At 45.9% G+C, this 57,671-nt stretch carries 56 protein-coding genes, 1 other RNA gene and 2 riboswitches (1 of these 59 cut by a window edge); of the genes, 26 read left to right on the top strand and 31 right to left on the bottom strand.

Features of this window, described 5'->3' with window-relative positions; all coding sequences use genetic code 11:
- Positions 1-921, bottom strand: the 5' portion of a protein-coding gene (locus D9A03_RS14055) for an NAD(P)/FAD-dependent oxidoreductase (RefSeq protein ID WP_120497959.1). Its footprint begins 495 nt before the window's first position; the window shows 921 of its 1,416 coding nt (coding positions 1-921); its start codon is at positions 919-921; the stop codon falls past the left edge of the window.
- A gap of 116 nt (positions 922-1,037) precedes the next feature.
- Positions 1,038-1,772, bottom strand: coding sequence for a TVP38/TMEM64 family protein (locus tag D9A03_RS14060; protein WP_120497851.1), 735 nt, complete (start codon positions 1,770-1,772; stop codon positions 1,038-1,040).
- A 370-nt stretch (positions 1,773-2,142) separates the two neighbouring features.
- Between D9A03_RS14060 and rpmH the strand changes: the two genes are divergently transcribed.
- The 6 genes from rpmH (at position 2,143) to argB (ending at position 6,640) form a co-directional block, all read left to right on the top strand.
- Positions 2,143-2,277 carry a 50S ribosomal protein L34 gene (gene rpmH, locus D9A03_RS14065; protein WP_082113995.1) on the top strand — a complete coding sequence of 45 codons (135 nt, stop codon included), beginning with the start codon at positions 2,143-2,145 and terminating at the stop codon, positions 2,275-2,277.
- A gap of 4 nt (positions 2,278-2,281) precedes the next feature.
- Positions 2,282-2,692, top strand: coding sequence for a ribonuclease P protein component (rnpA, locus tag D9A03_RS14070; RefSeq protein WP_120497852.1), 411 nt, complete (start codon positions 2,282-2,284; stop codon positions 2,690-2,692).
- 26 nt (positions 2,693-2,718) lie between these two features.
- Positions 2,719-2,988, top strand: a complete 270-nt coding sequence (gene yidD / locus D9A03_RS14075; protein ID WP_254055053.1) for a membrane protein insertion efficiency factor YidD — start codon at positions 2,719-2,721, stop codon at positions 2,986-2,988.
- Entirely contained in the window at positions 2,985-4,784 is a 1,800-nt protein-coding gene (gene yidC / locus D9A03_RS14080; RefSeq protein ID WP_371682964.1) for a membrane protein insertase YidC, read from the top strand. The genes yidD and yidC overlap by 4 nt, the downstream gene beginning before the upstream one ends.
- A 161-nt stretch (positions 4,785-4,945) precedes the next feature.
- Positions 4,946-5,626, top strand: coding sequence for a ribosome biogenesis GTP-binding protein YihA/YsxC (gene yihA / locus D9A03_RS14085; protein ID WP_120497854.1), 681 nt, complete (start codon positions 4,946-4,948; stop codon positions 5,624-5,626).
- A 105-nt stretch (positions 5,627-5,731) separates the two neighbouring features.
- Complete coding sequence (argB, locus tag D9A03_RS14090; RefSeq protein ID WP_120497855.1) at positions 5,732-6,640, top strand: acetylglutamate kinase; 909 nt, start codon at positions 5,732-5,734, stop codon at positions 6,638-6,640.
- A gap of 69 nt (positions 6,641-6,709) precedes the next feature.
- Here the strand turns inward: argB and D9A03_RS14095 are convergent, their stop codons facing one another.
- Positions 6,710-7,990 carry a DUF2336 domain-containing protein gene (locus D9A03_RS14095; protein ID WP_120497856.1) on the bottom strand — a complete coding sequence of 427 codons (1,281 nt, stop codon included), beginning with the start codon at positions 7,988-7,990 and terminating at the stop codon, positions 6,710-6,712.
- A complete protein-coding gene (locus tag D9A03_RS14100; RefSeq protein WP_120497857.1) occupies positions 7,987-9,690 on the bottom strand; it encodes a sensor domain-containing diguanylate cyclase in 1,704 nt (567 codons plus the stop codon). The genes D9A03_RS14095 and D9A03_RS14100 overlap by 4 nt, the downstream gene beginning before the upstream one ends.
- A gap of 206 nt (positions 9,691-9,896) precedes the next feature.
- Here D9A03_RS14100 and D9A03_RS14105 point away from each other — a divergent pair, with 206 nt between their 5' ends.
- From D9A03_RS14105 to D9A03_RS14120, 4 genes are all read left to right on the top strand, one after another.
- Positions 9,897-10,568, top strand: a complete 672-nt coding sequence (locus D9A03_RS14105; RefSeq protein ID WP_120497858.1) for a pyrimidine 5'-nucleotidase — start codon at positions 9,897-9,899, stop codon at positions 10,566-10,568.
- Between the two features lie 202 nt (positions 10,569-10,770).
- Positions 10,771-11,613, top strand: a complete 843-nt coding sequence (gene dapD, locus D9A03_RS14110) for a 2,3,4,5-tetrahydropyridine-2,6-dicarboxylate N-succinyltransferase (protein WP_120497859.1) — start codon at positions 10,771-10,773, stop codon at positions 11,611-11,613.
- Positions 11,614-11,633: 20 nt separating this feature from the next.
- The gene (gene dapE, locus D9A03_RS14115) at positions 11,634-12,797 is read left to right on the top strand and encodes a succinyl-diaminopimelate desuccinylase (protein WP_120497860.1); all 1,164 of its coding nucleotides are present in this window, start codon (positions 11,634-11,636) and stop codon (positions 12,795-12,797) included.
- The gene (locus tag D9A03_RS14120) at positions 12,794-13,369 is read left to right on the top strand and encodes a hypothetical protein (RefSeq protein WP_162938161.1); all 576 of its coding nucleotides are present in this window, start codon (positions 12,794-12,796) and stop codon (positions 13,367-13,369) included. Before dapE ends, D9A03_RS14120 begins: the two co-directional genes overlap by 4 nt.
- A gap of 23 nt (positions 13,370-13,392) precedes the next feature.
- Here the strand turns inward: D9A03_RS14120 and truA are convergent, their stop codons facing one another.
- From truA to def, 3 genes are all read right to left on the bottom strand, one after another.
- Positions 13,393-14,193, bottom strand: coding sequence for a tRNA pseudouridine(38-40) synthase TruA (gene truA, locus D9A03_RS14125; protein ID WP_120497862.1), 801 nt, complete (start codon positions 14,191-14,193; stop codon positions 13,393-13,395).
- Positions 14,193-15,146: a methionyl-tRNA formyltransferase gene (gene fmt, locus D9A03_RS14130; protein WP_120497863.1), complete on the bottom strand. Its 954-nt coding sequence runs from the start codon at positions 15,144-15,146 to the stop codon at positions 14,193-14,195. The genes truA and fmt overlap by 1 nt, the downstream gene beginning before the upstream one ends.
- A gap of 76 nt (positions 15,147-15,222) precedes the next feature.
- Entirely contained in the window at positions 15,223-15,741 is a 519-nt protein-coding gene (gene def, locus D9A03_RS14135) for a peptide deformylase (protein ID WP_120497864.1), read from the bottom strand.
- A gap of 205 nt (positions 15,742-15,946) precedes the next feature.
- On the opposite strand from def, the gene rmuC reads away from it, so the two are divergent.
- Complete coding sequence (gene rmuC / locus D9A03_RS14140) at positions 15,947-17,455, top strand: DNA recombination protein RmuC (RefSeq protein WP_120497865.1); 1,509 nt, start codon at positions 15,947-15,949, stop codon at positions 17,453-17,455.
- A 30-nt stretch (positions 17,456-17,485) separates the two neighbouring features.
- Here the strand turns inward: rmuC and D9A03_RS14145 are convergent, their stop codons facing one another.
- The 6 genes from D9A03_RS14145 to ffs all read right to left on the bottom strand — a co-directional run bounded on the left by D9A03_RS14145 (position 17,486) and on the right by ffs (position 22,960).
- Positions 17,486-18,919, bottom strand: coding sequence for a DUF4139 domain-containing protein (locus D9A03_RS14145; RefSeq protein ID WP_120497866.1), 1,434 nt, complete (start codon positions 18,917-18,919; stop codon positions 17,486-17,488).
- Positions 18,920-19,004: 85 nt separating this feature from the next.
- A complete protein-coding gene (locus tag D9A03_RS14150; RefSeq protein ID WP_162938162.1) occupies positions 19,005-19,571 on the bottom strand; it encodes a hypothetical protein in 567 nt (188 codons plus the stop codon).
- A gap of 302 nt (positions 19,572-19,873) precedes the next feature.
- Entirely contained in the window at positions 19,874-20,470 is a 597-nt protein-coding gene (gene recR, locus D9A03_RS14155) for a recombination mediator RecR (protein WP_120497868.1), read from the bottom strand.
- 10 nt (positions 20,471-20,480) lie between these two features.
- Entirely contained in the window at positions 20,481-20,804 is a 324-nt protein-coding gene (locus D9A03_RS14160; RefSeq protein ID WP_046504075.1) for a YbaB/EbfC family nucleoid-associated protein, read from the bottom strand.
- On the bottom strand, positions 20,804-22,711 hold the full coding sequence (locus tag D9A03_RS14165) for a DNA polymerase III subunit gamma/tau (protein WP_120497869.1): 1,908 nt from the start codon (positions 22,709-22,711) through the stop codon (positions 20,804-20,806). The genes D9A03_RS14160 and D9A03_RS14165 overlap by 1 nt, the downstream gene beginning before the upstream one ends.
- A gap of 151 nt (positions 22,712-22,862) precedes the next feature.
- An RNA gene (ffs, locus tag D9A03_RS14170) (signal recognition particle sRNA small type) lies at positions 22,863-22,960 on the bottom strand.
- A 109-nt stretch (positions 22,961-23,069) separates the two neighbouring features.
- Between ffs and nudC the strand changes: the two genes are divergently transcribed.
- Positions 23,070-23,987 carry an NAD(+) diphosphatase gene (nudC, locus tag D9A03_RS14175; protein ID WP_120497870.1) on the top strand — a complete coding sequence of 306 codons (918 nt, stop codon included), beginning with the start codon at positions 23,070-23,072 and terminating at the stop codon, positions 23,985-23,987.
- Positions 23,988-24,062: 75 nt separating this feature from the next.
- Here nudC and D9A03_RS14180 read toward each other — a convergent pair whose 3' ends face one another.
- Positions 24,063-24,911, bottom strand: a complete 849-nt coding sequence (locus D9A03_RS14180; protein ID WP_120497871.1) for a prephenate dehydratase — start codon at positions 24,909-24,911, stop codon at positions 24,063-24,065.
- Positions 24,912-24,959: 48 nt separating this feature from the next.
- A complete protein-coding gene (locus D9A03_RS14185; protein ID WP_120497872.1) occupies positions 24,960-25,718 on the bottom strand; it encodes a 3-deoxy-manno-octulosonate cytidylyltransferase in 759 nt (252 codons plus the stop codon).
- 248 nt (positions 25,719-25,966) lie between these two features.
- Between D9A03_RS14185 and D9A03_RS14190 the strand changes: the two genes are divergently transcribed.
- The 8 genes from D9A03_RS14190 (at position 25,967) to D9A03_RS14225 (ending at position 36,204) form a co-directional block, all read left to right on the top strand.
- Entirely contained in the window at positions 25,967-26,509 is a 543-nt protein-coding gene (locus tag D9A03_RS14190) for a cytochrome c family protein (protein WP_120497961.1), read from the top strand.
- 136 nt (positions 26,510-26,645) lie between these two features.
- Positions 26,646-27,437: a histidinol-phosphatase gene (hisN, locus tag D9A03_RS14195; RefSeq protein WP_120497873.1), complete on the top strand. Its 792-nt coding sequence runs from the start codon at positions 26,646-26,648 to the stop codon at positions 27,435-27,437.
- A gap of 111 nt (positions 27,438-27,548) precedes the next feature.
- The gene (locus D9A03_RS14200; protein ID WP_162938163.1) at positions 27,549-28,961 is read left to right on the top strand and encodes a sodium/proline symporter; all 1,413 of its coding nucleotides are present in this window, start codon (positions 27,549-27,551) and stop codon (positions 28,959-28,961) included.
- Positions 28,962-29,183: 222 nt separating this feature from the next.
- Positions 29,184-31,292, top strand: coding sequence for an extracellular solute-binding protein (locus D9A03_RS14205; RefSeq protein WP_120497875.1), 2,109 nt, complete (start codon positions 29,184-29,186; stop codon positions 31,290-31,292).
- Entirely contained in the window at positions 31,292-32,389 is a 1,098-nt protein-coding gene (locus D9A03_RS14210; protein ID WP_120497876.1) for a microcin C ABC transporter permease YejB, read from the top strand. The genes D9A03_RS14205 and D9A03_RS14210 overlap by 1 nt, the downstream gene beginning before the upstream one ends.
- A 3-nt stretch (positions 32,390-32,392) precedes the next feature.
- A complete protein-coding gene (locus D9A03_RS14215; RefSeq protein WP_120497877.1) occupies positions 32,393-33,460 on the top strand; it encodes an ABC transporter permease in 1,068 nt (355 codons plus the stop codon).
- Positions 33,457-35,118 (top strand): ABC transporter ATP-binding protein, encoded by a 1,662-nt coding sequence (locus tag D9A03_RS14220; RefSeq protein WP_120497878.1) that lies wholly within the window; start codon positions 33,457-33,459, stop codon positions 35,116-35,118. The genes D9A03_RS14215 and D9A03_RS14220 overlap by 4 nt, the downstream gene beginning before the upstream one ends.
- A gap of 156 nt (positions 35,119-35,274) precedes the next feature.
- Positions 35,275-36,204: a glyoxylate/hydroxypyruvate reductase A gene (locus D9A03_RS14225; protein ID WP_120497879.1), complete on the top strand. Its 930-nt coding sequence runs from the start codon at positions 35,275-35,277 to the stop codon at positions 36,202-36,204.
- Between the two features lie 73 nt (positions 36,205-36,277).
- On the opposite strand, the gene D9A03_RS14230 is transcribed toward D9A03_RS14225, so the two are convergent.
- The 9 genes from D9A03_RS14230 to D9A03_RS14270 all read right to left on the bottom strand — a co-directional run bounded on the left by D9A03_RS14230 (position 36,278) and on the right by D9A03_RS14270 (position 44,093).
- A complete protein-coding gene (locus D9A03_RS14230; protein WP_162938164.1) occupies positions 36,278-36,622 on the bottom strand; it encodes a MarR family winged helix-turn-helix transcriptional regulator in 345 nt (114 codons plus the stop codon).
- An 86-nt stretch (positions 36,623-36,708) separates the two neighbouring features.
- Positions 36,709-37,155, bottom strand: a complete 447-nt coding sequence (locus tag D9A03_RS14235) for a universal stress protein (protein ID WP_162938165.1) — start codon at positions 37,153-37,155, stop codon at positions 36,709-36,711.
- A 155-nt stretch (positions 37,156-37,310) separates the two neighbouring features.
- Positions 37,311-38,690 (bottom strand): leucyl aminopeptidase family protein, encoded by a 1,380-nt coding sequence (locus tag D9A03_RS14240; RefSeq protein WP_120497882.1) that lies wholly within the window; start codon positions 38,688-38,690, stop codon positions 37,311-37,313.
- Between the two features lie 248 nt (positions 38,691-38,938).
- Positions 38,939-40,114 (bottom strand): TAXI family TRAP transporter solute-binding subunit, encoded by a 1,176-nt coding sequence (locus D9A03_RS14245; protein ID WP_120497883.1) that lies wholly within the window; start codon positions 40,112-40,114, stop codon positions 38,939-38,941.
- Between the two features lie 297 nt (positions 40,115-40,411).
- Entirely contained in the window at positions 40,412-41,071 is a 660-nt protein-coding gene (locus tag D9A03_RS14250) for an energy-coupling factor ABC transporter ATP-binding protein (RefSeq protein WP_162938166.1), read from the bottom strand.
- Positions 41,071-41,856, bottom strand: a complete 786-nt coding sequence (cbiQ, locus tag D9A03_RS14255; RefSeq protein ID WP_120497885.1) for a cobalt ECF transporter T component CbiQ — start codon at positions 41,854-41,856, stop codon at positions 41,071-41,073. The genes D9A03_RS14250 and cbiQ overlap by 1 nt, the downstream gene beginning before the upstream one ends.
- Position 41,857: 1 nt before the next feature.
- The gene (locus D9A03_RS14260; RefSeq protein WP_120497886.1) at positions 41,858-42,493 is read right to left on the bottom strand and encodes a cobalt ABC transporter permease; all 636 of its coding nucleotides are present in this window, start codon (positions 42,491-42,493) and stop codon (positions 41,858-41,860) included.
- Positions 42,480-43,277, bottom strand: coding sequence for a cobalt transporter CbiM (cbiM, locus tag D9A03_RS14265; protein WP_120497887.1), 798 nt, complete (start codon positions 43,275-43,277; stop codon positions 42,480-42,482). Before cbiM ends, D9A03_RS14260 begins: the two co-directional genes overlap by 14 nt.
- 12 nt (positions 43,278-43,289) lie before the next feature.
- A complete protein-coding gene (locus D9A03_RS14270; protein WP_120497888.1) occupies positions 43,290-44,093 on the bottom strand; it encodes a DUF4198 domain-containing protein in 804 nt (267 codons plus the stop codon).
- Between the two features lie 198 nt (positions 44,094-44,291).
- Positions 44,292-44,525, bottom strand: a riboswitch (cobalamin riboswitch).
- Between the two features lie 91 nt (positions 44,526-44,616).
- Here D9A03_RS14270 and D9A03_RS19790 point away from each other — a divergent pair.
- On the top strand, positions 44,617-44,775 hold the full coding sequence (locus D9A03_RS19790; RefSeq protein ID WP_162938167.1) for a hypothetical protein: 159 nt from the start codon (positions 44,617-44,619) through the stop codon (positions 44,773-44,775).
- 55 nt (positions 44,776-44,830) lie between these two features.
- Positions 44,831-45,074, top strand: a riboswitch (cobalamin riboswitch).
- Positions 45,075-45,218: 144 nt separating this feature from the next.
- A complete protein-coding gene (locus tag D9A03_RS14275) occupies positions 45,219-46,043 on the top strand; it encodes a DUF4198 domain-containing protein (protein WP_120497889.1) in 825 nt (274 codons plus the stop codon).
- 135 nt (positions 46,044-46,178) lie between these two features.
- Here D9A03_RS14275 and D9A03_RS14280 read toward each other — a convergent pair whose 3' ends face one another.
- The 3 genes from D9A03_RS14280 to D9A03_RS14290 form a co-directional block, all read right to left on the bottom strand.
- The gene (locus D9A03_RS14280) at positions 46,179-46,691 is read right to left on the bottom strand and encodes a CBS domain-containing protein (protein WP_120497890.1); all 513 of its coding nucleotides are present in this window, start codon (positions 46,689-46,691) and stop codon (positions 46,179-46,181) included.
- A gap of 169 nt (positions 46,692-46,860) precedes the next feature.
- Complete coding sequence (locus D9A03_RS14285) at positions 46,861-47,697, bottom strand: MipA/OmpV family protein (RefSeq protein ID WP_216825491.1); 837 nt, start codon at positions 47,695-47,697, stop codon at positions 46,861-46,863.
- Between the two features lie 155 nt (positions 47,698-47,852).
- Positions 47,853-48,425 (bottom strand): low molecular weight phosphatase family protein, encoded by a 573-nt coding sequence (locus tag D9A03_RS14290; RefSeq protein ID WP_120497892.1) that lies wholly within the window; start codon positions 48,423-48,425, stop codon positions 47,853-47,855.
- Between the two features lie 123 nt (positions 48,426-48,548).
- Between D9A03_RS14290 and D9A03_RS14295 the strand changes: the two genes are divergently transcribed.
- Both D9A03_RS14295 and D9A03_RS14300 read left to right on the top strand, forming a co-directional pair.
- The gene (locus tag D9A03_RS14295) at positions 48,549-48,776 is read left to right on the top strand and encodes an EamA family transporter (RefSeq protein WP_120497893.1); all 228 of its coding nucleotides are present in this window, start codon (positions 48,549-48,551) and stop codon (positions 48,774-48,776) included.
- Between the two features lie 84 nt (positions 48,777-48,860).
- A complete protein-coding gene (locus D9A03_RS14300) occupies positions 48,861-49,559 on the top strand; it encodes a GntR family transcriptional regulator (RefSeq protein WP_120497894.1) in 699 nt (232 codons plus the stop codon).
- Positions 49,560-49,574: 15 nt separating this feature from the next.
- Here D9A03_RS14300 and D9A03_RS14305 read toward each other — a convergent pair whose 3' ends face one another.
- The 3 genes from D9A03_RS14305 to D9A03_RS14315 form a co-directional block, all read right to left on the bottom strand.
- Complete coding sequence (locus tag D9A03_RS14305) at positions 49,575-51,614, bottom strand: NADH:flavin oxidoreductase (RefSeq protein ID WP_120497895.1); 2,040 nt, start codon at positions 51,612-51,614, stop codon at positions 49,575-49,577.
- 125 nt (positions 51,615-51,739) lie between these two features.
- Complete coding sequence (locus D9A03_RS14310; RefSeq protein ID WP_120497896.1) at positions 51,740-52,924, bottom strand: mandelate racemase/muconate lactonizing enzyme family protein; 1,185 nt, start codon at positions 52,922-52,924, stop codon at positions 51,740-51,742.
- 51 nt (positions 52,925-52,975) lie between these two features.
- On the bottom strand, positions 52,976-54,571 hold the full coding sequence (locus D9A03_RS14315; protein ID WP_120497897.1) for a trimethylamine methyltransferase family protein: 1,596 nt from the start codon (positions 54,569-54,571) through the stop codon (positions 52,976-52,978).
- 102 nt (positions 54,572-54,673) lie between these two features.
- On the opposite strand from D9A03_RS14315, the gene D9A03_RS14320 reads away from it, so the two are divergent.
- Both D9A03_RS14320 and D9A03_RS14325 read left to right on the top strand, forming a co-directional pair.
- Positions 54,674-55,597 carry a LysR substrate-binding domain-containing protein gene (locus D9A03_RS14320; RefSeq protein WP_120497898.1) on the top strand — a complete coding sequence of 308 codons (924 nt, stop codon included), beginning with the start codon at positions 54,674-54,676 and terminating at the stop codon, positions 55,595-55,597.
- Between the two features lie 34 nt (positions 55,598-55,631).
- Entirely contained in the window at positions 55,632-56,090 is a 459-nt protein-coding gene (locus D9A03_RS14325) for a methylglyoxal synthase (RefSeq protein WP_120497899.1), read from the top strand.
- Positions 56,091-56,124: 34 nt separating this feature from the next.
- Here D9A03_RS14325 and D9A03_RS14330 read toward each other — a convergent pair whose 3' ends face one another.
- Entirely contained in the window at positions 56,125-57,618 is a 1,494-nt protein-coding gene (locus tag D9A03_RS14330) for an alkaline phosphatase D family protein (protein ID WP_120497900.1), read from the bottom strand.
- Positions 57,619-57,671: the final 53 nt, after the last annotated feature.

Below are 57,671 nucleotides of genomic sequence, written 5' to 3' on the forward strand. Positions count from 1 at the left end.
ACCGGTCACGTCCCCGGCGGCGTAAATCTTTCGATTAGACGTTCTGAGTCCCTTATCAACCACAATCCCCTGTCGCTCATAATTAACCCCCGCAGCTTCAAGGTTCAACTTTTCAAGATTGGGGATACGTCCAGCAGCCAGCAGAAGATGCGTGCCGCTAATTTCACGCTCTTCGCCATTGGTCTCGACAAGAAGACTGACACCCTCTGATTTCTTCGCAGCTGAAAGAACTTTGGTTTGTTCCAAGAGAGAAACACCATCATCCTCTAGACGATCACGAATAACGGAAACCAGATCAGGATCATCCTTTGGCATTATACTTGCCATTTCAACAATAGAGACCTCGCTACCCAAATTGCGAAAGGCCTGCCCCAGTTCACACCCAATTGGGCCACCACCAACGATGATGATTTTTTTGGGTAAATCTGTCAGGTCAAAAACAGATTCGTTGGTCAGGAAGGGAACATTCTCGATTCCTTCGATAGGTGGCACCATCGCACGAGACCCGGTTGCGATAACAAAGCGCCGTGCCTGAATTGTAGTATCACCAGCCTTTAGAGTTCGGGCATCAATGAACTCCCCCGGTGCCTGAATAACCTTTACACCCAACGATTCAAAACGTTCTACCGAATCATGTGGCTCTATATCCGCAATCACAGACTTCACATGATCATGAACTTTTTGAAAATTCACTTCGGGCTCGTCGTAATTCACACCGAATGCAGGTGATTTTTTCCAACTACGAGCAACTTTTCCAGCAGTGAGCAAAGCTTTAGAGGGAACACAGCCATAATTCAGACAATCCCCGCCCATTTTCCCGGCCTCAACAAGAACCGTGTCAGCGCCCATCTGAACAGCTCCAGCCGCTATTGACAAGCCAGCGGACCCGCCACCGATAACACAGATATCTGTTTTGATCATGTTATTCCCCATATATGCGCTTCTTTACAAACTGTACGCAACACGCTGCACTCAAGCTCAGACAAGTTGGTTTGATATCCTATCAAGCAACATAAAAGGCAAATTAGAACCAAGCGTTAAGCCTGTTCCTTTTTGCAGAATTTTTTGTAAAGGACAGGAATGAGTGACAGCAGCGCCAGCCCCAGAATTGGGAAAAGTATCTCTGGTTTCAGGATGATCCCTAAATCGGGTGTACCACCGCTACGGAACAAGGCATCCAGACCGTTTCCGACAGATGCATAGACAAAGGTTCCCGGAATGATACCAACAAATGTTGCCAAAACATAATTCCGGAGAGAAACCCCCACGAATGCGGGAACAAGATTAACCAGCCAAAATGGGAACAAAGGCACCAGTCTAAGGACAAGAAGATAGCTCAATTCGTTCTCATGGAATCCTTCTTCCATTTTCTTCAGGTATCCCTGTGCTTTTTCGCGCAAGATATCCCGAAATGCGGTTTTAGCAGCCAAAAACACCAAGGTAGAGCCAATAGTTGCAGCAACAACCGCATAGGTTCCACCAAACCATGTCCCAAAAAGAAACCCACCGGCTATAGTCAAGAAAGACCCACCCGGAATTGAAAAGGCAATTGCAATTGTATAGAGAGCAACAAAAGAGAGAATGGCGACAAAGGCACGTTCCTTGACGAATCCGTTCAAGACTTCTCGGTTCTCTCTCAGCGCATCAAAGCTGAGATATTGGTGCCATCCTAATGAGTAAACGATAACCAAGCCCACAACTAATATAAGTAGCGGCAACATACGCTTCAGCAGAGAAGCCTGTCCTTTGTTATCGTTATTCGTTTCAGTCATACTGGTATCGGTATCTATCATGGAAATACATTTTTGACGTAGTAGCTCAAAATACAAGTCTATCAAGACAATCACACAGGGATGTGATCAAACGAGAGGGACTGAACCCCAAGTCTATAACGAAACTTCCTACTATTATCTTTATAAAAGTAAAAAGTACTGTGAATTACCTTAAAACATTGATAAAACCCCAACCAACGGTGATTAGTCATGGTCTTCGTTCATTGTGTTTCCGATGAAAATTCAGAAAAAAACTTCTGTTTTTCGAAGGAATCCATTGAATCTGACTGACAGGCGTTGACAGATGCTCACTGCCCGCTTATACACCGACCACTATTTTCGACAACCTTCCGGATAACGGAGAATTAAAGTGAAGCGCACTTTTCAGCCGAGCGTATTGGTTCGTAAACGCCGCCATGGCTTCCGCGCCCGTAAAGCTACCGTCGGTGGTCGCCGCGTCCTAGCTAACCGTCGCTCAAGAGGTCGTAAGCGTCTATCCGCTTAAGATTATGATGCTCGAAGCCGGAAAGCTCAAAAGGCGATCCGAGTTTCTTCGGGTAGCAGCGACGCATAATAAATGGGTCACACCCGGCTTGATTCTTCAAGCCATGCGGCGTCAACCTGAAAGCTCTTCTAACTCAGAAGAGCTTTATAGGTCTGGCGCTATTCGCATTGGTTTCACAGTTACTAAAAAAGTTGGTAACGCTGTAATCAGAAATCGGGTAAAGCGCCGTTTACGTGCTGCTGCAGCAGAAATACTTTCCGAATATGGGAAAGCTGAACACGACTATGTTCTGATCGGGCGGAAAACAACACTCTTTCGTCCATATGATGACCTTAAAAACGATCTGAAAATAGCCTTGCAACGGGTTAAGACAGACCGAAAGAAAGCATCAGGTCCCAAAAGACCACAGAGCTGATACCCGATTAACGAGAGGACACAATATTGAAAATATTACGTGCACTCCTTTTAGGGTTCGTAAAGCTGTACCAATACGGAATCTCTCCCTATACTCCCGCAAGCTGCCGTTACCATCCCACATGCTCTGAATATGCAAGCGAGGCAATTGTCACGCATGGCGCATTACGGGGTGGGTGGTTAGCGCTGAAACGTCTTTCTCGTTGCCATCCCTGGGGTGGTTACGGATATGACCCTGTACCAGAACCATCTGACGATAATCATCAACCTGATTGTCATGTCACGAACAACCGTTGAGCCGACCACTGATGCAAAACGAAGATCAACGTAATATTCTTCTTGCTGTCGTCTTGTCCGCCGTCATTCTTTTTGGCTGGACCTTTGCGCAAGAATACTTCTTCCCTCCAAGCCCGGAACAGATTGCTGCAAGACAAGCAGCGCAACAGCAACAGTCACAAACAAACCTTGCTTCTGACAGTTCCATCCCTGAAGTTCCTGGCGGGACGGATAACCTTCTCAAACTCATCGAAGGCCGCCCCAGAGAAGAAGCTTTGGCCGATGCAACGCGGATAACAATTGACACACCAACCGTTGAGGGCAGTATCTCTCTTACAGGTGGTCGAATTGATGATCTGGTTCTCAAGAACTATCAAACAAGTCTTGAAGAAGGCAGCCCAAACGTTGTGCTTCTCTCTCCTGCTCAGACCAAGAATCCTTATTACGCGGATTTTGGATGGATTTCTTCTGACAGAAGGCTTGCTGTTCCCGATAATAAAACCATTTGGAACACAATAGATACAAATCTGACGCCAGAAAATCCTGTCACTCTGACATGGAATAATGATTCTGGCCTGAAGTTCGAGCGCGAGCTGTCTATAGATGATGGCTATATGATCAGCATCAAGCAACGCGTTATGAATACGTCTGGGGAGCAGGTTGATTTAGCCCCCTATAGCCTTGTTTCTCGTACAAACACCCCAGAAACACTAGGGTACTACATTCTGCATGAAGGTCCGATCGGCGTACTTGGTGGCAGCTTGACCGAAGTTGATTATTCAGACTTGAAAGAAGATGGCAACGTTGCGCTTCCAAGCACTGGCGGATGGCTTGGTATCACAGATAAATACTGGCTGACTGCTCTGATCCCGGATCAGAATAAAGAAGTCAGCACACGTTTTATCTATAGCGGTAAAAACGGCCCTGATCGGTACCAAACTGACTATTTCTATAACGTAGAAGCCGTTCCTGCAGGCGGTACACTCGAATTCAGCAGTAACCTCTTTGCCGGTGCGAAAGAAGTTCCCCTGATCGACCAGTATACTGATAACCTAGGTATTCAGGATCTTGATCTTGCGGTGGATTTTGGTTGGTTCTACTACATTACCAAACCTTTCTTCTATGCTCTTCACTGGTTGACTGGAATTGTCGGTAATGTTGGTCTCTCAATCATGGCCCTGACCGTTATCATCAAGCTTTTCCTCTTCCCCTTGGCAAACAAATCGTATGTTTCCATGGCCAAGATGCGTAAGCTACAGCCCAAATTGGTAACACTACGCGAAAAATTTGGTGATGATCGTCAGAAACTTAATCAGGAAATGATGACCCTCTATAAACAAGAGAAGGTCAACCCGATGGCAGGTTGTCTGCCTATCATTATCCAGATCCCGATATTCTTCTCTCTCTACAAAGTTCTTTTTGTAACCCTAGAAATGCGTCAGGCACCTTTCTATGGCTGGATTCATGATCTATCCGTGCCGGATCCAACCTCTTTGGTGAATGGTTTTGGTCTCTTCCCGTGGGGAATTCCAGAAGCAGATACACTGATCGCCTTCCTGAATATTGGTATCTGGCCTGTGCTGATGGGTATTTCCATGTTCTTGCAACAGCAATTGAATCCACAGCCAACAGATCCTGTACAGGCGAAAGTATTCCTGTTCATGCCGTTGTTCTTCACTTTCCTTCTTGGAACATTCCCGGCTGGACTTGTGATTTACTGGACATGGAACAACCTGCTTTCCATTATTCAGCAAGCTGTAATTATGAAAAAAGCTGGCGTTCCTTTAGGACGAGCAGCCGCAGAAACCAAAAGCTAATCAACGTTTCTGTACAACACTTTCAAAAGGCCCTGACACAGATGTCAGGGCCTTTTGCGTTAATCCTTGCTGAAAGCCGGAACAAAGACTATTCATCATCCCGCTCTCAAATGTAATAGTATAAAATACCGAACTGAGATGCAGGGTCAAAGGAGAGAAAAATGACTGACGATATTCAAGATTCCGGCATCCACTTCGACAATCCCGAAGATGATCCGGCAATGCTGGAAGCTGGTCGATTACTTTTCACAAAACCCTGTGACTTTATTCTCGGTGCAACAAAAGATGAGCATATCGGGAATTATGGCTTGCCAGAAATAGCCTTTGCCGGGCGATCCAACGTGGGAAAATCAAGCCTGGTAAACGCGTTGACAGGAAGAAAGACGCTGGCACGCACGTCAAACACACCGGGCCGAACCCGCCAGCTGAACTTCTTTGATCTTGGACAAAAGCTGATGCTGGTTGATCTTCCGGGATACGGTTATGCACAGGCGTCAAAATCTGATATCGCCTATTGGACAGACTTGACACGCAATTACTTACGCGGACGCGCAGAGTTAAAGCGCATTTTGCTTTTGATCGATTCACGTCACGGAGCAAAAGACAGTGATCGCCAAATTATGGACGAGCTGGATACCTGCGCAGTTTCCTATCAGGTCGTCATGACCAAAACCGACAAAATCAAACCAACTCCGCTTGCGGAAGTAGAGAAAAAACTTGCAGCAGAACTTGCCAAGCGCCCCGCAGCGCATCCACAAATAATGAAAACATCATCCGCAAAATCACTTGGCATTGCAGAGTTAAGAGCAAGTATCGCTGCTCTGACACAACAAAGCGGATAAAGCTCCATGTTTTCAGTCGAGAAATATTTCGCTATAAGCAGTTAATACAGAACCTATCAAGCACCTTATTCCACAGACAAAATAACGAATTAAAAGGTCACCACGATGACAAGCAAACATGCCAAGGACCCTAGAAAGTGGCTCAGAACAGCCCAGACAATTTCAGAGGCCTTGCCATTTATGCGACGTTATTCCGGCAAGAAAGTTGTCATCAAGTACGGTGGGCATGCCATGGGAGATGCAGACCTTGCAGATAAATTCGCCCACGACATTGTTCTGTTAAAACAAGTTGGGATAAGCCCCATTGTTGTACATGGTGGTGGTCCGCAAATTGGTGAAATGCTGAAAAGACTTGCCGTAAATAGCGAATTTATTGATGGCTTGCGGGTAACAGATGCCGAGACCGTTGAAATTGTCGAGATGGTTCTATCCGGTAAAATCAATAAAAGCATTACGGCTGCAATTAACAAAGCCGGTGGCACGGCTGTTGGTGTTTCCGGGAAAGACGGAAGCCTTATTAAGGCACGAAAACTTCAGCGTACGGTTAAAGATCAGGATTCAAATATAGAAAAAGTTCTTGATCTCGGCTTTGTTGGCGAGCCGGAAGAAATTAATCCCGACTTCCTGCTTGAGCTCGATAAATCTGGTATGATTCCTGTTATTGCTCCAATTGGCTATGGACCAAATGGCGAAACATATAACATTAACGCCGACACAGCTGCAGGGGCCATTGCCGCAGCCGTCGGCGCCTCACGTTTGTTGTTAATGACCGATGTTGCCGGTGTTCTTGATAAACAGGGAACCCTGATTTCAGAGCTCACCATTCCAAAGGCAGAAGAATTGACACAGGACGGAACAATTAGTGGCGGCATGATTCCAAAGCTTGAAACCTGTCTGGAAAGCGTTCGTGGCGGTGTTGATGCCTCCGTTATTCTGGACGGACGTGTTGCTCATTCCATGCTGTTGGAAATCTTTACCGATTGCGGGATCGGTACAATGATCAAAAAAGCCTGAGATCATAAGAATAAAACCTCAACTTTTTGCGAAAATAAAATACCTGACAGGAAAACCTGAACTGATGAGTTACTCTGCATCATCGATATAAAGGGTGACTTGCCAGTCCAGTTCTTTGTCAGAAATTGGAACATCACCGTTTTCGTCGACTTTGATGGATTGTTGTGGAGGAATACCAGCTAATCGTAGCTGGACAATATTGGCCAACTCCATCGAAAATCCAGCCTTCCAGACCAAAGCAACAACCGTTTTTGCTGCTCTGGAGAGGATCATCCTGCGTGCGACAAGCGGTGGCAAATCAGCTACTTTGGCAAGGGCATGGATCGCAAACTCACGGTCACCACAGTGCAGTCTTGTCGTAATGCGATCTTCAGTCAGCTTTCCCGACTTGTGTAATTTTGCAACCTCGGCCTCTATAGCTTTTTCATCTTCATCACTGATATTTTCTTCAAGAACGTTATCTACTTCCATTCGTTTGCGAACTTCCAAACCAATTGCCGTAGAGACTTCCGGATCCAGATCGGGTCGATCCAACAGATTCTCCAAAAGATTTTCAGCTACAAATCCCGCCAGACGTTTAAGTGATAAGGGTGAAAGCTTTGGCCGTTTCACAAGGGGCTTGTGCCAAACCTCAATTCCTGGCGCCTGTTCAACCAACTGATCCAGTGTTTCTTCGCGAATTTGAGCAGATTGATTATCCAACATAGACGCAATGGCGTCATGATCTTTTGTCTCGACAATTGCATCGGTGATTCTCTCGCCAAGATTTGATCGGCGGGATATCGCTTTTAACCTCGATCCACGAACGCCATCCCAAATTATTTTCAGCAGATCTTCGTCTGTTAAAATCGGGGAAGACTGAAGCACAGGGGATGCCACGCTATCAAGATCATCAGACGCGAGCCTGCGCACGATAGACACAGGTATCGTATCCAGCTCCTTAACAGCTTCTGAAATAACTGCCCGGATCTTATCCTGTTGATCCTCAACAAGGATTTCGAGTGTTTTAATAACGAAATCATGTGCTTTTCGTTGTGTTTTTTGGTCTAGTTCAGGCGCCAGCTTACTAATTTTCTCGGCCAGTTCCATTCGAACCTGACCATCTTTATCCTTTGCGAGTAACAGATCAGCCTGCTTTGGTGTCAATGCATTGGAAGCAATTGCCTGACGAACATTAGCATCACCATCATCAGCTAAATAGTAAAGAATTTCAGGTTGAATATCCTGACGGCTCGCCAAAGATAACCTGACATTATTATCCTTACTCTCTGCCATTTTCTTGGCATCTTCGTACGCTAACGCTGGTTGCATTCCTTCACCACCCTTTGAAGAATCGGTTGGCTTTGTCATGAGCCAACCTCATCAATTTTTTCACTAACAATATAAACACCATTTTTACCGGATCGTTTCACCCGATACATCGCTTCATCCGCATGTATTAACAGATCAGCCAAATCCAATTCTTCCCGCGCGGTAAAAAGATAACCACCAACAGAAGCGCTTAAGGACCAATCAGGATCGTCATCTCTGGAAAAGGCCGGAATAAGAGCTTCCAGAAGATCTTGTGCCTTTCCTGTCGCCTCACTTTCTGGAACCGCTGGCAAAAATAAAACAAATTCATCCCCACCCAAACGGGAAATCCAGTCGTTGCGTCTTGTCTTGCTTTTTAGAACTTCGGCAAAATCCTTGAGAACCTTATCGCCTTCCTGATGACCATAAGCATCATTTACATACTTGAAATTATCCAGATCAAGATAGAGCAATAAATGTGTTCTTTCGTCGCCAGCATTATCAGCGATAAAACCATCAAGGAGATGTTCAAAGTGCCGGCGGTTTAAAAGCCCCGTCAGCGGATCTGTACTGGAAAGCGCCTGAAGCTCTTTGTGATGACCAAATTGCTGTAGCGAGATACCAATCTGAACCTGAATTCGTTCAAGCAGTTCGCCTTCACCAGGAGACCAGGAAACCCGACCTCCTTTGCGCCACAAACAAATCGATCCATTCACCTGATCTCTGAATTTGGTACTGACGGCAACCAAAACACCGTCCGAACTGGTTTCCTGATAAACAGTTTCCCCCATTTCCAACGCGGCTTGTACCCGGGCGATAGCATCCAGCTGTAAAGCTTCTCCTTCTTCCGCAACAGGCTGCCAGATATCGCCATCGAAATGGCTTATCATAACGGCATCAACCGGCAGGGCAGGAATAAGACAAGATGCGACAGATACCAGCATTTTCATGGGTACCATTTCACTGCGCGCAATCTCTAGAATTCGATTATAAACCCGCTCACGATGGATTTCATTTGCCTGCAGTAATTCATCATGCCGCAGCTTTGTAATATCCCGGCAGAATCCACGATTTCCATGCCAGGTTTCATAATCTCCCCAAAGCGGCATGGAGGTAACAAGTAAACAACGCTCATCACCAAAACTGTCTTTCACCCATATCTCTTCTTCCTCGCAGGGAACTTTGCAGGAAAAAGGATTGGTCATGATTGATGATGGATCAGCAAACAAATTAATTGCATCTGACCCTGCTAATTCAGCAGCCGAGAATCCGACCCCTCCTTCCGGAGTAATAAAGCTGATTTTACCATCTCGATCCGTTTCCCAGGCAAAATCACACGCGGCTTCCAAAAGATCACGATAACGTTGTCTCGATTCAATAAGCGCGGCACGAAGATTTCGTTCAAGGGAAATATTACGACCGAGCAAAAGCGCCGACGCTCCATCTGCCCACGGTAATAGAGCGAGATCAAACGCCCCCAGAACGCGACTTGCCTCGTCCTGCCCTTCGCGTACAAGTAAAGGGTTAACCTGCGCTGCGCGACCACTCAGCGCGGATTGCAGTGCATCATGATACTCTTCTGATCCACCACGCTCAATAAAAGTGCACAGTAAATCGGCTTGCTCATTCGCACTGGAAACAGTCCCATTTCTATCAACAAAGAGTACAGCCCCAGGAAAGTCTGAAAAGGGCCCGCCAGGAATTGTAACACCCCATTGTTCCTTATCGGTTTTATTCGGCAAATTACCACTCTTGTTCATGTTATATTTTTTCTCGTGATGCTTTCTCAGCAGCTCACAAAAGTCATTATTGTCCAAGTCTAAATCACCACAGTTAACACCGACTTAAACTTCCAATTTTGTAAAATTTAAATATGCAAATGCGATTCTTTCTTGGCTAATAGCAAAAATCTTACTAGGCATTCTCTATTGGAAAGTGAAACATTTGACAGTTTGGAAGTAACAAAATGGCAAGTTTAGACGACAGAGATGTTTGGCTATTTGATCTCGACAATACACTCTACCCCGCTTCGTCCAATTTGTTCGGACAAATCGAGAAACGTATGGGAAGTTTCATACAGAAATTTTTGGATCTTGATCCTGTTGAAGCTAAAAAAATTCAAAAAGATTACTTTCATCGATATGGGACAACGCTCAAAGGTCTTATGGTCAATCACGATTTGGCTCCTGACTGCTATCTGAATTACGTACACGATATCGACTTTGGCGTGATTTCCCCCAACAAAGCTCTCAGCGAAGCTCTTGCCAATTTACCCGGTAGAAAGCTTATCTTCACAAATGCATCCAACATCCATGCTGCAAACGTGATGGATCGTTTGGGTGTTCGCCATCATTTTGAGAATATTTATGACATTGCCGATGCTGACTATATTCCAAAGCCAGCACAGTTTCCCTATGACGATATCATCAAAAAACATGGCATAGATCCAAAGCGTTCAGTATTTTTCGAAGATTCCGCCAAGAATCTGAAACCTGCTGCCGAGATGGGCATGACGACCGTCTGGATTAAAACAGATATTGACTGGGCATCGGTTGGGGCTACGGATGAAGAAGGTAAAGTTGCAGATTTCATTCATCACCACACTGATGATCTCGTTAAATGGTTGAATGCTTTATAAAAATTGAAAAAATCATTCTCAACGAATGCGATAGAAACAGTTGAAGTATCGCACCTTTAGTCGGCCGATTAAGTGGCTGAATCGTATAACATCCGCTTCAGGGCCTGTAAGCGTTTGACAAGGGAATAAGCTCTGCCGCATTGTCCCCTCCAAAGCCGTGAGGGCTCAATCCTATAATTAATCGACGATGGGACATATCAATATGAACGCTGATATCCAGAATACCATTGAAAGTGCCTGGGAAAACAGAGACCAGATAACCGCCGCAACAACAGGTGAAGTTCGTGAAGCTGTAGATGAAGCTCTTATGCTTATGGATTCAGGCCAACGTCGTGTCGCTGAAAAAGGCCCCGACGGCTGGATTGTTAATCAATGGCTGAAAAAAGCTGTCCTGTTATCATTCCGCCTCAACGACATGTCCCTTATTGCGGGAGGGCCGGGCGAATCAACAAACTGGTGGGATAAAGTTCCTTCTAAATTTGAAGGCTGGTCTGGCGAGCAATTTGCCTCTGCAGGTTTCCGTGCCGTTCCCGGCAGTATCGTACGCCGTTCGGCTTATATTGCCCCAGGTGCTGTCCTGATGCCTAGCTTTGTCAATCTTGGTGCCTATGTTGATAGCGGTACCATGGTTGACACATGGGCAACTGTTGGTTCTTGTGCTCAAATTGGAAAGAATGTTCACCTATCCGGTGGGACAGGTATCGGCGGCGTTTTGGAACCTCTACAGGCTGGCCCGGTCATTATTGAGGATAACTGCTTCATTGGCGCCCGTGCCGAAGTTGCCGAAGGTGTTATTGTCGAAGAAGGTTCCGTCCTCTCCATGGGCGTTTACATCGGGGCATCCACCAAAATTATTGACCGCGAAACCGGTGAAATTTTCATGGGTCGCGTTCCCGCCTATTCTGTGGTTGTTTCCGGTACACTTCCTGGCAAACCTCTTGCGGATGGAACACCAGGACCAAATCTTTACTGTGCTGTTATTGTTAAGCGTGTTGATGAGCGCACGCGTTCAAAAACATCCATCAACGATCTCTTGCGCGACTAACCCGACCGGAGCGAAAATCAATGACTGTCGAGAACCCTGCCTCTGCCCTTGAAGTCAGTCAGGCACTGATCCAATGTCCCTCTGTTACGCCAGAGGAAGGCGGGGCTCTCGATCTCATGGAATCACTTTTAAAACCGCTTGGGTTTGAATGCTACCGTCTTCCCTTTAGCTGTGAGGAAACCTACGGCGTTGATAACCTCTATGCCCGCTTGGGAAAGAGTGGGCCTGTATTTGGTTACGGAGGGCATACCGATGTGGTCCCTGTCGGAGATGAAAACGCCTGGAGTGTTGATCCCTTTGGCGGAACCGTGGTTAACGAGAAACTGATTGGACGCGGTACAGTTGATATGAAGGGCTCAATTGGGGCCTATGTCGCAGCATTAACCCGCTTTTTGAACTCTCCTGACGGTCAGAATCTGAATGGTTCGCTGAACCTGATCATTACAGGAGACGAAGAAGGTCTTGGCCTGAACGGTACCCGCAAAGTTCTCGACTGGATGACTGACAAAGGCGAAAAGATGGATGTCTGTCTTGTCGGTGAACCAACCAGCAATGATGTTCTCGGCGATATGGTCAAAATTGGTCGCCGTGGATCGATGAACTTCGCACTGACTGTTCGCGGCATTCAAGGACATACAGCCTATCCGCAACTGGCCAGCAACCCGCTGCACCCCACGATAAACATGCTGCACAATTTATTGCAAGAGCCCTTGGATAGTGGCACAGAACACTTCCCACCTTCCAGCCTTCAGCTAACAAGTGTTGATGTGGGAAATCCTGCAACAAACGTTATTCCGTCAGAAATCACTGCCAATTTTAACGTGCGCTTTAATGATCTCTACACCTCGCAAAAAGTCGAAACCTGGGTAAGGGAACGTCTTCACAGGGCAGATTTTGACTACGATCTGAAAATTCGCGTGTCTGGAGAATCCTTTTTATGTCCGCCAGGTCCACTCAGCGATCTAATCGACAATTCCATACTGGATGTTACTGGCGTAAAAACCGAACTGGGCACATCCGGCGGAACATCAGATGCACGATTTATAAAAGATTATGCGACAGTTGCTGAATTTGGCCTCTTGAACGATACTGCCCACAAAGTGGATGAGCACTGTACAGTCAAGGAACTGGAAGATTTATCCAAAATCTATGAAACGATGCTACGAGGATATTTCAAAGCGTGATCCCAACTCTCGCAGAAATAAAAATCAGTCTCAGTAACGCTCTACAATATATGCGCTTTAACAGCGCGCAAATAATTCCAACATCTGTTACACCAGAGTTTTTTTGGAAATCATTTTTTGCCGCAGTTCTCTGCTTACCCAGCACAATCTATCTAACTATTACCCGGCCACTGGAAACAGCGCCAACCATAGATCTGTTTGCCCTGTTACTTATTGATTCACTTTTTTACATCATTAGCTGGATTGCCTATCCAGTCATGATGCATTTGCTGTTAGTCTTACATAAAAAAGAGAAACAATTTGGTACTTTCATAATCCAGTATAATTGGCTTCAAGTATGGCAATCTTTAATTTTTCATCTCTTGTTTATCCTTACACAAAGCAATTTTTTGCCCGATACCTTGGGTAATTTTCTCTCTTTGATAAGCCTGTTATATATTCTGGCAACACAAGCCTATATGACCAAAACAACTCTAGAAACAGGTTGGTTTTCAGCCACAGCCTTTGTCTTTTTCAACATTGTTCTCGCACAAGCGATACTCGCCCTTCATCAGAACATGATGTATTTGTAAGTATATCAATTGAAGATCAACGATTACTGCGTTGTTGGCTCTTTCCCAACAGTGGGGTCATAAGCGCCATCATCTTCAGATAAAGGATCAAAACCAACCGATACAAAATAAAGTCCCCAAGCTGGAGCCATCTCACCAGCCTGACCACGATCTTTTGCTTCCAAGACACGCTTCAAATCTTCTTTTGTCCACTTTCCAATCCCGACCTTTTTTAAAGATCCTGTGATGTTACGCACCTGATGATAAAGAAATGAGCGGGCAGATAGTTCGATGCGAATTTCTTCACCATGTTGTGTAACAGAGATCCGGTTAATGGATTTCACCGGTGATTTCGCCTGACAATCCTTGGCACGAAAAGACGTAAAATCATGAACGCCGACCAGAATCTGAGCAGCTTCATGCATTGCCTGCACATCCAGTTTCTGGGGAACGAACCACGCTTTATTATGATCAAGAACAAGATGCGCCCGACGGTTTATGATGCGATAGAGATAACTGCGTTCCGTCGCAGAAAATCGTGCATGAAAATCATCATCGACAAACTCTGCGTCCAACACGGCGACCTTGGCCGGGCGAAGATGGAAATTAATCGCTTCCCTGACTTTGTGAGCAGGAAAATCCTTTTCCAAGTCCACAGATGCAACCTGCCCAAGGGCATGCACACCACTATCAGTCCGTCCCGAAGCAAAAATCTGTACACGCTCACCACTGAATTTGAAGATTGCGTCTTCCAAGACTTCCTGCACAGAGATCTGTTCTTTTTGGCGTTGCCAGCCAAAAAAATCTGTTCCGTCATATTCAATGGTAAGCTTATAGCGAGGCATTATTCGCCCTTAACCTCAGATACTTGAGATAAATTTACTCCCTTTTTGAGAGGAAACCCATTCAAGAATGCCTTTCGATCCATCACGCCTTTACCCGGACGCTGTAATCTCTCAATCCGCAGAGCATTTTTGCCACAGGCAACCAATAGATCATTATCAAGTAAAGTTCCCGGCACAGGGTTTCCAGCACTCTCAACAAAAGAAACTTCCTGAACCTTAAAACGATCCCCCTGATAAGTGAAATGTACGCCCGGCCACGGCGTCAAGGCACGTACTTTACGTTCAAGGTTTTGTGCAGGTTGTCCCCAATCCAATTCGCTTTCATCACGAGATAATTTTTGAGCGTAAGTTACGCCGTCTTCGGGTTGAGGGGTCGGCACCAAAGCACCACTCTCTAGTCCGCCAAGAGCTTCAACAATCAACTTACCTCCAAGAGCAGACAGCGCATCGTGCAACGAGGATGCCGTTGTTGTGGATGTAATATCAATCCGACCTTCGAGAATAACATCGCCAGCGTCAAGCTCTTCAACCATTTGCATAATACAGACACCGCTTTCAGCATCACCAGCTTCTATCGCCCTTTGAATAGGTGCCGCCCCGCGCCAACGCGGCAACAACGAGGCATGTACATTTATACATCCCATTTTCGGTGCATAAAGGGCTTCTGTCGGCAGGATCAAGCCATAGGCAACCACCACAGCCACATCAGCGTTATGATTTCTGAAAGCGTCCTGAACATCAGAACTTCTGAATGTTTTGGGTGTAAACACGGGCCACCCCTGATCAGCAGCGTAAGCATGAACAGGTGATAGCTTCTCTTTCTGGCCTCGTCCTGCCGGGCGCGGCGGTTGACTGTAGACAGCAACAATCTCGTGCCCGTTTTCCGCCAGGGACCGTAAACAAGGAACAGAAAAATCCGGGGTTCCCATAAAAACGATGCGTAATGGTTTCATCCCATATTCCTTATTTTCTTTGATCGTGCTATTTTGAAAAGTCCGATTGTGGGAGTGATGAACACGAAGCAGGCTGTTATCCCGCAGCCTTGGCCGCAATGACTTTCTTTAATTTTTTCATGATCATGCCACGCTTTAGCTTTGAGATATGATCGACAAAAAGCACGCCATCAAGATGATCAATCTCGTGCTGGATACAAGTTGCCAAAAGACCATCTGCCTCAAGCTCAACCTTTTTTCCTGCCTCATCAAGGTAGGTCATTTTGATGGCGGTCGGACGTTCCACATCAGCGTATTGTTCCGGTAAAGAAAGACAGCCTTCCTGATAAACCGAATATTCGTCTGATTCCCATGTAACTTCAGGATTTACCATGCAATAAGGCTGATTTTCTTCTTTATCATCACTGACATCAACAACAATAACCCGCTTGGTCACACCAACCTGACAAGCGGCAAGACCAATACCCGGTGCTTTATACATTGTTTCCAACATATTGGTCAGTAGCTCACGAATTTCATCGTTCACTTCTTTAACAGGCTCACAAACGGTCTTCAAAACCGGATCCGGGGCAATGACGATATCAAGAATAGCCATGATTTCTCGCTATTTTCACATATTGAAGTTGATATGCTGATGCCTCTGAATTGATAAGCTTCAGCTCTTTTCTCTTAGGTATTGCCTCATTGCCGTCAGGTCAAGCAAAGCCTGAGGCAAAAGCCCCTACTGACTAAGTCCACAAGCCCATGTTAGACTTATCCTCGAATCGCGAAATGCTCTTTTACACTCAATTGGATAACCTATGGATCTCACTGTTCTCCTGATTGGCGGCACTGCCGGTTTCGGCATCGCACTTATTATCGGTCTTCTTTTAAACCTTAAAACCAGAGGGCAGGTATCTGAACTTGGTGCGTTAAACCAAAGCCTTGCAGACAGGAAGCAAGAACTCTCTCAAGAGCTGGAAAAGCAACAGATTGAATATACAAAACTACGCACGGAGCGTGAAGAATTACACGAGGCCTATATCGATGCGACAACTCGTGCTGCCACTGAAGAACAGAAAGCATCGCGCATTCCGGAATTGACCGATCAAATAAAAACTCTTGAACAGGACAATCTGAATTTACGAAATCTGATGGCGCGATTAGACGCTGAAAAAGCTGAAATGCGGACAATGCTCGCGAAAGAACGTGAAGCACAAACAGAGAAGCTACAGATTCTCGACGAAGCGCGAATAAAACTTACTGAACAGTTTGAAAACCTCGCTAATCGAATTCTAGACGAGAAGTCACAGAAATTTACCGAGCAAAACAAAAAAGGGTTGGAAACGCTTTTAAACCCCTTGAAAGAAAATATTCAGGGTTTTCAGAAACGTGTTGAAGAAACCTATGACAAGGAATCAAAAGAACGCTTTTCTCTGCATAAAGAAGTTCAAAGACTGGCAGACCTGAATAAACAAGTCAGCGAAGATACCAATAATCTGACCAAGGCGCTCAAAGGACAAAGCCAAACCCAGGGCGCCTGGGGCGAAATGATTTTGGAAATGGTTCTAGAGAAGTCCGGCCTGAGTAAAGGGCGAGAATACGACGTTCAACAATCGATGAATACAGAAGAAGGAAAACGTTATCGCCCTGATGTCATCGTTCACCTGCCCAACGGCAAAGACATTGTGATTGATTCAAAAGTATCCCTGACCGCATACGAACGGTTTCATTCCTCTGAAGATGAAGATCAAAAAAGCATTGCCCTTTCCGAACATGTCACGTCGATCCAAAATCACGTCAAAGACCTGTCGCAAAAATCCTATCACGATCTGGAAACTATTCGTTCCCTTGATTACGTCCTGCTCTTTATGCCAATCGAAGGGGCTTTCAGTGCTGCTGTTCAGCGTCAGCCCGATCTGGTCGGACAAGCCTTGGAAAAGAATGTTGTCATCGTGACCCCCTCCACGCTATTGCTCGCCCTGAGAACGGTCGAAAATATCTGGCGTTATGAGGATCAAAACCAGAATGCTCAGAAAATTGCCGAAAGAGCAGGGAAACTCTATGACAAGTTTGTTGGGTTTGCAGAAGATTTGAACAAAGTGGGTGATTTTCTGACCAAAGCCCAGCATAGCCATGATGAAGCCTTCAAAAAACTTTCCAATGGCCGAGGCAATATCGTCAAGCAGGTTGATCAACTTCAAAAAATGGGCGCAAAAACCAATAAAACTCTGCCAGGCAATCTGACAGAGTTTCTGGAAAGTGACGATTCAGGAGATATTCAGCAAGCAGAACAAACACTTCTCGCTGATGATCTGTCTGATCGATAGGTCAATCATTCATGATGCTGAATTAAAGATCTACTCATTAGAAACCCGAAGTTTATAGTCAAAAGAGGCTTTACCTTCAGCAGGGATTTCAAGGGTCCAGATAATTTTGTTCGCCGACTTTTTCTCATGTTTGAGGCTTTCGTTCAAAATCTTCCAGTTTCGGGGCATATTTCCGACAACGTCAACAGACACTGCCTTGTCACCACTATTCCTTAGAGTAATTTCCTGGGTAAGCTGATAGCTACTACGAGAGAGATTTTCATAGGATAGCTGCTTGCCGCTTCCGGTCACCTGATTGGCAGAGCCAATAACCAATTCAACCTCTTCGCCTTTGGGGACTGCTCTCATATGCTCTTCACCCATGAAAATGGATGAATTTGCGTCTTTAACCTGTTGATAAACGCGGATCGTGCCCTCGGGAAGTGGTTGCCCCAACCCTTTATCGTCCGTGTTTTCTGTTTTCAAAACAATGTCAGCTTGCTGACGGCCTGTTTCATCCGCACCGGGATAGGGTTGGATCAACTGTCGAAAACGATAACGTTTTTCAATTTCAACAGCATCATTTTCAAGCAACGTCACCTGTTTTGTTTCGACGCCACCAATATCAATCTTATCCGGTAGGCGATAGACATCCCGATCAGCCACAGACTGTCGTTGAGGCGCTACAGCTTTTGCCTTTGAGTACATCATATCGCTCTCTGCGCTCATCATTGCCATCCGTGGCGCAGGGGCAGGCTGAACACGCTGGACATTACCAGCGACCAATCGAACATCAGCATCAACGAACTCAACGCCTGTTTGATTTGTCAAAGTTGCCATCGCCTTCAATGATAATTTCTCACCCGTGGGATCCAGATCCGCAACATAAGTGACCCGCCAATCCAGACCACCAGTCAGGTAAGTCAATTTAAGATCTTTCTCCCCACCCTTTGTACTATCAATAACAGCAAGTAGTGTAGGACCTGCCCTTAAACCTTCGGGAATTGAATCATATACTAGACGTCCCGAAACCCCGGTTTCAATTTTACCGTCAATCCTGAGCACGACACCTTCACGAACAGCCAATACATCTGCTTTTAATTCGTGTTCTTCGCCCGTTTCCGGATTGGTACGAATCAAGGTTACGGTTTTACCTAAAGAGGCTTCCAATAATCGTTGTGGAGAGAGGATTTGTTGATCGAGACGCTGCTCCCGAACACGAACCCCCTCTCCGGCAATGAAAAGGCTATCAAGTAAAAGATGCGGGCTGACATCTTCCAATGCCAAAGTACTGCCACCAGCTGACAATTTACTACGGCGTGTCTGACTCACTTGCCCTAGATTATTACTGTAGAAAACCAACTCGGTAGATTGATTAGCATCTTCGCCAATTGGAATTTCCTGGGCAACCGCAAGGCTACTACTCGCCAAAACAGTTGCACCAACAAGATAGCTTGTTTGTAAAAATTTAGAAATAATAGTCATCTCTGCGCCTTAGCAAGGTAATAATAGAAGTATCAACAGTACCATCAGATTGGGACAAGAAGATGTCACCATTAAGGTTTAAAAACTATGAGAAAGAAAAGCTCTTGGAAAAGTCCATGATCTCATTCTCAGAAGGACGATTGGCGCCACATTCGTACCCGGAAAGATATCCGCTTGGTTTCCCTGTTTCGATAAATCCAGCTACAGTTTTCTCGGGTATAGATTGCAGAAATGTCCAACACTCTTGATTGGCATCATTTTTCACATCCGCATAATAAAACTTACCATATTTGTTTCGGACAGTTCGAACATCACTGGCTGAAATCTTTTTCCCACTTTCTTTAAATGCGTTCCACCCTTCCATAAAGGTGCCAAATTTCTGAGGGGATGTTTCTTCGCGAAAATGATATGCATGACCAGCAGTTTCAACAAACAGAGAACCGTTTTTCCATTCCCAATGTTCTTGATAAGCGCCATTGTAAGATAATTTTCTGGCAAACAGTTCGGTCGGTTTGGAAGGTTCCCATTCCAGCATCGCCTCATGATGTGGAATAGACTCCCAATCGCTCCAATACTCCTTATTGCCTGTCGTCTGGCAAGCAGCGAGAACTAATAATGAAACTCCTGATAAAGATAATACAATTTTAGACATGTAACCCCACAAATATAATAGACAAACTTCGGCATCTATTGTCGTAATGAGTATTATATCTGCTTGCAATCACTAATTGAGGTTCAATAAAACGATAACCTATTTATTAAAGAGACCTCAGCAAAACGATCCACACTGAGAAAAAAACCGAAATAGTATTTGGCACGAGTTAATTCACGCAAACATATCAAGATCAAAAAGAGAACAAATGAGAGCCAACTGGCAAAAATTATGCAAATCAACTCATAGTTTTATAATGAACGTAACCGCTGTAGAGTTTTGCTGAGGTCTCTTAAAATGATTTAGCTCGTTGATCGCCGAGCTTTCAACGCAGCAGTAAGAGTTCCATCATCCAAATAATCCAGACTTCCCCCGACAGGTACTCCGTGGGCCAATTTGGAAACATCAACTTCATACCCGGCCAGACATTCGGTTAGATAATGTCCTGTCGTTTGTCCATCTACTGTGGCGCTCAGAGCAAGAATAATTTCCTGCACATGCGCTTCACCAGCTCGATCCAACAGCTGATTAACATTAAGTTGTGCCGGACCACGCCCATCTAGGGCGGATAATGTTCCACCCAAGACGTGATACAACCCTTTAAAGGCACCGCTTCGCTCCAAAGCCCAGAGATCACCGACCTCTTCAACCACACAGATTTTACTGTGATCTCTTTTCGGGCTCTGACAAATGGCACAGGGGTTTTCTGTGTCGAGATTACCGCAAGTCTGACAGTTTGTAATGCTAGAGGCAGCGTCAGTCATTGCTTTGGCCAGCGGTAACATCAAACTCTCGCGCTTTTTCATCAAAAAAAGCACAGTCCTTCGCGCTGACCTGGGCCCCAGTCCCGGTAAGCGCGAAAGAAGCTGTGTCAGGCGATCAATCTCGGTTTTAGCCATGCACGCAGACCTAGAAAGGTAATTTCATGCCAGCAGGAAGGTTAAGACCGCCGGTCACGTCCTGCATTTTTTCCTGTGTGGTCGCTTCGACTTTTGAACTTGCATCATTCACAGCAGCCAAAATCAAGTCTTCAAGAACTTCGACATCATCCGCATTAACAAGCGATGGATCGATTTTGATAGAACGGAGATTATATTTGCCACTCATAACTACCTTGACCATACCAGCACCGGCAGCACCCTCGATTTCCAAGTCAGCCAACGCTTCTTGCATTTCCGCCATTTTGCTCTGCATCTGCTGAGCTTGCTTCATTAAGCCGGCCAGATTTTTCATCAGATTTCATCTCCATTATTAAGGCGCTGTAGTAATTCCGCATCATCAAGATCCGGATCTTCCATATCTGGGTCCATGATCTGATCAATCAAGGACTTTTCATCCACGCCTTCTACTACATAGTTGTCAGGCATCAAGCCTTTTCGGCTGATTAGTTTCGTGCCCGGGAATAATTTGAGGACAGATAAAACAAGCGGATCTTGCATCGCCTTATCATCAAGCGCCTGATTGATCTGCTTTTCCTGCGCCCGGATAGTATCAACGCCTTCTTTAGCCGTTTCGGTAACTTTCCAGGTTTCTCCCGTCCACTCGCTCAAATGACGTTGGATTTTTGCAGATAAATCACGGGGCGCATTCTCAGCAGGTTTATACTCTATTTCGCCCGGGATAAAGCGAATCAGATGAACATCATTTCCCAAATAAGCAGACAAGATTCTCTCGCCCCGGTCTCGGGCCAGATTAATAACATCCCGGAAGGTTTTTGGTGATGCGTAAACCTCTTCTTCAAACTCGACATCCGGGGAAGTATTATCCACCACCAGTTCCGGTTTTGTTGCCGCACCTGATGAGACCGCGACACCCGGGTCCATGGCCACAGCCTGACCAGTACCTGCTATCCCCCGCACAGATTTTGATGAACCCGTTGAGATTGTCGCGCCTTGGCCGCCAGCTTTATTTTGGACGCCACCAGCAGGGGCGTTACCCGCTGGAGCGTCCTGGAGCTTTTTTATGAGATCCCCCGGGGTTGGAAGGTTACTCGCATAAGCCAAACGGATAATAACCATTTCGGTTGCTTGCAACGGATGAGGTGCAATTTGAATTTCTCCCAATCCCTTCAGCAACATTTGCCAGGTTCGAGCCAGAAGAGGCATGGAAAGCTTTGCGCACATCTCCCCACCACGAACGCGCTCGGCTTCGGGGATACCCGGTGCTTCCAAAGTTTGGGGAACCAGTTTGGCACGGGTCAAAAGATGGCTCAGTTCCAATAGGTCCTTCATTACAACAAGAGGTTCAGCCCCCCCGTTATAAAGGTCGGACAAAATGTTCAAAGATTCCGGACAATCACCTTGCATCAACGCATCATAAAGATCGAAAATTCGGGTCCGATCTGCCATACCAAGCATATGGCGAATGGGCTCACTCTCGATCTTCTCCCCCCCTCCGAGGGCAATTGCCTGATCAAGAAGTGACAATCCATCACGCGCAGAACCATCGGCAGCACGAGCAAGAAGACCAATGGCTTCTTGCTCAAATTCGATTTTCTCTTTCCCAAGGATCATTGTGAAAAGCTTAATCAGCTCTTGATGTTCCAAACGTCTGAGATCAAAACGCTGACAACGTGAGAGAACGGTTACAGGTACTTTGCGAATCTCTGTCGTCGCAAAAATAAAGACAACATGCTCAGGAGGTTCTTCCAGTGTTTTCAACAATGCATTAAAGGCACTGTTGGAAAGCATGTGAACCTCATCGATAATGTATACTTTCTTGCGCGCAGAGACTGGGCGATAACGTACAGATTCGATCAACTCGCGGATGTCACCCACGCCAGTACGGCTCGCCGCATCCATTTCCATCACATCAACATGACGATCTTGCGCAATCGATGTACAGCTCTCGCATACACTACATGGATCAGCCGTCGGGCCACTTTGTCCATCGACACCGATACAGTTCAACGCTTTGGCAATGATACGGGCTGATGTTGTCTTCCCAACACCGCGAACACCAGTTAAAATGAACGCATGGGCCAGACGATCTGTATCAATCGCATTCGTTATTGTTTGAACAAGTGCGTCCTGACCATAGAGATCACTGAAAGAGGCAGGTCGATACTTTCGCGCCAAGACCTGATAAGCTGCGGTGGATTCGTTTTCCGAGTCCGCTGATTCTGTAGAAATATCGCTCATACTACTGCTAAATTTATCTCGATTAACCCCACTTTACCCCATTGAAGCATCAAGGCAATCATCCACAGCAAAGTTCTTGAAAAAGAGGTAATCAGGCATAAAAAAACGAGCCAAAAGCTCGCTATTACAGTAACTTAGCATCAAGATAAAAGGTGAGAGGCTGAACCACGACCCGCGGCAAACTCGTTACGGCTGCTTCCTTCCGGACCTGACCGGGTTGGCGAGCGCTACGCCCATAGCCAACCTCTCGCCCCCTATATCGGACTTCTCTGCCTCGAACGCAAGCCCTTTTGCAGGAAATTAATTTTCGTACACTCTAAATGTTTACAGATCGGCTTCTCTGGTACACCCTCTGGCCATGACCACAAAATTACACATCTATACCTCTTCTAAACTTGATCGTGCGGCCCATTTGCGCGTTCATCCTGATACGCTGCAAAGCTACCGGAGCTCTCCAAATAGCTTGGTTACCATCGTCTGGCGCCACATGGGGCTATTCTCGTCTCAAGACAATCTGAATAATATTGATCCTCTTTTTATCCCAGCAAGCGATGCCGGAGAAATTCTGGATCTGGCAGAGGAAGTTGTTTTCCTCGGCCTTCAAGATGACAAACCAATTCTTGCAGCTATGTTACCGCACAGCGAAGCAGCACCAGAACTTTCACAAGGAACGTTCCTGGATTTACGGGATCACTGGTCGCTATTAAATCACGATGATGCCGCGATTATGGCCTATGCTCGCGGTCTAAGCCACTGGCATAAGCATCATCGCTTCTGTGGGCATTGCGGTAACCCAACCCGTTCTACAGAAGGGGGACATGTACTGGAATGTACAGGAAGCAACTGTGGCAAGCTACATTATCCGCGCACTGATCCTGCCGTGATCATGCGCGTTACCGATGGTGACTGGTGCCTGCTTGCCCGCAACGCAGGATGGCGCGCGGGAGGACACTCCGTTTTGGCTGGTTTTCTGGAGATCGGAGAAAGCCTTGAACAAACTGTCATCAGAGAAGTGAAAGAAGAAGTTGGTATTACAGTTCGAAATGTTCGCTATCATTCGTCCCAACCCTGGCCTTTCCCTGCGTCTTTGATGGTTGGCTTTACGGCCGAAGGATCTCGCCACGATCCCTTGGTTTTGGATTCAAATGAAATTGAATCAGCCCAGTGGTTCCATCGTGATGAACTCCTTGCCTCGCCTGAGGACGAAACTTTCAACCTTCCGCGCAAAGACTCTATTTCACGCGTTCTTGTCGATGACTGGCTGAAAGAAAAATAATTACACCAAAAGAAGAAAAGCTGGACAACAAACCCAGCTTTTCTTTGATCTAAAATCGTTATGCAAATCTGAGGTTCAGGATTGTGTCCTGAAAGAATTGGCAGGATAAACACCTAGTATCTTAACTTCTTTCGAGAAGAAGCTCAATTCTTCAAGAGCTAGTCGAACCAGACGCTCTGAAGGATGCCCTTCTACATCGGCATAAAACTGCGCCACTGAAAAGCTACCATCCGTGATATAGCTTTCCAGCTTGGTAATGTTCACACCATTTGTCGCAAAGCCACCCAGTGCCTTGTAAAGTGCAGCCGGAACTGACCGTACTTTGAAAACAAAAGTGGTTACCACCATACCGTCTTTGGGATCCGGATCAATCGGGTCCCGCGCCATAATCAAGAAGCGTGTCGTGTTATCTGCATTATCGTTTACATCTGTACCCAGTGTATCGAGGCCGTATATTTCACCCGCCATAGAAGTCGCAATCGCACCAACATCTTTGTTATTCCACAAAGATACCTGTTCAGCAGCCCCTGCTGTATCCGCGGCAACAATCGGCTCGATATTGTGTTCGCGCAAAAATTCCCGACATTGTGCCAAGGCCTGAACATGAGAGTGAACCTGGCGTAACCCTTCCAGAGTCGCACCTTTGGGGGCGAGCAATTGATGTTCAATTTTCTGATAGTGCTCACCAATGATGTGTAATCCCGATTCTGGCATCAAATGATGATTATCAGCCACACGTCCTGCGCTAGAGTTTTCAATGGGAATCATAGCAAGACGGGCTCTACCATCTCGAACCGCTGCAAAGGTGTCTTCAAACGAATAGCATGGCAGTGTTTCCATGTCTGGAAATACCGCTCGACAGGCTATGTCAGAGTTTGCACCTTTGACGCCTTGAAAGGCGATCAGATTATCAGCATCGGTCATTGGTCTAGGCCCTAAAATATATCGTTCATCATATTCGGCAATACAGCCTCAGGATCCAGCAAGAATCTGTCTCGCCTTTTCAAGATCCGCAGGAGTATCAACCCCAAGCGGAACAGTGTCAACGAGCGCAACGTCAATACGCATTCCGGCTTCCAACGCCCGAAGTTGCTCTAATCGCTCGCGTTTTTCCAAAGGTGATGCTGGCAAAGTGACAAATTTTTCCAATGCTTCCCTACGGTAGGCATACATACCAATGTGGTGATAGAGAGGTTGATCATCATTACCCTCATCCCAAGGTGCTTTGCTTCTTGTAAAATAAAGGGCGCGCGAAACCGTTTGCCCTGCTTCAAAACCAGCGACAGCCTTAACAACGTTTGGATTATTTCGCTCTGCCAATTCTGAAATCTCAACTGCCAAGGTCCCAATATCAACGCCTTCCGTTGCCAAAAGCTCGAACGTTTGCCGGATCAATCTCGGCTCGACAGTTGGCAAGTCCCCCTGAACATTGATGATGGCGTCATGTTTGTTTGCTGGATCAAACTTTTGCAAAGCCTCATAAATCCGATCCGAACCTGAAGGATGATCGGGATCCGTTAAAACGGAATGTCCGCCAATCTTTTCAATTGCATCCGCGATTTCCTGTTCCGCACAGGCAACAACAACAGGCCCAAGATTAGCTTCGACAGCACGTTTATAACACTGGGCAATCATCGGCAAACCTGCAATATCTGCCAAGGGTTTATTCGGTAAGCGCGAAGAGGCCATGCGCGCAGGGATTAGAACAACAGGATTTTGAGGACAGGACATGAAAGGCCTTTAACAATTGAGTTTAACCCACGGATTCACTTTTGCTTGGCTGATAGAGAGAATCCTTTTCTTCGCGCTAACATAGTTAAGAAAAAGCTTCTAAACAAAGTGCTTTGCGCTTTTTTCACTATAACTATTCAAAAAATCTGCTTAAGCTTGGCAAAAATCAATTGAAACTATTGAATGCTTGGCTTCAGAACGCTATTGTCTGCCGGAAATTCAAATATAAGCCCAAAGGGTCAGGAAGAATGTCTTTAGAGAATAATAAGGCTTTTGCCTCAGTACTAACTGCCGGCATCATCTTAATGGCATCTGGTTTTGCAGCGAACATGCTCTACCAACCAAAAGACTTGGAAGAAAATGCCTATAAAGTTGAAGTCGCTGATAGCGGTGCTGAAGTAGCATCTACAGCCCCTGCTGGCCCGATTATTGAACCTGTAAGCGCCCTTCTTGCTTCTGCCGACGTTGCTGCCGGTGCAAAAGGATTTAAGAAATGTGCTTCCTGCCACACGGTTGAAAGTGGTGGCGCAAATAAATTAGGCCCTGCACTTTGGGGCATTGTGGGCGCGCAACGCGCATCAGTTGGTGGATATCCCTATTCCGATGCTCTAACTGCAATGAATGGCGAAACATGGGATTACGAAGCTCTCAACGAATTCCTGACCAAGCCAAAAGATTTTGCACCGGGAACGAAAATGAGCTTTGCCGGACTCAAAAAAGTTGACGCCCGCGCGAACCTGATCGCCTTCCTGCGAGAGCAAAGTGACAATCCAGCGGCTCTGCCAGAGTAAGCTGAATAATTTGCATTCAAAAAAGGCGATCCAACGGATCGCCTTTTTTATATCTTGCCTTTATTTATGTACCGCTACGAAAAGCAAAATTTGACAACTGCGTGTTAAATCAAATTGCAAACAGGATTCCTATACAATGAGTTCCAATTTCCATTGCCCCAATGAATTTATTCAACTTGGCGAAAAACTTTGCGACGCGGCGCAAGACGTAATCCTTAAACACTTCAGACAGCCTCTTCATGTCGAAGGGAAAAGTGATGCTTCCCCTGTCACGATAGCAGACAGAAATGCCGAAAGTGCCATGCGGGATCTCATCAACGCAACTTATCCCGATCATGGAATTGTTGGCGAGGAACATGGTTCTGAAAAACTTGATGCAGAATTTGTCTGGGCGTTGGATCCAATCGATGGCACCCGGAGTTTTATTTCCGGACACGCAATTTTCGGTACTCTCGTGGCTCTTTTACGAAACAACCAACCTGTTATGGGCATTCTGGCGATGCCTGTTCTGGGTGAACGCTGGATCGGGGCAACAGGACATAAAACCCTTTTTAAGGACTTCAGGGGTATCACCGAAGCAACAACACGCGATTGCGCCAAGCTATCAGACGCTACAATTGCAACCACTTCGCCCCACCTGTTCAAAGAAGATGAGTTTCCAAAATTCGACAAGGTTCGTAAAAACACCAAAATGCCTCTCTTTGGTGGAGATTGTTATAACTATGGCCTCGTCAGCAGTGGGTTGATTGACCTAACTGTTGAGGCAGGTATGGGTGTATATGATTTTCTGGCGCAAGTTCCTATTTTGACTGGTGCAGGTGGCATCATGACGGATTGGGAAGGTAAAGCCCTTGGTATGCACTCGGATGGAAAAGTCATTGCAGCCGGCGATGTTCGCGTACATCAGGAAGTCTGCAAAATGATCTAGTCAGGTATTTTCTAGCATCTGTGTCCTGTGTAAGCTTTTTTTGCAACAATAGTATTTATTGTTCATGTTTACACATGTTGGATGGTTGAGTTATTTGCGAGGATCTCTTTGATGGACATCATAAGCTTTGTACTATGTCTGGCTTTGTTTGCCGTTATTGGCATCTGGTCTTCGAGAAGATCTTCTCCTGAAAAACAAGATTATCTACTTGCGGGAGGGAATGTCTCTCCTCTACTAACGGCACTTTCTGCTGCTGCGACTAAGTATAGCGGCTATATATTTATTGGATTGATGGGCTATGTTTATACTCATGGTCTTTCTGCGATATGGATTGCCTTCGGGTTCTTTTTCGGAGATCTTTTGGCCTTCTTTTTTGTTCACAAGAAGGTTAGTGAGGCCACAGCGCGAACAGGTGCTTTAAGTTTTGCAGAACTCTTATCCCTTTGGCCCGGCGGGAATTATCGTATTCTTCGGGTTGTTATAGCTCTTATTACGCTCGTTTTCCTTCTTACCTATGCCGCGGCACAGTTCAATGCTGGTAGTAAGGCTCTGCACGTCCTCTTTGGATGGGAATATTATATCGGCTCTGTTGTCGGCGCCGGTGTCATACTTACCTACTGCTTTACAGGTGGGTTAAGAGCTTCGATCTGGACTGATGCTGGGCAATCCATCCTGATGATGTTTGCCATGGCTTTGCTTCTGGTTTCGGCCATCATCGCCAATGGAGGTCTCGTTCCTTTTCATGAGGCCCTAAACAATGTGTCTCCCTCTTTCCTGGATTTGGGAAGCGAGCGCTTCGGGTCTTTTGAAGCGATGGCACTTTTTGGGTTCGGCTGGCTTTTCAATGGGATTGGCGTTGTGGGACAACCCCACATTATGGTGAGGTTTATGGCGTTAGATAACCCTGACCACATTCGCAAAACCGGCGTCATTTATTTTACCTGGAGCGGTGTCTTCCTGTTGATTTCAATCACAGTAGGTTTAGCTGCGAGGTTATACATACCAGATACTAGCTCTTTAGATGCCGAGCTGGTTTTACCTATGTTAGCTGATGTCCTTTTACCCGGATTTGCCGTTGGAATCATCATAGGTGGCGTCTTCGCAGCTGCAATGTCCACAGCTGACAGTCAGGTTTTAAGCTGTTCGGCTGTTTTAAGTGAAGACTTCAAGATTGTTGGCCGCGGTATTGGCGCCCGACGCATTGCAACAGCCATCGTCGTTATCCTGTCTCTCGTTTTGGGACTTGTCGCCTCTGCGAATGTTTTTACTCTTGTTATTTTTGCCTGGTCTGCTCTGGCCTGCTCTATTGGGCCAGTTGTCATTGTCTTGGCACTTGGTTGCCGGCCCTCTCAAACCACTCTATTGATTATGATGGCAGTCGGAATGGGCGTTGCCCTCCTATGGCGAGAAATGGGTTTAAATACGACGGTTTATGAAGGCTTTCCGGGTATCATCGCGGCCCTAGGCGTTTATATGCTGACTTTGCCTTTTTCCTCGTCCTCCAAAGAGCAGTCTGAAGCTTAATCTCAGGAAATTAATCAGTCTTAATGCACATCCCTCTCCATTAAATTGAATTGGGTTTGTTAACCATTTTTCATTATTCACCTGCCACTATCCTCGTTCAACTTTGTTTGAGGTACGAAAAATGGTTAACGAAGTCCTTGATCATAAAACCAAAACACCTCAAACTGTCCACGTAGGGGCCTTCGCCCTCTAAACAGACATTCCGGGGGTTATGACAAGACGATGCGCGCACTCTTTCTGGTCAACTTTGTCCTCTGCGTCCTCTTGCCGTTTTCAGCTACCGCACAAACGACAAAATCCCACGGCATCGCGATTCATGGGGAACCGGGGTACCCAGCCGATTTCACTCATTTTAAGTATGTAAATCCCGATGCCCCCAAAGGCGGTGAAATTCGTATTGCTAGCGAGGGCACTTTTGACAGTTTTAACCCCTATATCATCAAAGGTGTTCCCGGTCCGGGCTTTACGCCCGAGAGCCTCTTGGTCGCGAGTGCCGATGAAGCCGCAAGTGAATATGGGCTCATAGCAGAAAGCCTTGAATGGCCCGAGGACAGATCTTGGGTAATCTTTACCATGCGCCCCGAAGCAAGATGGCACGATGGTGTTCCCATAACTGTCGACGATGTTATTTTTTCCTGGGAAACCATACGTAATGACGCCGGACCTTATGTAAAAAACTTCTTTGCCATTCTTGAAAAGGCCGAAAAGGTCGGGGATAATCAGGTTAAATTTACTTCAGGAGAACCCGGAAACAAAGAATTTCCTATTCGTGCCGGATCCTTACCAATTATTGCCAAACATTATTGGAAAGACAGAGATTTTTCCAAAACCACACTAGAGCCTCCTTTGGGAAGCGGCCCATACAAAATAACAGACTTTGAAGCTGGTCGGTACGTGGTCCAAGAACGAGTAAAAGATTACTGGGGGAAAGATCTGCCCGTAAACAAGGGACAGGATAATTTCGACAAGATAAAAACCACCTATTATCCAGATTCTGACATTATCAAGCTTGCAATAAAATCTGGGGAAATCGACTATCGAAACGAACGCTCTTCAAGCGCCTGGGCACAGGATTATGATGTTCCTGCCATTACCAAAGGTTGGTTAAAAAAAGAATCAATCCCTCATAAGCGTCCTCAGGGAATTCAGGGTTTCTTCTTAAATACTCGCAGAGATATTTTCAAAAATCCTAAAGTCAGAGAAGCTATCGGTTATTTTTACGACTTTGAATGGTCTAATAAAAATTTGTCTTATGGCCTTCTTACGCGCACAACAAACTATTTTGGAAACTCTGAATTATCCTCAACAGGACTTCCCACAGGTCGCGAGTTGGAAATACTTGAAAAGTATCGCGGCAAAGTGCCCGATAATCTTTTCACCGAAACATTTCATGTGCCGACATCTGATGGGAGTGGTTGGCCGCGACACAACTATCGCAAAGCTTTCGAGCTTCTTGCCGAAGCAGGTTGGGTTGTCAAAGACCTAAAACTAGTGAATGAGAAAACCGGGGAACAAATGTCTATTGAAATGCTTATTTCATCCAAAGGCATGGAACGAACTATTCTCCCTTTTGTCACGACCTTAAATAGATTTGGTATAGACACCAGTATTCGCCTTGTTGATAGATCACAGTATACGAACAGAATTAGAGATTTCGACTTTGATATCACAATAATAAAACTTTCAACAAGTATTAGTCCCGGCACTGAACAACGCGGTTTCTGGACGAGTAAACTTGCTGATAAGAAGGGGAGTGGTAATTTTTCTGGTATCAAAGATCCCGTTGTTGATGAGTTGGTCGAAGCCATCGCCAATGTCGATAATCGAGAAGAATTGGTGGCCACTGTCCGCGCACTGGATCGAGTATTGCTCTGGGGATTTTATGTTATTCCACAATTCCATACCGAGGATGATCGCGTGCTTTATTGGGATAAATATTCACGCCCTAAGATAACGCCTTGGCGCGGAACCAGTACATCCTATTGGTGGTTTGATAGCGATAAAGAAGCTGCATTGATGGAATCAATGGCAAAGAACGAGCTTAGACAAGCAAATGATGCAATAGAAACCGATGAAACACCTGTTGCAGAATCACCCAAGAATGATGAACCGTTCTTTGATCCGTTAATTGTTGATACCTTTTTAAATAATTTCGAAAAACTGGGCCTCAATCCCGAAACTTTGAAAGAGTTTTTCACCTTTCAAATCTTTGTCGATCCCGATGCTTTTTTCAAAAAGGATAACTGGCGTCCCTATGCACTGGGTATCAGCCTTTTGATTATTGGCCGCTGGCTCATACGAAGACGTCGACGTAACAGGGGGCAAATCTAATGTTGGCCTATATTGTTCGCAGACTTTTATTGATGATCCCGACACTTCTGGGGATCATGGTTTTGAACTTTGCCATCATTCAGCTTGCCCCGGGTGGCCCTGTAGAACAGGTACTTGCCAAGCTGTCAGGGCAAGGAGCAGAGATCTCAGAACGTATAACCCAGAACAAAGATGATCTGGCGCCTGTCAGTGATACGGAAGCCTCAAACACCAGTAAGTATAAAGGTGCTCAAGGACTGGACCCGGAACTCATCAAAGAACTAGAGGCACAATTTGGTCTGGATAAGCCCTTGCACGAACAGTTTATCGTCATGATGGGCAACTATTTAACTTTCGATTTTGGCGAGAGCTTCTTTCATGATCGAAAAGTTGTTGATCTCGTGATCGACAAAATGCCTGTTTCTATTTCTCTGGGTATCTGGACCACATTACTTGTTTACTTGATTTCCATTCCCCTTGGTATAAAGAAGGCAACGCGTGACGGCTCTTCTTTTGATATATGGACCAGTGGCGTCATTATTGTTGGTTATGCCATTCCCGGATTTATCTTTGCTGTTCTCCTGCTCGTTGTGTTTGCCGGGGGCAGCTATCTGACAATTTTTCCCCTTAGCGGGTTAACATCAGATAATTGGGATGAGCTTTCTACGCCTAACAAAATACTCGACTATCTGCACCACATCATTTTGCCAGTCACAGCTATGGTGATCGGAGGTTTCGCCAGTTTGACCATGCTAACCAAGAATTCGTTTCTGGATCAAATTGGCCAACAATACGTTACAACAGCACGGGCAAAAGGCCTGACAGAAAGCCGTGTGCTTTACGGTCATGTATTTCGCAATGCCATGCTCATCGTCATCGCAGCCTTCCCAGCCAGTTTCATCGGTGTCTTGTTCACAGGCTCAGTCTTAATCGAAGTTATTTTTTCTCTGGATGGCCTAGGCCGCCTTGGCTTCGAAGCGGTTTTCAATCGAAACTATCCCATTGTTTTTGGCACTCTTTACTTCTTCACTCTTGTTGGACTGCTTATGAACATCATTGGTGATCTTGCCTACATGCTTGTCGACCCCAGAATTGACTTTGAAAGTCGGGAGGGATAATCGATGAGAGGTGATACTCAAAAATTATTTGGCATAACACTCGCCCCGATGAATCAAAGACGGTTGCAGAATTTCAAGAAAAACCGTCGTGGATATTGGTCTCTTTGGATCTTTATCGTTCTTTTTGGCTTGAGCCTGTTCGCAGAAATCATTGCCAATGATAAACCTATTGTCGTCTTTTATGACGACAAACCTTACTTTCCTATTATAGAGGCACTACCAGAAACTCATTTTGGTGGCGAATTCGAAACTGAAACAGACTACCACGACCCTTATGTTCAGAATTTAATTTCGGCAAAGGGATGGATGATTTGGCCCTTAATTCAATACAACTACAAAACCGTTGCCTACAAGCTGCCGACACCGGCCCCTTCTCCCCCAGATTTTGATCACTGGCTCGGGACAGACGATCAGGCCCGGGATGTTGTTGCGCGCCTTCTATACGGTATGCGAATATCAATTATATTTGGATTACTCTTAACTGCCATCAGTGCCGTTATCGGTGTAACAGCCGGGGCAATCCAAGGCTATTTCGGGGGCATCCTTGATCTCGTTGCACAGCGATTTATTGAAATTTGGAGTGGCCTGCCGACACTCTATATTCTCATTATTGTCAGCTCCGTTCTTGTTCCAAGTTTCTGGACGCTTCTGGGGATCTTAATGCTCTTTAGTTGGGTCGGCTTTGTCGGTGTCGTCAGGGCCGAGTTTCTCAAAGTTCGAAACTATGATTATATCAGATCTGCAAAGGCATTGGGGGTCAGCGATAGAATGATCATGTATCGCCATATTCTCCCCAATGCGATTGTTGCAACACTCACTTTTTTGCCCTTTACTTTGACCGCAGCAATTACAGGTCTGACATCGCTAGATTTTCTTGGCTTAGGACTTCCGGCGGGGTCAGCATCGCTTGGTGAACTACTTGCGCAAGGCAAAGCAAATCTTCAGGCGCCATGGTTAGGCTTAACAGCCTTTGTTTCGCTCGCGATAATGCTCAGCCTTCTGGTGTTTATTGGCGAAGCAGTGCGCGATGCCTTTGATCCCAGAAAGCTTTTTAATGGAGATCGCTCATGAGTGTTATCGTCGATCGTTCCAGCGAAGAAGAACAAGCTCTCTTGGACATCACCAGCCTTTCGGTGCAGTTCCACGGAGAAAATGAAACCGTCGATGCCGTTGCTGGCATTACCTACAAGCTGATGGAAGGGCAGACCGTTGCTCTTGTGGGGGAGTCTGGATCTGGAAAGTCTGTCAGTGCACTGTCCATCTTGCAACTGCTCCCTTATCCCCAAGCTCAACACCCACAAGGAAGTTCCATAAAATACAGGGGCAAAGAAATTATTGGTGCAGACGATGCGACCATGCGGGATATCCGTGGGAACAAGATTTCGATCATTTTCCAGGAACCCATGACATCGTTAAATCCTCTGCATACAATTGAAAAACAAATTAACGAAGTCCTGTTTGTACATAAAGGCATGCAGAAGATAGAAGCACGGAAACGAACTCTGGAACTTCTAAAGCTGGTCGGCATCAAAGATCCCGCTGGCCGTCTCAAATCCTATCCACACGAACTGTCTGGCGGGCAGCGACAGCGCGTCATGATTGCTATGGCACTCGCCAATGAACCAGATCTTTTGATCGCAGATGAACCAACAACAGCACTGGACGTCACCATTCAGGCACAAATCCTTGAACTCTTGAAAGACCTTCAGGAAAAGCTGGGCATGTCTATTCTGTTAATCACACACGATCTTGGCATCGTCAGAAAGATGGCTGATCGCGTTTGCGTCATGACCAAGGGGCAAATTGTCGAACAAGGCACGACCGAAAAAATCTTCTCACGCCCAGAGCACCCTTACACTCAAAAATTACTCGCAGCAGAACCCCAGGGAAAACCTGTCGAGAGTAATCTGGACGCACCAGAAATCATGGCCTGTGAAGATATCAAAGTTCACTTTCCCGTTAAACGCGGCATCCTGAGAAGAACTGTCAGTCACATCAAAGCGGTTGATGGTATATCTCTTACCCTGCAAGAGGGACACACAATTGGCATTGTTGGCGAATCAGGATCGGGAAAGACGACTCTGGGGCTCGCCCTTTTACGACTGATATCAAGTAAAGGCGCAATTCGTTTTGACGGTAAATCCATTGCCAATTCCAAAGGGTCAAAGCTCAGATCGCTTCGGCAAGAAATGCAAATTGTTTTTCAGGACCCTTATGGCTCACTCAGTCCCCGTCTCTCTATAGGACAGATTATAGAAGAAGGCCTGAAAGTTCATCGACTGGGCGGCAACGCTAAAGAAAGAGAAGCATTGATTATCGAGGCCTTGAACGAAGTAGGCCTGAACCCGGAAAACCGCCACCGTTATCCTCATGAGTTTTCAGGCGGTCAGCGGCAGAGAATTGCTATCGCACGCGCCATGGTCTTGAAGCCCCGGTTTCTGGTATTGGATGAACCCACCTCGGCACTTGATATGTCAGTTCAGGCACAGATTGTCGATTTGCTCCGCAATCTACAAGTTAAACACAATCTTACCTATCTTTTCATTAGCCACGATTTAAAGGTTGTTCGCACACTTGCAGATAATGTCATCGTGATGAAAGACGGCAAAGCAGTCGAGACAGGTACCGCCAAAGAAATCTTTGAAGCTCCACAAACCGCCTATACACAGGCTTTAATCAAAGCTGCATTTGATCTTGAGGTTGTTAATCAAGAAGCGATAAGCGCCTAGCAAGTCTTATTTACAATTATAAATCCTTGTGATTTATGAGAAATATTTCTTCAGGGATAACCCTCGGCGGAATAAAAAACTTTTGTTGCCGGATTGCCATTCCTTTCCTCCATCCCCTACACTGTCTATTCAACGACTGATCATTAGAGGCTCTTGATGGCACTACTTTTTATTTCCGAGACAGACAGACTGGATTTATGGCGTAAGTATCTACTCGCTGAAATTCCAGATCTTGATATGCGTCTGTTGTCAGAAATTGGGAATAAAGAAGACATTGAGTATGCCCTGGTCTGGCGCCCCCCCGCAGGGTTTCTCAAAACCCTTCCCAATCTGAAAGTTATTTTTTCTCTGGGGGCCGGCATTGATCACCTTGCTTCAGATCCAGACTTGCCGGAAAACGTTCCCGTTGTCCGGATGGTTGATCCTTCTTTGACATCAGGCATGACAGAGTATGTTGTCATGGCCGTTCTCAATCACCACAAAAGCATGCGGCTATATCGCGAACAACAAAGTCGCAAGGAATGGACGTTACATGAACCACCTGTAACTTGGGATAGACGAGTTGGCATTATGGGCATGGGCGTCTTGGGATCAGATGTAGCAGGGAAACTGAGCTATCTCGGCTTTGACGTCGCAGGATGGAGTAGGACCCAGCGAGAACGCCCGGGGATAAAAACCTATGCTGGTGCAGATCAGCTCGAGGACTTTCTAAAAACAACAGAAATTCTGGTCTGCCTGTTGCCCCTTACAGACGAAACGGAAGATATTCTCAATAAAGATCTTTTTTCCACGCTTCCCAAAGATGCCAGCATTATCAACGCGGCAAGAGGCGGTCACTTGGTCGAAGAAGACTTAATTAAAGCACTTGATTCAGGCCATCTGTCAGAAGCAACACTTGATGTATTCAAATCAGAGCCACTAGATAAAGATCACCCCTTTTGGGCACACCCTAATATCACCATCACACCACATGCCGCCAGTACGACACATCCAAGCTCTAGCGCCCGGAATGTTGCCGATGGCATACGACGCTTTGAAAGCGGAGAAGATTTATTAAACGTTGTGGACATGAAACGCGGATATTAGGCCTGATTTCAACAAGTCTGTAAGAACTTCGGTTTTAAGCGACAGAGAAGACTGATCTCAGTTTTCCCACAGATCAGACTTCTTCAGCATAATCTTCGACCATGTCGCCAAATTCTCGTAAATAGACAGACCCCTTAATCGTACGCTGGACAAGAATTGAGCGACGATCACTTTCATCTGTTTTACGGCGAACAAAGTCATATTTGCCCAAACGATCCAAAGCGCGTGTGACCGCCGGTTTTGACATGTTCAATTCGTCAGCCAAACCACGGACTGTATGTGCTTGATCTTTGAGATATACGTGGAGCAATAAAGTAAATTGACGAGACGTCAGATCCGGTAGCCCCTTTTGCAGAGCTGTGACCATTACGCCTCGCCATAATTCTAAAGCTTGTTTTGCTGGTATGTCCACGATCATTCCTAAACGTTCCGCAATCGCAATGATTCTAGAACACAATCACAATCGAACTCAAGACATTCCTTCGATAAGCTTTGAGAGATTGTTTATCGAACAGTTACACAGGTAACTTTGCTCAAACTTGCCACTTTATGAGAAACAGAACCAAGAAGGAGCGATTCAAGATCTCCATGTCCCCGGCTTCCCATTACAATCGCATCAATTTTATTTTTATCGGCAAACTCAACAATCGTTCTGGCAGGCGGACCAACTTTGACTTCAGTCGTAATGTTCTCCACCCCGACTTTCTTGGCAATTTCCTTTGCCTCGCTGAGGACTTCCTGACTAAAGGAATCAAGAACATACTGCGCATCTTGACCAGACACATGTTCAACTTCCATAAAGCGGCGTAGTCCTTCGTTCATTTTCACAGCCTTTGCAACTGTTAGGAAAATAAGCTCACCTTCGAACTTAAGGGCAAGGGCTGCAGCTTTGGAGACAGCACGCATGCTGTGCTCGGAACCATCAACTGCACAAAGGATTTTATTAAACATTGTCATACTCCATCTGTAAGACAGTCATTAAAACCAAATTCGACAGAACATTAGCATAAAACAAGAGAATTTTCCCAATCTCTATAAACAACCCAGCGATGCAGAAACCTGATACGTAAAACAGGACATAAAAAATATCTCTGCCAACAGTGATTTTATTTCCCAACCATTTCTTTGATCATGGCATAAACGGCCCTCAAGCCAAGAGCTTCTCCGCCTTCCGGCTTACCGGGAGAAGACGCGTTGTTATAGGCCATGACATCAAAATGTGCCCACGGAATATCTTTTTCCACAAATTCCTGCAGATACAAAGCCGCGGTAATCGCACCAGCATAGGGGCCAGTGGCAACATTGTTCAAATCGGCAATCTTGCTATCAAGCATTTTGCGATAGGGTTGATGCAGCGGCATGCGCCAAACTTCATCACCCGTTTCAACAGAATGCTGACGCAGCTTTTCTGCTGTGGTATCATCATTACAGAACATGGCAGGCAGATCAGTGCCCAGCGCTACACGTGCCGCACCGGTTAAAGTCGCAAAATCAATAATCAGATCCGGTTTTGCTCGACTAGCTTCTGCAAGAGCATCACAAAGAACCAAACGCCCCTCAGCATCGGTGTTCCCGACTTCAACGGTTAAACCCTTTCGGGTTTTAATGATGTCAGATGGTCTGAAGGCATTGCCAGCCACTGCATTTTCCACAGCAGGAATAAGTACGCGCAACTGGCAAGGAAGATCACTTTGCATAATAGCAGCAGCAATGCCCAGTACATGCGCAGCACCGCCCATGTCCTTTTTCATCAACAACATGCCAGCCGGTGATTTCAGGTCCAGACCACCGGTATCAAAACAAACGCCTTTGCCCACCAATGTCACCTTGGGCCCTGCATCTCCCCATCTGAAATCGATCAACCGGGGCGCACGAACAGAAGCCTTCCCAACTTCATAAATCGCCGGATAATTCGCCTCTACGAGTTTGTCGCCAACAATAACATTGCAATCAGCTTCATATTCACCTGCCAGCTGGGATGCGGCTGTAGCAAGTTCTTCCGGCCCCATATCATTACTCGGTGTGTTAATCAGATCACGCGTAAGATGGACACCGCTTGCAAGAGCATGAACCTGTGTTTGATCCGTCCCTTTTGGCCAAACAAGCGTGGAAAGGGTTTTGTTGCTCTCTTTATAACGCGTGAACTGGTACGCGCCGATTGCCCATCCCAATGCAACCTGTGTTGCAATCTCGGCAGGAAGATCATCTTGAAGTACATAACTTCCCTCGGGAAGGCTATGGCTCAACCCCGCAACAGTCCAAGTCCCGGGTTCATCACGATCCCCAAGCCCGACAACAACAGCTTTGATATCACCTTTTGGATCAGGCAGAGAGCAAGTAGCTCCTTCATCTGCTTTAAACCCATTGGCAATCATCCAAGAGGTTCCTTCAGCACCGTCTTTACATTGTTCGTTAAATTTCTTTTTATTCAAAAATACTAAGGGAATGGTCTGCTTTGATACAGAATCAATCAGTTGAAAACTCATATTTTACCTACAAATTAACGGATAGTGAGCAATAAGACGATACTCACATAGGAAAGAATGCCATAGATATTACAACCGGATGGGGCAAGTGCACAGTATTTTTTGAGATCATGAGCGATATAAAACTGTGACAAAATTATTGCGAAAGCTTCTGTAGTTTAATCCATATAACTAAAATAATCAGATAATAATCGTTACTATTTTTCAGCTCTCTGGATCAGCGTTTAATACCCCACTCATGATATGAGTTATTCTTCACTAACCACTTCATTATTACCCTGCGGCTTGTCTGTTGATGTTTCATCATCAACGACAATTTGATTATCTGCGACAGGATTCCCTGACTCTTTACCAGGCCGTTCATCTTCAAGGTTTTCTTCTACTTCCGGAATCATTCCAATTTCGCGGTAAAACCTCTCTGCCCCGGGATGTAGAGGCAAAATCAGCCCATCCAATGCGGTCTCACGAGTAATAAATCGACCAAGCGTATGACCTTTCGCCAGGTTTGCCGCCGTTGATTCATGCCACAGTGCTTTGGTTATACCATAAATCAAATCGTCATCCAGATCTTCACGCACCAGAAATTGTGCCGGTACCATCAAGGCCAAAGTGTCAGATGTATTCTTATAGGTCCCGACCCCGATCATCCCTCCGGAAAAGAAAGGGTAGATTTCTTCAAGTATTTCAACATCTGTTTTACTGAGAGACAGAAGTCTCGCCTTGTGTCGATCAGTCAAAACGGTGACTAGTCTGGCCGGTGTTCCTGCAATAATAAAAAAGGCGTCAATTTCACCGCTTGTTATTGCTTCGTATGACTCGCTGTCAGACAACGTGAACATATTTTCCTCGGGAATTCTGACGCCCCTTGTTTCTAATAACAATTGAGCGGCAGCATTTGTGCCAGAACCTGCAGGCCCGATTGAGACTTTTTTCTGAGCAAGATCCTCCAGTGATCGAATATCACTATTAATGCCAACCACAAGATGCATTGCTTCCGGATAAAGATTCGCAACACTTCGAAGATTGCCAATGGCCCCGCGTGTGCGAAAAACATGTTCGCCTCGCAATGCCCAAAAAACAACATCAGCTTGTGCAAAGCCCCCTTCAAGTGTGCCATTAGAGATGCCAATAACGTTAGAGACAGATCCCTGTGTCGAAACACTAACAGACAGAAGACCATCAACGCCACAGCTGCCACCTTTTTCACATGCACGGGATCCAACAGGTTTACTGATAGAACTGGCAATAATACCGCCCAATGGAAAATAATTCCCAATGGTCGCTCCGGTCCCTATTCGAAATACAGGTGTGTTCTGAGCAAAACCGATGCTTGAGGATAGTGATAAAAATAAAATGAAAGCGACAAAAACGGCGTTTTGAAAGTTTTTTATAAAGAAACGGTACTTTGAGGACGTCGAAAACAACCGACTGCCTTTCTCTTATAACAAATTAGTCGCTGGGAAGCTTTTCTTATCCTACGACATAACTAGTTAAAAGTTAATTATAACCTTGTGCCGCTAGCGATTTTTTTATTACTCAAAAATTTAACGAACCAAGTATGCCATTTAGTGAGGTCAGGCACTATTAACCCAACAGTAACTCCTCACTTACTTTCATTGTTGGTAAGTAAAATGTAACAACTAATAATGACAGCGGATGGGTACAATTATGGCAGTATTGGGTAAATCCGCATTTAGAGGGTCATGCGCAGAACCTTATACTCAGGCAGCTTGTTCCATAAGAATACCATCAGACAATTCAACCTGTCGATTTGCCACTCTGTTCAGGAAATGATGGTTGTGTGACACAATAATCATGGCTTGCGGAAGCTCTGTTAATAACGAGATCAAATGCTGTTTCGTATCCCGATCCAAATCATTTGTCGGCTCATCAAGTAAAAGCACTTCAGGTTCCAATGCCATAACGGTTGCAAGAGCAACAAGACGTTTTTGGCCGCCAGATAGCTTATGTGTAATTCTATCGACCAAATGCTCTAGTCTTAAAAGTTCCAGCGTGCGTCCAACAATTTCACTAACTTCTTCAGATGACTTCCCCAGGTTCAAAGGACCAAAGGCGAGATCTTCAGCAACCGTTGGGCAAAAAAGCTGATCATCGGGATCTTGGAAAACCAATCCGGCACGCACGCGAACATCGCGAAAGTCTTTTTCCTGTCGCCGCACAGCACCAAAAGCATAAATTTCGCCACTATCAGGAGTTTCCAAGCCATTTATCAAACGTAGGAGCGTACTCTTCCCAGCACCATTACTTCCTGTCAAAGCCACACGGTCCCCTGCATTGAGTTCAAAATCGACACCCTTGAGAACATCAAATCCGCTTGCATAAGAAAAGTGCAGTCCACGTAGCGCAATCAGCGACGTCATCAAAAATACTCCACAGCTATCAGGCTCAAAATAACCGCCGCCGCACAACCGGCAAAAATACGGTCGCGTGTTTCTATCTTCATACTATTAAGAATATGGAACCGTCCGTCGAAGCCCCGACATTTCATTGCTTCCATAATACGATCCGATCTCTCAAGGCTTCGAACCAACATCATCCCGATCAAATATCCAATAGATCTGAGTGTATGGATATTCGTCCGGGGAACAAAGCCTCGGGCTTTCATCGCCATACGCATCGTTTTGTATTCTTTGTAGAACACATCGATATAACGCACGGTGAAAAGAAAAAGATGGACCAATTTCGCCGGAACTTTAAGACGATAAAGTGCGTGCCCTAGGACAGATGGTTCCATAATGCCCACCAATCCCATCAGGGAAAACAATATCGCATTTGCCTTGAGACCTACTTCTGCCGCACGATAAAGACCTTCTTTACTGGCGTCCCATCCCCAAACAGAGAAAAGAGTTTCCCCCTCCATTGTAAAAGGCAATGTCAGTATCAATACAACAATGAATGAGTCGACAACAATCACCTTTCGGATTGTTGTCCATAGCGGCAAACGCGATAACAGGGAAAGCCCCAAGCCAATCCCAAGCGCAAGAGTAAGAGCACCCAAATCATGCATTGCTGAAATAAGAAATGCGAACAACACACAGGAAACAAGGCGCACGCGCGGATCAAGGCTCTTTAAAATCGCTTCAGATCTACTCTGATCATCTTTAACAGCCCAGGACCGCGAAACTTCGCCCAAAACCTGTGTCATATCATACGCCCTTAGTTGTCTTGAAGCGGCCGAGAAGGAAAGATGCTATACCAAAGATCCCGAGGATATACCCAATACCCCCCAGGATATCCTGCATGCGACGTTCTTCTTTATATTGCGCCAGTTCTTTCCGCAAAGAACGAACCTCTTTTGAAGTTTTTGAGACAAGCTTCTCTAATCCAGCCTGATCAATCATCACTAGTTTTGTATCAGACAAGTTCGATTGAGTGACAACACCTTCTTCAGAAGACACAGCTTCTTGGCTCGACGGGGTACTAGCAACACTTCCACCTTCCAGATCATCAGGCAATTCGTCTGCAGTTACCGTGAGCGTAGCAACATGTCCTGCACTCAAATTAGCGCGAAAAATATGGTCGACCTTTTTTGTCGCAGTGAAGACAAAAAAGCCTTCTTCGTCCGTAGTTGTTTCACCCAGTTTGTTATCTTCCGAGTCAAAAACCTCAACAAGAAGATTTTTAGCCATATCCCCATTGGAAAATCCAATTTCACCTTCAATCAGATCTCCATCAGGATAAGCAGCTGAGATCACTTTGTGTGCCCATGCATTCGAATAAAAGCCAAGCACTAGCGATGATACGAACAAAAGCGTTGCAAATTTTAATTTACCGAACAGCATTGATCAGCTCCGGTTTAACCTTAGTAATTAATTGAATAGTCGCAGCCGTTAAAATACCTTCCACAGCCATAATCGGGAAATGTGCGACGATGACAAATTCCGCCGCCTTTGCAAACTCATCTCCGGACAAAGCCAACGAAATAGCAACCATAACGGCGGTAAAGAAGATCGATAAAGATCCGCCCAAAAACCCCCAAAACCCGGCAACAGACAAGGTTTTTCGACGATAAAGGACGTAGCCATAAATCATCACCAGAGCAAAAAGTGCCAAGGAGATACTGTTCACGGAAACGCGCCATGTTGCTCCTTCCACCTGATAGGCGTCATAGAGAGAAACACCAGCCCAGATAGACAAAAGAAAGAAAATGGCAAACAGCATATCAGCTACAAGTTTGGCTAGGTTCTGTTGCTGGGCTGTAATCCCCCACCGACAGATAAAGAAAACCATTACGGCCGGAAAAGCAATGTTCACAGTATTTACGCCCAGTACGGTCAATCCGCCAAAGCCAAAGAAAACGGCCTGAAGCAACAAAGCGACAACAAGGGCCGGAAAGGCCGTCCACCCAAGAATAATACCCAACAATCCATTCAGGATAAGATGAACAGAAGAAAAGCCGAGCGGTACATGAATCAAAGAGACCACGAAAAAAACGGCCGACAAAACACCAACTCGAGGCAAATCTTCTGGCTCCAGCTTTTTCAAGCTATAGGCCACACCAGCAGCGGCAATAGCGCCGCCGCCGATAAGAACTGGATTTGATAAGGCACCATCAACGATGTGCATCGCTATTTATCCCTAATCAATATCTCGAGCCTGAATCCAGATAACAGCATCCTGTGAGAGCTCTTTGCCTTCATGCTCTTTATCCGGCCCAACCCCAAGAGCTGCAAAGCCCCAAAACCCTTCTTTCGGGATTCCAAAAGTAAAGGTACCGGACGCATCCGCTAAAATCGCATGCGCTGGCGAAGAAAGCTTACCCTCACTAGCAAAGCGGTTATTTTCTGGGTCAGCCGGATAGTTAAGATACTCAATTTCAATCTCGGCAAAAGGAACTGGCTTTCCCTCGGATAAAACCACCCCGGAAAAAATTCCCCCCGCAATAACATTATAAGGTTTTATTAGTGGGCGAATTTCTGTTTTCAATCCCTGAGGTTCAGCCCAATCAGTTGGAAGGTCACCCACATTCACATAGGATTTTGTAATTTGCTGGATAAAAATATCTTCACTTGCTTCGTAAAAGGGAGCAGGTTTCAAGACAAAAACATTATCACCAAGACCGCGTAACTTCACGGAAGCTTCATAAGCTTTTCCTGTATTCTCACGACTGGTCCATTCAATGATATTCAAGCGATCTATCAGGTTTTTCTTTTTACCTTTGCGAATAACATAAAACTCTTCAGGTGTTCCCATTTCCATCACGTGCCCAGATTCAGCAGGATGAGTGAATGGCATCTTCAACGTTAATTCCCCACCTTTCTCAAGCATTGTTTCAGGTGTAAAAATCAATTGAAAATGTGCCTGCGCACCAGAAATAAATGTTGTCAGCCCGCCAGCGACGACACCACAGGCAATAATCCCACAAAAGAGAATTTTCTTCATCACGTTCTAATTATCCCTTATCTTCAATGCATACATTGAAGATAACGTTCCTAAATTTAAGCTGATTGAATTCCGAGAGATACATCAGACATCTCATCAAAGCATAAACAGACATACTGATTACACTTATTCCAGCAGCTTGGCTCAAAGGCACGCCACAAACGGATGTCCGTCACCAATGGTACTCCCCGCCCTTTGGTCTAGTGACATTATGCCGGCAGGTCTCCTGGCTCACGGATCGTTGCTCAATCACCAAACCTTCCCGGCATTAAACTTTTCAGTCCTGCCAGTGGTTATAATTGGTAAGAACTCACCGTTTACAGTTGCGGGGGCAGCCACGGTTCAAGATCCCCTGATGGGTAGATCTCTCCGTGTTCCCTTTTAATCCCCGGACGACTTCATCCATGGGGAACCATGCATGGCGCGAGTTTATGCGGAGAAACAAAATCCTGCAAGTCCAAGATTTCAAAAAGATCTCGCCATTGATTTAGCCATTCGTGCATGGACATAAGCAGATCATCAAGTGAGGGATGTTGTCTCCAAAGTCGATGAAATTTGCATTAACATTCTGATTGAGATGTACCAGAAAGCTTCTGACCTGTCTCAGGAAGCCGCACGTAATTATGCCGTAGTTGAGTACATCGGATTCTACAACCTGTTCCCCAATGCCCTGGATAGCTGAGCGCGTGATCTTGCCTCTAACGACATAATTAAATTGATCTGTCCGCACGAAAAAGAGACACTGCGCCGGAATCGGTTTTTCGGATGAAAATTTGATCCGGGAATAATAGGGAACACGGAGAGATCTACCCATCAGGGGATCTTGAACCGTGGCTGCCCCCGCAACTGTAAACGACTTAAAGCTTCTTAAAACCACTGGTATGTTTCTGAGATAATTGAAGTCTCTGGAACTTCATACCGGGAAGGAACAGTACTCTTACGTTGTAAGCCAGGAGACCTGCCGATTTAACGTCACCTTTCTGATGAACGGGGTGTTCATTAGGGCGGTTTTCCGTCGAGTGACGTGCCTGTCGATAGTGGCAAGGCGCGGTTCTATACTGATTGATCTAATCGGTGCCTAACTCGCACTGCCATTGTCATAACTTTTTAGACAAGGCGCGTACCATGTTTTTAAAATCTAAAGAAAAAAGACTCTCACATTCATTGAGAATTCTTCTCTTAGCTATTTCTCTAACAGTACTTTCACCACAAAAGGCCACGGCTCATTTTATCGAGCTAATTCCCTCGTCTTCCCTGATAGTCAAGAGTGCTGAAAGCGATTTTTCATTTGATATCCGCTTCACTCATCCGATGGAAGGGGCACCGCTTATGGAAATAGAACGCCCGGATTTATTCGGCGTTCAAGTCGCAGGCAAAAAGTATGATTTAACGAAATCCCTTCACCCCATAAAACTTAAGGGAAAGCTTAATCCTGCGAATGCCACGTCCTACAAAGCAAACTATAAAATAAAGCGTGCAGGCGATTATAGTTTCTACCTCATCCCCAAACCCTATTGGGAGCCTAAAGAACAGGCGATGATCATCCACTACACAAAAGTCATTGTGAATGCTTATGGTTTGGAAAACGGATGGGAAACCCCTGTCGGGCTACCTGTTGAGATTATTCCCCTGAGCAGACCATATGGCCTGTGGACCAATAATCTTTTTTCCGGCCAGGTACTCAATAATGGCCAACCAGAGCCAAATGCAATCATCGAAATCGAATATCGGGGCGAAGGAAAGGTCGATATTCCTGCAACACCCTTTATCACTCAGATTGTTCGCGCCGACAAAAATGGCATCTTTCACTATGCAATGCCAAAGGAAGGATGGTGGGGTTTCGCTGCCCTGATAGATAATGGCAAAACTTTACCCGCTCCGGACGGGACAGAAACACAGGTTGAAGAAGGTGGATTGATTTGGGTTCATACTCAGAACATGCCCCAATAACGACGCCTGATGAAAGAACTATACCCTAAAATTAGCCTCAAAAAACAACAGGCTATAAAACAACAAAGCGGTGGGCTCAGTTATAGAGTCCGCCGCTTATTCAAAAAATCCAGCTACATGCTTGTCACAACAGATTTAGCCCGACATATAAGCCATCATCTGTTCATTTTCATACTCTAGTTCCAGAAGACGTTTACGCACCACGTCACCAATAGAGATCATACCGCACAGCTTGCCATCAGAAACAACCGGCATATGACGAAAACGGCCATCAGTCATTTTTTGCATTACTTCGTGTACTCTTGCATCCGGTGCGCAACACACAGGATTGGCCGTCATAATCGTATCAACTTTTTCCGCAAAAAGCTCTTTACCTTTTTGCCCAATCCCGACCACGATATCACGCTCGGATACAATACCAATTGGACGCTTATCATCATCCGCAACGACCAAAGCACCAATTTTAAATGAGTTCAGCGTATCGATTACTTCCTGAACAGTATGCCCCGTTGTGATGGTATGAATTTCACCCCCTTTATCAGCGAGGATATCCTTAACCGCCCCACCGGAAGTCCCTCCCGACTGTCCTGAGCCAGAACCGCTGTCACCTTGATAAACCGCGGCACTGAAATCAACGGAAAATTTCATTTATCATCCTCCTTGTGTTCTGCTGTCTTATAAGTATAGCACAAGAATTTTAGGACATAACTTTTGTTTCAAAAAAGTTCCCGGAAGATCTAATCAAAGAAAGCTTTTCCCAAAAAACCTTCCGGGACAGTTGGCGGATCGAAAAGTCCTGTACGTGATGACAGCGACGTTAAAAATGATAAGTAATAGCAAGACCACCAAAGACTTGATTTTCACTTTCAACGAATGGGCTATCTGCGGCATCGCCCAGCAATCGCGCATAGCCCAATGAACCTGTCATTGCCCAATTTTCGTCGAAGCTATACATTGCCCCCACGTTAAAGCCGACATCCTTGAAGCCTGCATCAACATCATGTTGGTTATATCTACTTCTGGAAGCCTGTTTACTGTCCACACCAAAATAGGACTGCATATAATCTTCTGATGCCCAGCTAACAGTTGGTCCGGCTGAGATCCAAAGACGTTCATCAAAGAAACTATGACGATATTCGGCACTGAAATTAGCCAAAAGACCTTTGTCCTCTCCACTTAGGTCCTGTGTAACATCCAGCCCTAACGCGTACATTCCCAAATCAATTTCGGCAAAAGCCGAACCTGCTAGTCCTGCTTCGACATCGCCTAATCCTTTGAGAGCTGAATTATCATCCTCATCCCGACCCCAGTCATAATTCAAGGAGACACCACCACTAAAGTGTTCTGAACGTAACAAAGTTGCACCAATGCCACGATCAACCGAGACAAAAAATGTGTCGTCCCGCCAGGATGCTTCAAGAATAGGCATTGCTCCGACGCCATAATCGTCTGAACCTTCATAATCAGGTCCAAATCCGGCCCCAGCACCAATAGTAAAATTCCAATCACTTAACGCAGCATCGACAAAACTGCCCGATTCCGTATTACTTGCAGTGGTTTGGCCGTCAGCTATGGCCGGCGACATAAGGCCTAAGGAAATAAATGAAGTGAAGAGTACAAACCTGACTGGTTTGCTTTGTAAAAAATAACTCATCTTGACACCTGCGCCTGTAGCTACAGATGAAGACATATTAGAAAGTGTAGAACAGCGCCGAAGCATGAGTCCCTCATTAAACAACGAAAATATATCGTGGTTATAAGAGAGCTTTCTGACAGAGGGCTGACTGTTCTGATTAAATAGAAATTATTTTATGCCAAGGCCAATTCTGTGCCCGTAAAATCGCCAAAGTAAGGTGCTGGGAAAATCTCATTATAAGGCTTGTTACTATTCTTCGTTACAGGTCCAACTCTTTCGAAAAGACATTGAACATCCCGTACTGACAAACCATCCCATGACGGTTGCAATACCTGACAGATAGAATCTTCCAGTTGCTTATAAATAGTTTTGATAAAGTTTTTTTGATCAGAAGATGTTTTCAGCGCGTTGATACCTGGCATTTGCCAGTGCACTCTCAATGCACCTAAGGGTCCCAGTACAAGTTCATTCTCATCTGGCGCACTCATGCTAATGACCAGATCAATATCGGGGGCGCCATCTTCCATAAAGAGTTTATGCGTTTTTGAAAAAAGACCCGCCGTGTCATATCCCTTGGTCTGAAGAAGTTGCTCAACCATCGGCAACATTTGTCCATCAGGTTGCGTTCCGGCACTAAAGGCCCGGACACGCCCGCCGCCAAAGTCCCGCAGAAGCGTTTCAGCAATCAAGCTTCGGGCCGAATTGGCTGCGCTTAAAAAAAGAATGTGAACTGGTTTTTGAGCCATTATTCAAAACCTTTATGAGCAACTGTCTGTTTCGGAATGTCTTGCCTACTAAGGCCAGATTTATATACCGGAGATTGATACGTCAGAAAGATATCAACCAAATGAAAGCCACATGACCTATTTATGAATTCCTGTTTTATGGATTTCGGTCATCAAGCGATTGCACGAACAACCGATGTGGTTCTGCTAACTCCCTTAACCTATAGTTCGATCTTATTTTCGGTTCTGGTAGGCTTTCTGCTCTTTGGCGAACACTTGAGCTGGTACACAGCACTCGGCGCAATCATCATTATTACGGGCTGTTTGATTGGAATGGGCATTTATCGTAAAAGGCTTCCACAATCTCAATGAGATATTAATCTCCAAATTTTGTGTACTATAGTCCGATAAAGTGACCAAAGCATCACAAACGAGAAGGTTTGACAAAAGCACTCTATGACCAGCGATCACAACGACTTAAAAAGCATCGTCTCTCGTTTTACTGATGAGCAGGTATCGACCCCTGTTTTTGTCGCCAACGTCCTGCGTGAAGCAATCATCTCGGGCACCTTACCCCCCCACAGTCTCGTCCGCCAAGATACAGCCGCCGATGCAATGGGCGTCAGCAAAATCCCGGTCAGGGAAGCCCTGAGAACACTGGAAGGTGAAAACCTCATTAGTTTTGAGCGGAACAGGGGTGCGCGAGTTTTGCCGGGTTCAATTCGGGAAATGATTGAAATTTTTGAGTTGCGAAAAGTGATAGAACCGCATTTATTACAGCTCTCAATCCCGAACCTTGCTGATGAAGATCTAACTAACGCTCAAAACCTGATCACCCGCGAAGCCCAATCAACGAACCAGAAAGAACTGGGCGAACTTAACCGCCAGTTTCACGAAATCATTCTATCTGGTGCCAAAGAAACCATCGGGTACAGGTTTCAAACTATTCTCTTTACAACATCAGAACGCTATTTGAGATTGAGCTTAAAAGAGCCCTCTTCCCAAACCCGAAGCAACGCAGAGCACCAACAACTAATTACGGCCTGTATTGCCCGCGATGGCAACAAGGCAAAAGAGCTTCTCGTGAAACATCTGGAATCAGCCCAGAAAGTCATCCACGAAAAGCTCAAACAGGATAAATCCGTAGATCCGTAAGCTTACTAGCCTTTCCTATAAATCTTTTGCAAGTCTGAGCGCATCATAGATCGCCGCATGAGTATTCCGCGCAGCCACGGCATCACCAATTCTGAAAAGCTGAAACTTGCCCCCCGCATTCGTGGTAATATTTTGCGGCTCACCCTTAATAAAGGCTTTGTGGTCAAGCTCACCAAGATTTACCGAAGCTGGTTTGAGATCAAAATAAATATCATCCATCGGAATAGTTCCGTGATTAACAACAATCTGATCGTAGTTTTTTTCTTTGATCAAATCACTATAGTCAGTGCCGATTTTAGCCCGTAGTCGGTTGCCATCACGCTCAACATCTTTCAAGCGATAGGTAACAGTAAAGGTTACATCCTTTTCTTGCATCGACCGCATATAAGGAACCAGGTTCATCGCCATCACATCAGGCGCAAAGCTGCGATCCGGCGTCATGATTTCAACTTTTGCGCCCGTGTTGGCAATGACTTCTGCGGCTTGCAGTCCGGCATGATCCCCAGCATCGTCATAGACCAACACATCTTGTCCCGGTTTGATATCCCCAGCAATGATGTCCCAGCTGGAAACCACTAACTCATTTCCGCGTTTAAGAACTTCCGTATGGGGCAGCCCACCTGTCGCGATAATAACGACGTCCGGGTTTTCTGCCTCAATATCTGCCGCTTCTGCCCAGGTATTAAAACGAAACTCAACATCCCGTGCAGCACATTGCGCCATGCGCCAATCAATGATCGAAATCATCTCAGCCCGCCGTTGACTTTGCGCAGACAAACGAATTTGTCCTCCTGGTTCCGGGGCAGCTTCAAAGACAACAACATTGTGTCCGCGTTCAGCAGAAACACGCGCAGCCTCTAGTCCCGCAGGACCAGCCCCGACAATAACAACTTTACGCTTTTCACTGGCGACAGGAATGTCGTGCGGCATTGTCAGTTCTCGACCCGTTGCCGCATTGTGTATGCACAAAGCATCGCCACCTTGGTAGATACGATCCAGACAATAGGTCGCGCCAACACAGGGGCGAATATCATCTTCGCGACCAGCCATGATCTTTTTCACAATATGCGGATCAGCCATATGGGCCCGGGTCATCCCCACCATATCCAAGAGCCCTTCGGCAACTGCGTGACGCGCTGTTGCAACATCAGGAATACGCGCGGCATGGAAGGTTGGCATACCTGTGGCTTTTTTAACTTCCCCTGCAAAATCCAGATGGGGGGCTGATTTCATTCCCTGCACAGGAATAACATCTGTTAAGCCTGGGTCCGTATCAATATGCCCGCGAATAACGTTAAGAAAATCAACCATTCCGGAACGCTGCAAACGCTTTGAAATCTCGATCCCCTCTGCAGCGGAAATCCCATCCCTGTCTGCTTCGTCCGCGGTATAGCGAATACCAACGATAAACTTGTCACCCACACGCTTTCGAATTGCCTCAAGCACGTTAAGTGAAAAGCGCATTCTGTTTTCCAGTGATCCGCCATATTCCCCATCCAGTGTATTGGTGCGCGGAGACCAGAACTGATCCATCAGATGACCATAGGCTTCCAATTCAATACCATCCAGTCCTGCAGCTTTCATTCGTTCTGCCGCATCGGCATAATCTTCGATAATTCTGAGGATATCCCAATCTTCCAATTGCTTCGGGAAGGCCCGGTGCGAAGCTTCGCGATGATGAGACGGCGCAACAGCCGGTAACCAGTCCCCTTTGTTCCACCCAGTTCTGCGCCCAAGATGGGTCAACTGGATCATCACGGCACACCCGTGTTCATGGCATGCATCGGTAACCTTTTTCATCCAGGGAACAACTTCGTCCTTGTAGGCCAACACATTATTGAACACAGGCGGACTATCACGGGATACGGCGGCGGATCCCGCAGTCATGGTCATCCCCACCCCTGCCTTTGCCCGCTCTTCATGATAGGCGCGATAACGATCTTTGGGCATCCCGTCCTCGGGATAAGCAGGTTCATGGCTTGTGGTCATGATCCGATTTTTGATTATCAAATGTTTCAGCTTATAGGGCTGCAACAAAGGATCATTACTGGCCATTTCTCTCTCCTGTTTATTCTTGTCCCGGTTCAGTTTCCTGATGTAGCTTTGTACCTGCCCGAGATTTTCATTAACGTAATATCATGGTGGAAACTCGGCAGAAAACTTACACCGAGTTCAACTAGTTAATTAAGCGGTAACTGGCGAAAAAGACCGGGGTTATTTGGATCATTGAAATGGCTCATGGGGCCATGTTCAACGAAGTGTCCATGCCAGCGCTTCATCTCCTCTCTATCCAGTTCCACACCCAAGCCTAACCCTTCCGGTACTGCTATGGTGTTATTTGTCTGACGGAAGGGGCCGTTTTCAATGACGTCCCCAATTTGCCAACGGAACAAGGATTGCGATGGCTCTGTAATCCACGGCGTTGCAGCCACTACATGCAGATAAGCCGCAGTCATAATGCCCAGATCATTTGAATAGCACCAAAAGCCCTTACCCATGGCTTCACAGGCAGCAATGAATTTCATTGTTTTCCCAATGCCACCCAGCGCCGCAAAGTTACAGACAAAATAATCAGGGGCGCCCAAGGAAACAGCACGCCGTAAATCCGGTACGTGCGTCGAAAACGGAATGATCGAATGACGGCGTAATTCTACCATTTCCTCAAAGGTCGCAACCGGATCCTCATAATTTCGGATATTATAAGGTTCAAGTTCTCTTAAAACCCAACGTGCCGTTGTCAAAGACCATTGCATATTTGAATCAAGGCGCAGCATGGCATCAGGCCCGAGCGCTTCTCTCAAAAGGCGAACCGTTTTGATTTCAAGCTCGGGATCTCCCTGAATAAGTTTGCCTTCAAAGTAGCTAGAGCCGTGCTCGTCTTTCATCTTCAAACAGTAATCAACAATGGCCTCTGGTGTCATTTCACCACCTGCACCATTGTTTTCCGGTCGAAAAGCGAAATACTCTGTGAAGGGAATTTCCTTCCTTACAGCTCCACCCAATAATTTATAGAGTGGCATGTTCATGACTTTTCCACGAATATCCCAAAGTGCGAGTTCCAACGCACCAAAGGCTATGGTGATTGCATTTTCACCTGTATTTGCCGTTATCTGCCACGGCGGCACACAACGCGCTTCACAATTAGCGATATCCAACGGATCTGCACCAATAAGAGCTGGGGCAATCTCTTCCTTGATAATCTCACCAAAATGCCACCAGGGCGCTTCCCCCAATCCGACGACACCTTCATCAGTAAAAACTTCAATGATGGATTTTGACGCCCCGGGGTAAAGTCCTGCTGTCCACCAGAAAGGCGCATCAAAAGGTACATTTACATGAGTGACTTTAATATCTGTGATTTTCATGACCAGTCCTCACCAATTTCCCAAGCTTCGTTCAACTAGACAAAGTAGCTTTTAATACCAGGCATCTTTCATTTCAGTTTTCCGCCGGTTCATAAAATCAAGCAATGCTTCGTCTGTGTCTTCAGCCAAATGCGGTGCCTGATAATCTGCCAATATCTTTTTCCATCTACGATTGGCCCGAATCATGGCGTCATCTCCACCTTGTTCGCTCCAACTCTCAAAAGGTTGATCATCGTTGAGTTCTGTATCCCAATAGGCCGTCTCATAATGAGAAAGCGTATGTGCGGTGCCAAACATATGCTCTCCGGGGCCACCCTCGCGCAAAGAAGAAAGGCCCAAGGTATCATCATTGATTTCAAGACCTTTGAGATAAGCATGTAATGCTCCGCAAAGATCTGTATCCATGATGAACTTTTCATAAGACATTGAAAGCAAACCATCCAGAAAGCCCGCGGAATGCAAAACGTAATTCACACCCCCCTGTACAGCAGACATCATCGACATCATGGCCTGTACCATCGCCTGACCATCAGGCAGTTTTGACGTCGCGAAATTACCTGCACAACGCAGAGGTAATTTTAATCTCCGTGCCAACTGTCCCATAACCAGACTCCCCAGTGCTGGCTCTGGCGTTCCAAAAGTTGGGCTACCGGACCTGAGGGACATTGACGACAGAAAAGAAGCCAGAATGGCGGGTGCACCAGGTCTGACAAGTTGAGTCAAAGCACAGCCAACCATGGACTCAGCCAAACCTTGCGCAACAGCCCCCGGCATTGTCACCGGGCAAACTGCACCACCCAGCAAGAACGGCAGATGGATGGAACCTTGCCCCGCTGCGGCATAGGCCCGGATACCTTGGGTTGAAATTCCATCCCAAACCAAAGGAGATGTAGAGTTAAAGTTCCCCATAATCACACAGTTTTGGTCAACAAACTCCGAGCCAAACAGAATACGACACATTTCAATGTTATCTTCAGCGCGTTTAGGGGCCGTGATCGACCCCAGAAAAGGTCGATCAGAATACCGAATATGGGCATAAACCATATCAAGATGCCGCTTGTTAACCGGGATATCCGTCGGCTCACAGATCGTTCCTCCGGAATGGTGAAGCCATGGACTGGATTGTGCCAACTTCACAAAATTTTCAAAGTCATCAAGAGTTCCATAACGCCGCCCCTTATCCATATCCATCACAAAAGGTGAACCATAGGCCGGGGCAAAGACCATGGCATCACCACCGATTTCAACTGATTGAGCTGAATTTCTCGCATACTGTGTAAAACGTTCAGGGGCCGTCTTGAGGAGCTCTCGAATCATGCCGGGTTCGAATTTGATATTCCAAGCTTCCGCAGAAATATCTGTGACTTGTCCACCCGCCTTTCGAAATAAATCTACTGTTTCAAGGTCTTCTCGAAACTCGATACCAATCTCTGCCAGAATCGTATCTGCAGCTTTTTCGATTTTGATTAAATTCTCTTCATCAAGAAGATCATAGGTTGGAATGTTGCGACATATAAAAGGCGTCTGCAGATGCGCGTTCTGTCCGGCACCATCCATGCGACTTGCCTGTCTGGCAGCTCGGCCGCGACTGCGTGCCCTGCCTACCCGATGCTCATTACCATCAACATGATCAACCGATTGCCCCATTGCCTTGCTTTCTTCAGAAAATAATAGAAATAGGCATATGGTATACTTATGCAATATAGTTGTGACTGACTAAAAATCTTATTCTTAGGCCAAGTTTAATTTATGCGAAAATTAAAATCACTTATCCAATCTCCTGCCTCACTCTTCTCGTTTGAGGCCGCAGGAAGGCACTTATCCTTTGCCCGGGCCGCAGAAGAACTCAATGTCAGTCAAGCCGCTATAAGCTATGCGATCAAACAGCTTGAGACTGCCTTGAATGTTCAACTTTTTTATCGGGGGCATCGCTCGGTTGAGCTAACTAATGCAGGTAAACGCTTTCACAACGATGTCACTATGGGACTTGGTCATATTCACCGTTCTGCCGAAGAACTCTCACGTTCGGATAGTGAAGGCAGTATAACCCTTTCTTGCTCAACAGCCTTTGCCAACTATTGGATCGTGCCAAGGCTGGGCACACTTCGGGCCAAGAACCCTGAAATTGATCTGCGGCTACAAACCACAGATAAGGATATAGATCCTGCGATAGAAGGAATTCCACTGGGCATCCGACGTGGCACAGGCAATTGGCCCGGTCACGATGCCATTCAAATCGCCAGTGAAGAGGTCTATCCGGTTGCCAGCCCAAGATATCTTGCTGAAAACGGGCGCCCGAAAAACCCCAACGAGCTGGCAGAACGACGCTTGATATATCTGGAAGAACCCTACAGAGATCGGCCAAACTGGCATAACTGGTTTCAAGCCAAGGGTTTGGTCTGGAAAGATTACGGCGAAGGATTACGCTTGAACGATTATGCTTTGGTCATTCAGGCTGCGTTAGCTGGTGGTGGCATTGCCCTGGGTTGGTGGCACCTTGTCGATCACCTTGTTGAACATGGCCTTTTGGTCAAGCTGGATGACGAAGCAGTTCATTTTGGTGGAGATTTTTGGGTTTTATGGCCCAACCATAAACCACTAAGCCCTCAGGCCGAACGTGTACGTGACTGGTTAACGTCTTCGCAAAATTCCTTGGACAATGGCCTCTATTAACGCGATATTATGCAGAACAAACAAGGAGATAATAATGTCCAGCAGTTCTGACAATCGTCCCAAACGTACAATTGCAATGGTTGCCCATGACCGTATGAAGCCCGTGCTTCTTGAATGGGCAGAGGAGAACAAAGGAAAGCTCAAAGAGTTTCGCATTGTTGCAACAGGGACAACAGGCCGCCTGTTGGCAGAAAACCTTCCAGATCACGATATAACGGCTTTCAAAAGTGGACCACTTGGCGGTGATCTACAAATTGGGGCCTTGATCTCTAACGATGAACTGGACGCACTTTTCTTTCTCGTTGACCCGATGACCCCTCAGCCCCACGATGTTGACGTCAAAGCCTTAATCAGGATATCAACGCTCTATGAAACACCTGTGGCCTGTAATCGGACAACAGCAGATTTTATCCTTCGTGGCATTACCGAAAAAGGCTATCAAAAACGCCCGACCCATCCCATGATCGAAGAGTACGTTACACGCACAGTTTAAAACCGACAGGTCAACAAAATTACCCAAGATGCCATCACTGAATAGCATGGATTACCTTGGTAACAGGAGTATCCAAACCTTCGACATACCAATTCGCCCACAGACGATTTTCCTTATCCGGCTCTAAACTCAGAAAATTCCGGGCAAGGAGATATTTTTTGCGCTGTGTCGGAAGCTCCATCATCCGTGCTGTAATGCCTTGCTCAATCGGTTCAACTTCATCACTTAGTTGCGTTAACAGCCACCCCGTCAGCTTTGGAGGAGAAGGATGAACGATCCCCGAAGCTGTCAATTGGTTTATGACCTTTGAGCGCCCGGGCACAGCTTCGCCGCGTTCGCTTTCAATAACGCCCAGACAAGCAACATGGACATCACCGGACAAAATCGTCACACGGCAGGCTTTATCGGCCATAAGCCCCAGTAAACGGTGGATCATCCGCAAACGTTCTGCACGATGGTTCGGACTCTGCCAATGATCCCGTAAATCATCTTCAAGTTCCTGTTCCCCCGGCAGCCAGCCAATGAGGCTTTCAATAGATCCAAAATCAGCATGAACCACGGGTACGGGAGACACAAAAAGCAAATGCCTCGGTCCACCCTCACTCACTGAGTTCAATTCATAAAGATACTGCCAAATCAGATCCCAGCTTTCCCGGGAGAGAACCTGTTTTTGCGTTCTTTCTGTGCGAGTATCCAGAGATAAGACCAGATAGTTTCCTGCCCGGTAGGCCGTTGAAAAACCTTTGGTAGGTAAAGCCGCGGGATGTTTTTCATTTTCTGATATCGAAAGCTGTTGCTGGAAGAGAGCAAAGTACTTGCGAGCGATACTAAAAATTCCCTGATAAACATCACATTCCTGATCTTCCGCAGCATAAGACCCCCACCCATCAAAGATATCGTGATCATCCCACATCATGGCTGTCGGAATAGAGGCCAGGGCTTCAGCCACAACGGGCTGTTTCCAGCGCTGGCAATAGAGATCAAAATAAAATCGATCAACCTGATCTCGCATCGCGGCCGTAAACTTACGCTTCCTACGTTCCGCCCTTGATAATTCAACCCATTTCTTGATCTCGGAACAGCGTTCCCATATCTCATCGGCATAGACCTGATCACCGCCCATAATCATCAAATTATAAGGCGTTACCCGATGCTGGAAGAGCAAGGTCTTCCACATGGCATTTTTGTCATCCACTTTTTTGATTTCGCTCGGGGCAGAAAAGCCATTACAGGAAAGAAAAGTCATTTGAGGATCAGTACCGCGTGCCGGCACAGTGAACATCCAAAAATCAAATCCAATGAAATACTTAACCTCTACGGAGTCTTTTTCACGCAGAACTCGGACATCAAACCGCGATGTAATAAAACCTTTTGATTCATATAGTGTAGAACGAGATACACATTCCCCTTTTTCCAACTTGAAGATCAAATCAGAGGTCGGCGTCTTTGACACAACCAATATCGACAGATCCCAAAAATCCTCTTCCGCTGTTCGCAAATTCAAAATTGGTCCAAGTTTGAGGTCCATGATATCGCTCCCTAAATTTTTATATTTATTTAAAGATTTTTATATTTATTTCA

Source organism: Kiloniella sp. EL199 (assembly GCF_900313065.1).
In the GTDB taxonomy this organism is placed as follows: Bacteria; Pseudomonadota; Alphaproteobacteria; order Kiloniellales; family Kiloniellaceae; genus Kiloniella.

Coding starts and splice junctions, on each gene's coding strand:
- D9A03_RS14060 (WP_120497851.1), bottom strand. CDS start 1,772: ATGACTGAAACGAATAACGATAACAAAGGACAGGCTTCTCTGCTGAAG.
- rnpA (WP_120497852.1), top strand. CDS start 2,282: ATGATGCTCGAAGCCGGAAAGCTCAAAAGGCGATCCGAGTTTCTTCGG.
- yihA (WP_120497854.1), top strand. CDS start 4,946: ATGACTGACGATATTCAAGATTCCGGCATCCACTTCGACAATCCCGAA.
- argB (WP_120497855.1), top strand. CDS start 5,732: ATGACAAGCAAACATGCCAAGGACCCTAGAAAGTGGCTCAGAACAGCC.
- D9A03_RS14095 (WP_120497856.1), bottom strand. CDS start 7,990: ATGACAAAGCCAACCGATTCTTCAAAGGGTGGTGAAGGAATGCAACCA.
- D9A03_RS14100 (WP_120497857.1), bottom strand. CDS start 9,690: ATGAACAAGAGTGGTAATTTGCCGAATAAAACCGATAAGGAACAATGG.
- D9A03_RS14105 (WP_120497858.1), top strand. CDS start 9,897: ATGGCAAGTTTAGACGACAGAGATGTTTGGCTATTTGATCTCGACAAT.
- dapD (WP_120497859.1), top strand. CDS start 10,771: ATGAACGCTGATATCCAGAATACCATTGAAAGTGCCTGGGAAAACAGA.
- dapE (WP_120497860.1), top strand. CDS start 11,634: ATGACTGTCGAGAACCCTGCCTCTGCCCTTGAAGTCAGTCAGGCACTG.
- truA (WP_120497862.1), bottom strand. CDS start 14,193: ATGCCTCGCTATAAGCTTACCATTGAATATGACGGAACAGATTTTTTT.
- fmt (WP_120497863.1), bottom strand. CDS start 15,146: ATGAAACCATTACGCATCGTTTTTATGGGAACCCCGGATTTTTCTGTT.
- def (WP_120497864.1), bottom strand. CDS start 15,741: ATGGCTATTCTTGATATCGTCATTGCCCCGGATCCGGTTTTGAAGACC.
- rmuC (WP_120497865.1), top strand. CDS start 15,947: ATGGATCTCACTGTTCTCCTGATTGGCGGCACTGCCGGTTTCGGCATC.
- D9A03_RS14145 (WP_120497866.1), bottom strand. CDS start 18,919: ATGACTATTATTTCTAAATTTTTACAAACAAGCTATCTTGTTGGTGCA.
- D9A03_RS14150 (WP_162938162.1), bottom strand. CDS start 19,571: ATGTCTAAAATTGTATTATCTTTATCAGGAGTTTCATTATTAGTTCTC.
- recR (WP_120497868.1), bottom strand. CDS start 20,470: ATGGCTAAAACCGAGATTGATCGCCTGACACAGCTTCTTTCGCGCTTA.
- D9A03_RS14160 (WP_046504075.1), bottom strand. CDS start 20,804: ATGAAAAATCTGGCCGGCTTAATGAAGCAAGCTCAGCAGATGCAGAGC.
- D9A03_RS14165 (WP_120497869.1), bottom strand. CDS start 22,711: ATGAGCGATATTTCTACAGAATCAGCGGACTCGGAAAACGAATCCACC.
- nudC (WP_120497870.1), top strand. CDS start 23,070: ATGACCACAAAATTACACATCTATACCTCTTCTAAACTTGATCGTGCG.
- D9A03_RS14180 (WP_120497871.1), bottom strand. CDS start 24,911: ATGACCGATGCTGATAATCTGATCGCCTTTCAAGGCGTCAAAGGTGCA.
- D9A03_RS14185 (WP_120497872.1), bottom strand. CDS start 25,718: ATGTCCTGTCCTCAAAATCCTGTTGTTCTAATCCCTGCGCGCATGGCC.
- D9A03_RS14190 (WP_120497961.1), top strand. CDS start 25,967: ATGTCTTTAGAGAATAATAAGGCTTTTGCCTCAGTACTAACTGCCGGC.
- hisN (WP_120497873.1), top strand. CDS start 26,646: ATGAGTTCCAATTTCCATTGCCCCAATGAATTTATTCAACTTGGCGAA.
- D9A03_RS14200 (WP_162938163.1), top strand. CDS start 27,549: ATGGACATCATAAGCTTTGTACTATGTCTGGCTTTGTTTGCCGTTATT.
- D9A03_RS14205 (WP_120497875.1), top strand. CDS start 29,184: ATGCGCGCACTCTTTCTGGTCAACTTTGTCCTCTGCGTCCTCTTGCCG.
- D9A03_RS14210 (WP_120497876.1), top strand. CDS start 31,292: ATGTTGGCCTATATTGTTCGCAGACTTTTATTGATGATCCCGACACTT.
- D9A03_RS14215 (WP_120497877.1), top strand. CDS start 32,393: ATGAGAGGTGATACTCAAAAATTATTTGGCATAACACTCGCCCCGATG.
- D9A03_RS14220 (WP_120497878.1), top strand. CDS start 33,457: ATGAGTGTTATCGTCGATCGTTCCAGCGAAGAAGAACAAGCTCTCTTG.
- D9A03_RS14225 (WP_120497879.1), top strand. CDS start 35,275: ATGGCACTACTTTTTATTTCCGAGACAGACAGACTGGATTTATGGCGT.
- D9A03_RS14230 (WP_162938164.1), bottom strand. CDS start 36,622: ATGATCGTGGACATACCAGCAAAACAAGCTTTAGAATTATGGCGAGGC.
- D9A03_RS14235 (WP_162938165.1), bottom strand. CDS start 37,155: ATGTTTAATAAAATCCTTTGTGCAGTTGATGGTTCCGAGCACAGCATG.
- D9A03_RS14240 (WP_120497882.1), bottom strand. CDS start 38,690: ATGAGTTTTCAACTGATTGATTCTGTATCAAAGCAGACCATTCCCTTA.
- D9A03_RS14250 (WP_162938166.1), bottom strand. CDS start 41,071: ATGACGTCGCTGATTGCGCTACGTGGACTGCACTTTTCTTATGCAAGC.
- cbiQ (WP_120497885.1), bottom strand. CDS start 41,856: ATGACACAGGTTTTGGGCGAAGTTTCGCGGTCCTGGGCTGTTAAAGAT.
- D9A03_RS14260 (WP_120497886.1), bottom strand. CDS start 42,493: ATGCTGTTCGGTAAATTAAAATTTGCAACGCTTTTGTTCGTATCATCG.
- cbiM (WP_120497887.1), bottom strand. CDS start 43,277: ATGCACATCGTTGATGGTGCCTTATCAAATCCAGTTCTTATCGGCGGC.
- D9A03_RS14270 (WP_120497888.1), bottom strand. CDS start 44,093: ATGAAGAAAATTCTCTTTTGTGGGATTATTGCCTGTGGTGTCGTCGCT.
- D9A03_RS14275 (WP_120497889.1), top strand. CDS start 45,219: ATGTTTTTAAAATCTAAAGAAAAAAGACTCTCACATTCATTGAGAATT.
- D9A03_RS14280 (WP_120497890.1), bottom strand. CDS start 46,691: ATGAAATTTTCCGTTGATTTCAGTGCCGCGGTTTATCAAGGTGACAGC.
- D9A03_RS14285 (WP_216825491.1), bottom strand. CDS start 47,697: ATGAGTTATTTTTTACAAAGCAAACCAGTCAGGTTTGTACTCTTCACT.
- D9A03_RS14290 (WP_120497892.1), bottom strand. CDS start 48,425: ATGGCTCAAAAACCAGTTCACATTCTTTTTTTAAGCGCAGCCAATTCG.
- D9A03_RS14295 (WP_120497893.1), top strand. CDS start 48,549: ATGAATTCCTGTTTTATGGATTTCGGTCATCAAGCGATTGCACGAACA.
- D9A03_RS14300 (WP_120497894.1), top strand. CDS start 48,861: ATGACCAGCGATCACAACGACTTAAAAAGCATCGTCTCTCGTTTTACT.
- D9A03_RS14305 (WP_120497895.1), bottom strand. CDS start 51,614: ATGGCCAGTAATGATCCTTTGTTGCAGCCCTATAAGCTGAAACATTTG.
- D9A03_RS14310 (WP_120497896.1), bottom strand. CDS start 52,924: ATGAAAATCACAGATATTAAAGTCACTCATGTAAATGTACCTTTTGAT.
- D9A03_RS14315 (WP_120497897.1), bottom strand. CDS start 54,571: ATGGGGCAATCGGTTGATCATGTTGATGGTAATGAGCATCGGGTAGGC.
- D9A03_RS14320 (WP_120497898.1), top strand. CDS start 54,674: ATGCGAAAATTAAAATCACTTATCCAATCTCCTGCCTCACTCTTCTCG.
- D9A03_RS14325 (WP_120497899.1), top strand. CDS start 55,632: ATGTCCAGCAGTTCTGACAATCGTCCCAAACGTACAATTGCAATGGTT.
- D9A03_RS14330 (WP_120497900.1), bottom strand. CDS start 57,618: ATGGACCTCAAACTTGGACCAATTTTGAATTTGCGAACAGCGGAAGAG.